Here is a 56,972-nt window from a genome sequence, read left to right as displayed (position 1 = left end):
ACCAGCTCCAGCATCTCGCATGCCCGCTTCGTCGCTTCCGCAGACGATATTTTTTCATGGGTCTTAATCGTCTCGGCGATCTGCTCGCCCACCGTCATGACAGGATTTAAAGAAGTCATCGGATCCTGGAAAATCATGGAGATGTGCTCTCCGCGGATTTTCCGGATCTCGTTTTTATCCATTTTCAGGATATCGTTTCCGTCGTACAGGATTTCTCCCGACAGGATCCGGCCGGGCGGCTGCGGGATGATCCGCATGATGCTTTTTGCAAGCGTCGTTTTCCCGGCTCCCGTCTCACCCACAAGACCCAGGGTCATCCCCTCTTCCAGGCTGATGTCGATGCCGTTTAACGCCTGTACAATGCCGTCGCCGGTTTCATACTGGACTCTCAGGTCTTTGATTTCAAGTAATTTCCCCATCTGCCTTTCCTCCCGCTATCGCTTCAGTTTCGGATCCAGGGCGTCACGAAGCCCGTCCCCAAACAGGTTGAATGCAACGACTGTGATGACCAGGCAGAGGCCAGGGAAAACCGAAATATGCCATGCATCACGCATATAGACCTTGGCCGCCGTCAGAATCGCGCCCCACTCGGGAAGCGGCGGCTGGACGCCAAGACCGATGTAGGAAAGGCCGGCCACGTTGAGAATGGAGGAACCGATTCTTAAGGTAAGCTGAACCAGGATCGGCGCCATGGAGTTGGGAAGAATGTACTTTATGAGAATCACAAAGTCATTGGCCCCGACGGCCCGCGCCGCCTCCACAAATTCCTTGTCCTTCACGGACATCACAGCCGCCCTTGTTATTCTGGAAAAGGAAGCCATGCCGGAAACGCCAAGGGCAATCAGAAGATTGACCGTGCTGGCTCCGAGGGCCGCCACAATCGCCATGGCCAGAAGAATGAACGGGCATGCCATGAAAACATCCATGATACGCATGATGATATTGTCTGTTTTTCCGCCGTAAAAGCCTGCAATCATCCCAAGGGGGCCTCCGATTAAGAGGGAAAGCGTTACGGCGCAGAAGCCCAAGAGAAGGGAATACTTTGTCCCCCATAAAAGGCGGAACAGCATATCCCGTCCGAATTCATCACAGCCAAGCGGGTGTGCTAGGCTCGGCCCCTGAAGCTTCAGATAGAGATTCTGCTTCACGACGTAATTGTTGTAAACTGAGCTGTCCGTAACCAGGTCAATCACCATGGTTGCAAACACAATGGCGAGAAGAAGACCGATGATGGCAAGGCCCAGCATGGCCCTCCGGTTGTACTTAAACTGGATCCATGCCTGCTGGAACAGGGTTCTGTCCCGGCTCACAGCGCCTGCCGTGTCAATTTCCGCCTTTCTTGTCCTTATCACCTGGAACATCCTCTCACCTCCTCTTTACCTGATACTGGGATTTGATCCGCGGATCCACAAACGCATACAGAAGATCCACGAACAGGTTGACGAAGGTGGAGAAGACCGACAGCATCACCACGGAGGCCAGGACGGACGGCGTGTCCTTAAAGTTGATGGACTCCACCACGAACCGCCCGACGCCAGGCCATGCAAAAATGGACTCCGTAACCACGGATCCGCCGAGCAGGCCGCCGAAGCTCAAGCCGATCATCGTAACGATGGGAATCAGCGCGTTTTTCAGCATGTGCCGGACGGTAATGGTCGATTCCTTTAAGCCCTTCGATCTGGCCGTATCAATGTAGTCCTGGCGTACAACCTCCAGCATGGAGGAGCGCGTCGTCCTCGCAATCGTCGCCATGGTGTTGCTGGACAACGTAAAAGCAGGCAGCACCAGGCTGATTAAAAGATCCGGGAATCCGCTTTTCATGCCGGCCGCCGGGAAAATCCCCAGATTCAGCGCAAAGATGATCACCAGCATCAGGCCCATCCAGAAAACAGGCGATGCCGCAAGGAACAGCGTTACCATCATAACCAGATTGTCGAAGATCGTATATTGCTTGATTGCCGAGATGATTCCCACCGGGATGCCGATGACAACGGCAATGAAAACCGCGGCTCCCGCCAGGATCATGGTATTTTTAAGCCTCTGGAGAATCTGCTCCGACACCTCCAGATTGTTCCGGTAGGAGATCCCCAGATCCCCGTGCAGCATGTCCGCAACAAAGCGGACGTACCGGACGGCAAACGGATCGTTTAACCCCATCTCCTCACGGAGCTCCATGACCTCCTCATCCGACGCCTCGTCGCCGAGAATCAGCCTGGCCGGATCGCCCGGCGTAAACTCCATGATCGTATAGACTAACAGCGTAGCACCTAAAAGCACCGGGATCACCAGAAGGAACCTCTTCAATATGTATCTAAGCATAAAAGACTCCTTTCCCGAAAAAGTCTATGTCGTATCGTTTCCGTATTAAAGCTCGCCGTTTTTCCAGCGGTACAGCAGGTTTTCGCAGACTTCCAGCACAGCCGAAAGCTGGCCCTCCAGGCGGTTTCTCTGGCGGATAAAATTCGTCTGCACAGCCAGATAGTATGCCGCCTCCGTGTTGTCTGCTGTGAGCCCTGCCGCCCTGGAAAGTGCCGGGAACAAGCCGTATTCCACGGCCGGATCCTGATGATAGGGGCTGGCTTCCGTATAGACAAGACGTACCAGCTCGCCGGAAATCTTTATGACAGCGTCGTCGGTGTCCTCCCTGCACGCTTCCTTCTCGGCCAGGATCTCTTCTACTTCCTTCAAAACGCCCTCCAGCCGGTCAAGATGCGGATAGACCGGTTTCAGGCAGAATTCCGCAGAAAGCTCCTCCTCTAACACCATGAGCCGTTTTCGCATGATCGCCAGAAAGCCCGTCATGTCCGCAGGCAGCCTTGGGATATTGGCAAAAATGGCCGACAGCTTTGCAACCACCTTCGCGTCCCTTAAAACAATCTGCGGATCCACCTTGTCCAGGGTGTCCTCTACCGAATGCCACCAGAAAAACGGCGTCTTTCCCGGATTCTTTTTGCTGAATTTCGGCATGATGGCAAAGGGGATATCGGCTCCCCAGAAGGTCTGATCGGCAAACCTCGCCATCGGGACAGGCGCAATCGGTTCTTCATCGTTGAATTCCAGAAGGAATTCCCGGTCGAACGCCGCGCCTTCTAACATGGAGGTGTTGAAGCCCACAAGATCTGAGCCCTTGCAGCCGCAGATATCCATGTTGATGTGCGCCACACAGTTTTTCTTAAGCTCCATCCAGTGGTTGTCATAATACCAGGCCGAGCCGGAATAGCGCCCGTCGGAATGGCCTGACCACCAGGCGAAAACCACGGTTCTCCCAAGCTTTTCCTGGTTCTCTTTAAAGACGCGCGCCATCTCCATCATCGCGGCGTTGGCAACCCCGTTATCTGTAACGCCCTCATACCAGGAATCGTAATGGCCCGATACAAGGACAAATTTTTCACTTTTCCCTTCCACCCTGGCAACGGGCATCATCGACGGCAAAATTCCGTCCTCCATTTCCACGTCGAGGCATACGGTCACAGGCTCTTTGCTGTTTTGGCACAATACCTTCAGTTCCTCCCCGCCGTCATGGCAGATTTCCGCAAACGGGATTCTCGGATAGCGGTAAAAAAGGTCATCCGGCTCGGGCGTTCCCCATACGCCGCCCAGCGTGCCGTGATGGGCCAGGTTTGCATGCCAGATCGTAAGGACGGCTAACGCCCCCGCGGCCTTCGCCCCGCACGCAAAGGAATAGCCGGATTCATGGGTCAGGACAATTTTCCCTTTAAATGCGGCAAGCCTCTCCGCCATTTCTTTCTGCGTACACGGCCCTTCGCTTTTTTCGTCGTAAACCAGCTCCGCAGTCAGCCCTTTTGCAGTCCCGCTGTAAACATAAGGCGTCAGCGCGTATGCTTTCTCTCCTGCCGCTCCCGTCACGCGGACCGAAGCATTCCCCGGCAGGCTCCGGTAAATCCGGTAGGTCTCCCTTGAAACAGGTATCCCAAGGCTTTCCATCCGGCCGGCAATAAACTCCGCCGCCCGTTCGCCTTCCTCCGACCCTGTATAGCGGTTCAGATGGCTGAACACCTCAATATCTGCCATCATGCGCTCCAGATCCAGGGCTCGTGAAATTGTTTCAGAAAATTCCTGAAACTGTTTCGTTTCATCCATGTTGTCATCCCCTTTCCATTTTTTTGAAGAACTGCACCTTCATTATAGTCTTATATTTTCTATTAGTCAATAAAATATTTTCTTATAGTAAAATTTGATATTATGCTGCCCCTCACCTTGTTCTCTTTCAAAAATGCCCCGTATATTTTTACATTTAGTAAATAAAAATATTTCTATAAGAAATTATTTTGTGAATTCTAAATGTTATGATTTATTTGTAGCATTACTGTTGAAACGCAAGAGGATTTTCATTTATGGACATGCATTCTGTCAATTTGGAAGCTATGGGCAAGCGGATCCGAGGGCTGCGGGCCACCCAGAAGAAAACACAGGAAGTGTTTGCTGAAATGATTCATATCTCTACATCCTATCTGGCACTCATCGAGCAGGGGAAGAGGACGGCCAGCCTGGATATCGTCGCGCAAATTGCAAAAAGCTGCCATGTTACCACAGATTATCTCCTGTTTGGCGAGGTGATGGAGCTGCCTGACATCAATCGGGAAAAGTTTGAATCCCTCTGCCGCCAGTATTCTCCCCAGGAAATTTCCCATGCACTTGATCTTTCCGAATACTACTTAAATATTGATAAAAAGAAATAGAAATTCAAGAATATCCGATATGATTTTGAAGTCCCGAACGGGAAAAACGGATATGCATTTAAAATACCACAGGGCGCAGGAAAATGCAAGTCTTTTCCTGCGGCTGTGGTTTTGTCCGCCCATTTTTACTGGCAGCAGCCTCCCTGTCTCGGCTGCATTGCCGGCCCTTTGTCGAAGCTCGGGTTGAACGCGTAGAAATTCCTGCTGTCAAGCCGGTCCTGAAGTCCGCGGAGTGCTTCACCGAAACGCTGGAAATGGATGATTTCCCGTTTCCTCAAGAAGCGGATCGGGTCGCAGACGTCGGGATCTTTTACGACACGCAGGATGTTGTCGTATGTCGTGCGGGCTTTCTGCTCGGCCGCCAAATCCTCAAACAGATCCGTGATGGGATCCCCCTTCGACTGGAACTGGTTTGCGTTAAAGGGAACGCCGCCCGCCGCCTGCGGCCAGATTCCTACCGTATGGTCAATATAATAGTCACCGAAGCCCTGGGCATCCAGCTCCTCGGCGGATAAATTGCGAGTAAGCTGATGGACGATGGCTGCCACGATTTCCAGGTGCGCCAGCTCCTCGGTTCCGATGTCCGTAAGCACCGCCTTCTGCTCGCCGTAGGGCATCGCGTAGCGCTGGGAGAGGTAGCGCATGGAGGCGCCGATCTCGCCGTCGGGCCCGCCGTACTGGCTCATAATATACTTCGCAATCTTCGCATTCGGCTCCTTAATATTTACCGGATACTGCAGCCGCTTTTCATATCTCCACATATCAGCATCCTCCTTCCCACGGCCATTTTTCTGTCACCCAGTCCCAGGTGCTGCCCGTCACACTGTCCACCATCAGCGGCCCGAACTGGCTCTGGTAGGCATCCATGGCGTCTTTTCTCATGGCCGTGACCGTCTTATAATACTGGAGCGCCTCTGCATTATCCGGATGCGTATCGAGGAACAGGAGAACGTCGTCCATCGCAAAGCTGGCTTCATTGATCTGCTTCATAAGCTGCGCTTTTGTAAGCGGCGGCGCACTGCACTGCCCGGAATTCATGTTCTGATTCATGCCGCCCATCATGCCCTGCACCTCGCTCTCATAAACGGATAATCAAGGGACGGGAAAATTGTCCCCCTGGAAAAAGCGGTTGCCAGAGGATACGGTGTTTCCCAATTCTGCATCGGGACGTACCCCATTCCAACCGGAAAACGGCTGTAAGAACCAGGCATCTGTGACCCCTGCTGGCCTGCGGGCGAACCGCCGGGCACAACTGGCCCCGGCCCTCCGGCCGGCCGGCAGAGCCCCGGCTGCATGACCATTCTTCTCACATCACTGCCGGAATTGCTGCAACAATTCATTGTCATATACTCCTTTCAATTTTCTAATAATAAGGTATGCATAAGACAAACCGGCGGCGCGTCATTTCCCCCAAATTATTTTCCTGACCTCCGGCCGGCTGCCAAATGGCCGGCGCCTGCATTCCGCCGCAGCCGCCCGGGCTGCCGGGAAAATGCCATTTCATGCAGGCATGATGCCGCCTGCCGGGCATGTGCAATAAAAAAAGTCCCTGGACTCACATCCAGAGACTCTCATGGAGACAACAGGACTCGAACCTGCGACCCCCTGCGTGTGATGCAGGTGCTCTCCCAGCTGAGCTATGCCTCCGTAAATTATCTTACCACTTTTCCAAAAAAATGCAAGTATTTTTAAAATATTTTTCTATTCCGACTTTTTTCATTCCTATTGCATTTCGGAAATCCTGTGGTACAATACATTCATGAAACCAATTTTCTTTCGCATTTTTTCCGGGGTCCTGCTCTTCGCCTTTGCAGGTTCTGCCCTGGCTCTCTGGAATCAGTTTCTCGATTCCAGACGCTCCGCTTTACAATTCGATAAATTAAAGGAAGAATTTTCATATTGTGAGGAACGCTCTGCGTCCGCCGGGCCTGTTTTCCGCGGAAGGATTTCCCGCCCCGGTCTTTTTCCGTCCGGCGCCATGGAAGACTTCCCCTTTCTTGCCGCCTGGATCAAAATTCCCGGCACTTCTGTGGACTATCCGGTCATGCAGACGCCAAAAGATCCGGATTACTACCTCCGCCGCGGGCTTGACGGCCGCGAAAACCGCCACGGTGTCCCATATCTGGACGCCGCCTCGTCACTGGAAAGCCGCAGCCTTCCATGGATCGTCTACGGGCACCATATGAAGGATGGCACCATGTTTGCCGACCTTCTTTCCTATGAAAAAGAAGAAGTTTTCCGAAGCTGCCGCACCGTCTGGTTCGACACGGAAAGCGGGCCGGGCGAATACGAAATTTTCGGCGCCTTCTATCTGCCGGGCGATGCGGACGGGGCTGATTTTTTATATGAAGACCTTTCTGACGAAGAACGATTTCGTGAAAAAGTAAAGGAAATCCGGCGCCTCTCCCTCTGGGAAGCAGATGCACTTCCAAAATTCGGAAGCCGCCTCCTCTATCTCGTCACCTGCGAGTATTCCCACGGGAACGGGCGCTTCCTGGTAGCGGCATACGAAAAAAGCCGCGAATAACTTTTCCGAAATGGTTGTAAAATATTGTTAAATATAATACAATATAGACGTTCAAAAGGTTTTGTGCCTGTGTCTTTCACGGGCTCACATAAAGGAGAGAAAAGCAATGAGCAAAAGACCTGTTGTTTTAATGATTCTTGACGGATACGGCCTCAACGAAAAACAGGAAGGAAATGCCGTATATGAAGCGAAAAAGCCGGTCATGGACAGGCTTATGAAGGAATGCCCCTTTGTAAGGGGAAACGCCAGCGGCCTCGCCGTAGGCCTTCCTGACGGCCAGATGGGAAATTCCGAGGTCGGCCATCTCAACATGGGCGCCGGGCGCATCGTGTACCAGGAGCTCACACGGATCACGAAATCCATTGAAGACGGCGACTTTTTTGAGAATGCGGAGTTTTTGGCCGCAGTGGAAAACTGCAAAAAGAAGGATTCTGCCCTGCATCTGTTCGGCCTCGTCTCCGACGGCGGCGTCCACAGCCATATTACCCATATTTTCGGCCTTTTGGAACTTGCTAAGAGAAACGGGCTGAAGAAAGTATTCGTACACTGCTTCTTAGACGGCCGCGATACGCCTCCGTCCTCCGGCAAAGACTTTGTTATGCAGCTTGAAGAAAAAATGAACGAGCTTGGCGTAGGCAAGGTTGCCTCCGTCATGGGACGCTATTATGCCATGGACCGGGACAACCGCTGGGACCGCGTCGAGCTGGCTTACCGTGCCCTGACTGACGGCGAGGGCAATCAGAATGAATCGGCTCCGGCAGCAATCCAGGCTTCCTATGATGATGGAAAAACGGATGAATTCGTGGTTCCCTGCGTCATTACGGAAAACGGCCAGCCGCGCGGACGCATCTGCGACGGCGATTCCGTCATTTTCTTCAACTTCCGCCCCGACCGCGCGAGGGAAATTACGAGAGCCTTCTGTGACGATGCGTTCCAGGGCTTTGCACGTCCCAAAAAACTGGATCTCGTCTATGTATGCTTTACCGACTATGATGAGACAATACCAAATAAGCTGGTGGCTTTCCGGAAAGAGACCATCACGAATACCTTTGGAGAATTCCTGGCTGCCCATGGAAAGACCCAGGCAAGAATTGCCGAGACCGAAAAATACGCCCATGTAACCTTCTTCTTCAACGGCGGCGTAGAGGAGCCAAACCCGGGCGAAGACCGCATTCTCGTGAAATCCCCGAAGGTTCCTACCTATGATATGCAGCCGGAAATGAGCGCACCGGAGGTCTGCGATAAGCTGGTGGAAGCCATCCGCTCCGGAAAATATGACGTCATCATCATCAATTTTGCGAACCCGGACATGGTCGGCCACACAGGCGTGGAAGCGGCGGCCATCAGGGCCATCGAAGCGGTGGATGCCTGCGTCGGAAAAGCTGTGGAGGCCGTCTGCGATGTGGATGGAGCCATGTTCATCTGCGCCGATCACGGAAATGCAGAACAGCTTATCGACTATGAAACCGGCGATCCGTTTACGGCTCACACCACCAACCAGGTTCCGTTTATTCTTGTCAATGCCGGCGACGGCATCGGGCTGAGGGAAGGCGGCTGCCTGGCAGACATCGCGCCGACGTTAATCGAGCTCATGGGCATGGAACAGCCGAAAGAAATGACCGGAAAGTCCCTCCTCGTCAGAAAGTAACCTGAGTCCCGACACCCGGAAACGGAAAGGAGGAATTTTATGGAGTACATGAAAGAATGGAAACAAAGGAGCCAAACACTTTTTGAGTTCGCGGACGGATTTATAAAGGAGCTTCGCGTGTCTGATATGGCGGTGTTGAAATTCTGCCTGATTTCCCTTGGAATCATGGTGGGAATCTGCCTGCCCAAAAAGGCAAAGCGTCCCTTCCTCTTCCTGTCGCTGCTTCTGTTCCTGGTATCCTTTTTATTCCTCGCCGCCAAATGGGGAATTTATATTGGAAAGGCCTGCCGTGAGCGGGGAGAAAGCCCGTGCCTTTGATCTGTCCGGCGGCCAGGCTTGTTCAGAAAAAGCAACGAAGCATTGCTTGTTCCCGGAGGGAATCTCCGCTATACTAAGCCTGTGAAGGAAAGGAGGCGGAGATATGGACACAAAAGACGTGCTGAAAAAAATCCGTACCCAAAACGGCCTGACACAGGATGAGATGGCCGGGAAGCTGGCTGTGACGCGTCAGGCGGTTTCCCGTTGGGAAAACGGCGATGCCACACCGAACATCGAAACGCTGAAACAGATTTCCTCTGCTTTTAACGTTTCCATCAACACCCTGCTTGGAAGCCCCAGACAGCTCATCTGCCAGTGCTGCGGCATGCCGTTAGACGACGATGCAGTAATCAGCCGCGAGCCCGACAAAAGCTTTAATGAGGACTACTGCAAATGGTGTTATGCAGACGGCCGGTTCGTGTATCAAAACATGGATGAGCTCCTGGAATTTCTTGCGGGCCACATGTCAAATGAAAATTTTTCGCCGGAACAGGCGAGGGCTTATTTTTCCGAACTGCTTCCAAAGCTGAAGCACTGGAAATAGGCGCCTTTCACTGGCCGGTATGGAGAAAGGGCAGGAAATCTGAAAACAGATCGCCTGCCCTTTTTCGTGCCGGAAAACCGGCGTATGTTCCATTTCTAATTCCCTAATATCCAAAAAAGCTGTTGATTCCGCTGATAAGCCCGTCTGCCAGGCGGCCGAGCACAGCCTCCGAATGATCCGATGCCTTGTCTCCAAGCTCAATGTCCACGCTTGGCACGGTGGAGTAGGACGTCTGAGTCAGATCCATTTCCATGCTGCCGGAGGAAAAGATTTTGTTTCCGGCTCCGCGCAGGCCTTCGATCAGGCAGTTCCCCAGCTGGTTGTGGGACTGCCAGTGGGAAGCGACCGGCTCCATGGCACGGTAGCTGCTGTTGTTTGGCACGCTCATATAAAAGCAGCCCTTGTCGCTTGAGGTGGAATCCCAGTGGAGCGCGATGTGGCAGTCGGCGTACTCATTTGCAAGGACGGTCCGCGCCACGTTGTCAAGCTGGACGTCCTCCCCCTCGCGGATCATCAGCACATCATAGCCCTCTGCCAGAAGCTTGTCCCGCAGAATCTTTGCCATGGCAAGCGTCACCTGGCTTTCCGGCGTCCCGTCTGAAAAAGTCATGCCGGAAGAGACGGCCACGGCCGTTGTGGCGCCGGCTCCCGTCGTGCCTCCCGTTACTTTAGGAGAACCGTCCGGATGGCACAGCGTCTTTACGGAGCTTCCGCCCTTTGTGCCATGCCCGGCGTTGACACAGACCGTTTTGTCCTTCCTGTTTTCGCTGCCGTTATGGTAATAAATGGCCTTCCCGCTGTTGATTTTTGAAAAAGACGCGTAGGGCGCATCGCTTTTCAGCTCTGCCTCCCAGGTTTCATCCACGTAAGGGCTCTCCGCCGGCGTCTGGGACACTCCCGCCGCCAGGCTTTTCGGTGCCTCTGCCGAAAGGTACCGGCTCGCCGCGTAGAAGCTGTTTTCTCCCACCAGGATCCGGCTCCACTCGCCTTCGTTTACCTCCCGCTCCACCTTCGTCCCGCGGGCAAGATTTCCCACAACGGGGCTCTCCATGGACGGGCCGCTCCTGTAATTTAAGCTGCTGGCATCCACGTAAACCGTATCTGCCATGGCTGTCTGTACAAAGCAGGCGGCCAGGAGAAGGCTGGCTCCCAGGACTCGCCCGGTTATATTGTTCCGCTTCCTCATATGTATTCCCTTCCTTTTCTGTCATACCGCAGTCCGGCCGCAAAATTCTTCCGGTGTCTGGATTGGATTGATGCGGCCATGGTGCCTCCGGCGGATTTTAGCGCCCGGCTTTCCGCGGTGAACGCGGAAACCGGTATGCGCAGGTATAATGTCCGCTATGCGGCCATTATACCACACTCACCTCCAAAAAACACCGGAAGAATCTTTACATTTCCCTTACACCGCAGCCTGTTCCACCATGTTCCGCAGCTCGTTCACAGAAAGGTTTTTCTCCTTCATCATCGCCGAGAGCTCCGCAATCTCGAGCTGTTCCATCTCCGCCTCCAGCTCTTTTTTCTCATTTTTAAGCTGTTCCAGGCACTGACTGTACTGGGCGATGGCCTCCTCCACGGAGTTCAGCTTTTCTGTCAGTTTTTCCTTCGGACTCTTTCTTACGCCTCTTGCCATGTTCATCTCCCATTTCTTTTTCCGCTGCCCGCGGAAATTACTGTCGGCCGCCGTCCCGTTTGCGGGCAGGCTTTGCCTTTTGCTTACATATGCAACAGTTCAGCCATGCCATTCATAATTGACCGAGCAAAGCGAGGAATACTTCTTGAACGTCCGTTCAAGAAGGTGCAAACTCTGGCCGTCAAATTATTCATGTTGGGCGCTCACCATATAGAACCATTTAGCAAAATACTGCTTAGTGAGCAAGCTCCCACGCAGCATTTTGCCAAATGGTTCTGCATGGCTGAACTGTTACTACAATATATGGAGATTGTCCGTAAAATATAACAGAAAATTAAATTTTTTCCAAAAGTGCCTGCCACTCTGCCGCTTCCATGGGCTCTGTCCCGGCTAAGGGGAAGGGAATCCCGAGGCGCTCATACTTTTCCACGCACATATTATGGAAAGGAAGAAACTCCAGCCGCTCAAGGTTCGGCAGGGAGCCGGCAAACTCTTTCACAGCCCGAAGATATGCCTCGTTTGCCGTAAGCCCCGGCACTGCCACGTGACGGATCCACAGAGGGATTCCAAGCTCCGCCGTCAGCGAAAGAAACGCCTTCGTCTTTTCAAAGCTTCCATGGCAGAAGCTTTTATACTCCCCCTCCGACAGGAATTTCACATCCGCCAGGACAAGGTCCGTCTCCTTTAAAACCTCACGCGCCGCCAGAAGATCCCCGGCCCCCGACGTATCAAGGGCCGTATGGATCCCGCGTTCATGGAGCATGGAAAACAGGGCCTTCACAAACTCCGGCTGGGAGAGCGGCTCCCCGCCGGACACGGTCACGCCGCCGCCCCGCTTCCAGTATGGGGCAAACCGCAGAAGCCGCGAAAAAACCTCGCCGGCCTCCGTCCTCGTGCCCTCCGAAAATTCCCAGGTATCGGGATTATGGCAGTAGGCGCACCGGAGCGGGCAGCCCTGAAGGAACACGACGCTTCTCATTCCCGGCCCGTCCACGGCCCCCAGGCTCTGCACCGAGTGGACGCGCCCGCAAACCTTCGCCGCTTCCATTATACGCCGGTATGGAAGGTTCTGCGGATGACCTCCCGCTGCTGCTCCCTGGAAAGCTTATAAAAATTCACGGCATAGCCCGAAACGCGGATCGTCAGGTTCGGGTACTTGTCGGGATTCTCATAGGCATCAAGAAGCGTCTCCCGGTTCATCACATTGACATTTAAGTGGTGGGCGCCCTGTCCGAAATACCCTTCTAAAATCTGCACCAGGTTGGAAAGCCGCTCTTTTTCGGATTTCCCAAGAGCATCCGGCACAATGGAGAACGTGTTGGAGATCCCGTCCCGGCACGTATCATAAGACAGCTTTGCCACCGAATTTAAGGAAGCAAGGGCGCCGCTCCGATCCCGCCCCGACATGGGGTTTGCGCCCGGCGCTAACGGCTCGCCCTTCTTTCTTCCGTCCGGCGTGCTTCCGGTCTTTTTCCCGTACATAACATTGGAAGTAATCGTCAGTACCGACAGCGTATGGACAGCACCGCGGTACAGCTCATTTTTCTTTAAGGACTCATAGAACTTCTTCATCTGCTCGCAGGCGATGGCATCCACCCGGTCATCATCGTTTCCGAAGGCCGGATATTCGCCCTCGATCTCAAACTCCGTCACAAGCCCCGTCTCCTTGTTCCTGACACAGCGCACCTTCGCATATTTTATGGCCGAAAGCGAATCCGCCATACAGCTCATGCCGGCCACGCCGAAGGCCATGAGCCGTCTCACCTCCGGGTCATGGAGCGCCATCTGGCATTTTTCGTATGCGTATTTGTCATGCATGTAGTGGATGATGTTCATCGTGTCCGCGTAAGTGGCCGCCAGCCAGTCCCGGTAGACATCCATCCGCTCCATGAGCCGGTCATAGTCCAGGTATTCGTCCTCCCAGACAGGCATTTCAGGCCCCACCTGGATGTTTTTATTCTCATCACGTCCGCCGTTGATGGAAAGGAGCACCAGCTTTGCAAGGTTCGCCCTGGCGCCGAAAAACTGCATGTCCTTCCCTACCCGCATGGCGGAAACGCAGCAGGCGATGGCGTAGTCGTCGCCATAATGGGGCCGCATGACATCGTCGTTTTCATACTGGATGGAATCTGTGTCGCAGGACACCTTCGCCACGTACTGCTTCCAACTCTCCGGGAGCTTATCCGACCAGAGCACCGTCAGATTCGGCTCTGCCGACGGCTTTAAGTTATAAAGCGTATGCAGGATCCGGAACGAGGTCTTCGTCACCATGTGGCGGCCGTCCTCGCCGACGCCGCCGATGGCTTCGGTAATCCACATGGGGTCGCCGCCGAACAGCTCGTTGTACTGGGGCGTCCGAAGGTGCCTTGCAAGGCGGAGCTTTAAAACGAAATCATCCATGATCTCCTGGGCTTCCTCCTCCGTGAGCCGGCCGGCCTTTAAATCCCGCTCAAAATAGATATCTAAGAAAGTGCTGGTGCGCCCCAGGCTCATGGCCGCGCCGTTCTGCTCCTTGATGGCCGCAAGATACCCGAAATAAAGCCACTGCACGGCCTCCTTGGCCGTCTCTGCCGGCCCGGAAATGTCATAGCCGTAGAGGGCTGCCATCTCCTTCATCGACTTTAACGCCTCGATCTGATCGTGAAGCTCCTCCAAAAGCCGGATCGTCTCCTCGCTCATGCGCCGTTTTCCAATGGCAAGACGGTCCTTTTCCCGTTCCTCAATCAGCCGGTCCATGCCGTAAAGGGCCACGCGCCTGTAATCGCCGATGATCCGGCCGCGCCCGTAGGCGTCCGGAAGGCCCGTAATCATCCCGGCGCTCCTTGCCGCCCGGATTTCCGGCGTATAAACAGAAAAAACGCCGTCGTTGTGGGTCTTATGGTACCGGAACTCGGTCTCCAGCTCTTCATCCACCTGGTATCCGTACTCTTCACATGCCTCCCGCACCATCCGCATGCCGCCGAAGGGATTGCAGGCTCTCTTTAAGGGCTCATCAGTCTGGAGGCCCACGATGATGTCGCGTTCCCTGTCCAGATAGCCGGGGCCGAACGCCGTCGGAGTGATGACGGTTTTCGTATCAGCCTTTAAAACGCCGCCGTTTTCCCGCTCTTTCTTTAAGAGGGCTTCAAAGGTGTCCAGCACCTTTTTCGTCCTCTCCGTCGGGCCTGCGAGGAATTCCTCCCCGCCGTCATACGGCGTATAGTTTTTCTGGATAAAATCGCGGACGTCGATGGCCTCCATCCAATGGCCGGCCTTAAAGTTTTCCCATGCTTTCATGATATGGTTCTCCTTTCAGTGAAAAGCACCGCGCTTCTGCCTGCTGCCCTTCCAAAACGTGACGGCCAAAAATGGGACATCGGCCGCACAGACAATAAAAGAAGGGCAGCACCGCAGCGTTTGCGGTACTGCCCAGACGGTCGGCATATTATGGATTCCTGCTCCCTGGTGGTTTTTGCCCACCTTCCCGTCAGTCACAGGAACCTTCTCGTTATGCTACATACCATACACGATTTCCTGACAAAAATCAATCCCTTTTTTAAAAAATCTGCAAGCGCGCTCCCGCACACCGAGCCGGGCGCGGCTGTTATAAAAGCCGTTTCCCTAAGCGCAGCCTGATTTTTCTTCATCACCCGCAGGTGCCGCAGCCTCCGGAGATGACAGCAGTTCCGGCGGCCGAGCAGTTCTGACAGCCAACCTGATAGCCGACACCGTAGCCGGCATTGTAGCCGCCGCTGTAACCGCTGTTGTAGCCGGCACTGCTTCCTGCCCGAAAGCCCCTGTTGTACGCCGTGTTCCACCAGGAATTCCCGCAGGAACAGTTATTCCAGTTCCAGCCCCAGCCCCAGTTCCCGCACCGGCAGCAGCGGTTTCCCCATGTGCCGCAGGAATTGCAGCCGTTCGGCCAGCAGGAATTCCACCGGGAGGAATTACAGCCGCATCTTGAGGAACCGCAGCCCGACTGGGAAGAGCCGCAGCCGCAGCCGCTTCCCGACGCCTGAGAAACACTGTTTCCCGAACCGCAGGGATCGCACCCGTTCCCGCAGGCAGCGGACGTATCCGCCAGAGAAGTACAGCAGGAATTATTGTTATTGTTCCGGCAGCAGCCACATCTGTTAAAACACCAATTATTACGACAGCAGATACCCATACTGATTGCTCCTTTTTCATACAAAATTAAGTTTGTACTATATCATATGGGACAACGGCCAAAACGTGCAAACAGGCTCTGCCGGAAGCGGCAGAGCCTGTCTTTTTTAGTCACCTAACACATTGACGATCTTCACTGGGCTTCTGTAATTCCATGTGGAAATCTTAATTCCTGTCTTCGCACTGGACGCGTGGCATACCTGCCCGTTTCCGATATAGAGGGCAACGTGGTTGATGGAACCGCTGCTGCCGCCGTAGAAGATCAGGTCGCCCGGCCTCATCTCACTGGAGGAGATACTCCGTCCGCAGTTGGCCTGCGCCGCCGAGTTATGCGGCAGGGAGATGCCAAAGTGCGCCATGACGGACATGGTAAATCCGGAGCAGTCCGCACCGTTTGTCAGGCTGGTTCCGCCCCATACATACGGGTTGCCCACGAACTGTACGGCATAGTTGGCAATCTGGGCACGCGTCGAGGACACGCTTCCTGCGCTGGAGCCTGCGCTCTGTCCGGAGGAGGAAGAGCCGCCGCTCGTCTTTCCGCCGGAGGAGCTGCTGCCGCCGCTTGAGGAAGAGCTGCCCTTGCTGCCCGACGAACCGGAGCTTCCGCCCGTGCTCTTTGTCTGCTCAACCACCGGCGTATAGGGGATCGCCTCGTTTAACGCATACTGCACATCCACGTAATCCGAGGAGATAAATGCATTGCTGTCATCGATCTCGATTTCCACCCATCCGTCCATCTGGCTCACTACCAGGAACTTCTCGGTATTGGAGATCTGCGTCCAGATACTGGACTCCGTATTCGGTTCGGAACGGACGTTGACGCCGTCGGTGTTGGCGATGGCCATCAGCTCTGCCACCTCAAGAGCCTTGTCCTTTGCGGCCTGGCCGGTCAGGATGTACTCCGACTTCACGTACCCGGTGATCTTCCCGGAACGGATCTTGTACCAGCCGTCCTCGGAAGTCTCCAGAATATCGCAGCCTGCATTGCTCGGGAGCTTTCCGATAATCTTTCCGTCCGACTCGCTCGGCTTGTTCCGGATATTCAGGTAATTCGTCACGTTGGACACGCCGAGATTATCATAAAGATTGAAGACGGTCGTCCTCATATCCTGTTTCTGCGCTTCGTTTAAGGCATAGCGGATTTCCACGTAATCCGAGGAGATATAGCCGTCCGCAATCTGGATCCAGCCTTCCTCTTCCCCGCGGATCTCGTACCGCTCGTTTTTTAAAACCTGGCCGACGATTTCGGCCTCCTGGCTCGGTTCCGAACGGACATTTAACTTGTCCACCTCCACGATGGCCCGCTCCTTCACATCTTCGGCCGCCTTTTCCTTCGCCTGGTCTCCCGTGTAAATATACTGGGAGCTGACATAGCCGGTAACGCCGCCGGAAGAAATTTTGTACCAGCCCTCCGTCGACGTGTCGATGATCTCACATGCACCGCCAGCCGGCAGCTTCCCGATCACCTCGCCGAAGGCCTCCGGCGTCTTCCGCACATTCAGGTAGCCGGACACGCCGGCGATACCCAGATTGGCATATCCGTCCAGGACGGACTTCACGGCTGCCTCCTGCTCCTTCTCCTGGATCTCTTCCTCCGAAAGGGTCGTCTCCAGCACGATGGTCTGTGGCTCTGAGGGCTCCGTCTCCACCGGCGCCGTCGTCTCAAGGGACGCGGCCACGGTTTCTACCTTTATTGTCCCGGCCCCGCCGGCGCTTTTTCCGATTAGCGTCCCGATCACGGCCACAGCCGAAACCACCACAATAGCGGCTCCTGCCGCTGCCAGATACTTGGGATAATTTCCGAGCTCTTTTTTCTTCTTTATCTTTTTCAGCCTTTCGATATTGTCCTCGGGCTGAGCCTTTGTCTTTTTTTCCTTTACGTTCTCTTCATCCGCCATACTGTCTGTCTCCATTGCCCGCCGGGGGCGTATGATTTCTGTTCCTTTGCGTATCAGTAATTATTTTATCAAATCATGGTACTCCCTGTCAAATTATTTCCCCGGCTCCCGGCTCGTTATTTCTTTCAATTTTATTAACAAGTTCTGAAATTCCCGTCCTGCATGGAGACAGTTTCGCATGCGGGGCGGGAAACTTTCTACCAGCTCACCACATGGTCAACGATGGCCTGCTGTTCCGTACTCGTCCGTCTCAGATAGATCCGCGTCGTCTCGATGCTCTCATGCCCCATGAGATCCGCGAGCAGCGCGATGTCATTAAACCGCTCCAGAAAACTCTTTGCAAACCGATGTCTAAAGGAGTGGGGATAAATCACGGCCGTATCCAGGCCGTACCGCTGTGCCAGAACCTTTAACTGCCCGGCAATCCCCCTGGTGGTAATCCGCTTGCCCTGCTTATTCAAAAAGAGGAAACCGCTTGTCTGGCCTTTCTCCTCCAGCCAGGCAAGGGCCTCCTCCCTCAGCGCCTGCGGTATGTAGATCCTTCGGAGCTTGCCCCCTTTGGAATACAGATCCACATAGCCTGTATTCACATGCTCCGCCTTGATCTGTATCAGCTCGCTGACCCGCACGCCCGTAGCCGCCATGAAACGGACAACGAAATACCAGAACTGCTCTCCGTCCTGCCACAGACACGTTTTGAAGTATTCATAGTCCGCTTCGCTGATGACATTCTCCAGAAACGCCTTCTGCTGTACTTTCACAAACTGCATTTTCCACTCATCTCTCCCAATACTTTCCAGATAACAGTTCAATGCACGAAGCCGCAGGTTTACAGTTTTTGGCTTGTAATTCTCGATGAGCCAAACCTTGTATTCCCGCAGCTTCCTTTTTGTAACCGTATCGTACTGGCGATAATACTGCTTCACTGCAAAGCTGTATGAAGCAATCGTGTTCTCCGAGAGATTCGTCCCCCTTAGATACTGCTCAAACTTGTCCATATTCATTTTTGAAGTACCTCCTTTCAACACGATTTTAACAGACTTTTCAGCGTTTACCAGTCTTTTTTATTGTTTTTCGACATTTTACATCATTTTTGTATAATATTTACAGTTATCCGTAAAAATCAAACAATTGTGTCAGACAGCTCATTTTACGCAAAAAAATTGTGCATCTGGTGCACACTCAGGCCAGGGCACAGCCCCTCACGCAGGAAAGGGCAGCAGACATTGTCCCGTCTGCTGCCCATATGCGAACCTTTTGTCTTATTCTGCTTTCTTTCCAAGTGTCTGGAAATGTCCCATGGAGCCGTAAAGCGCCTGGATCCGTCCATACTCCTCTTCGTCGTAGAACTTTAATGCGCCTCTTCCAAATTCCTTTGCCGCCTCCAGCATGAACCTGGCCGCGTCCTCCAGATCCTCCAGATGGATGGCGCCCGTCGCACAGCCGGCCACCGCCGTCTCCGTGGTGATCGCCACGCCTACCACCGGCGCTTTCGTCGCCGTCGCCGGCTGAAGGATGCTGTTTAAGTGGTAAAGCCCGTTGCCGTATGGCGTGATGTCCTGCTGGGTCAGGGCAAAAACATGGGGAAGCTTTCCCGTGGTCGACTGCATGACGTCGAGAAGATCCTCGCTGACCCTTAAAATATAGCCCTCCTTCACCGTCGGGGAAATGGCAAAGCCCCTGTGGTTGATGATCCGGTTCCCTTTTGTGGTATCCACCACCAGGACGGCATCCAGGGAATCCGTCACTTCTTCCTGATTCACCTGCCACGTCTCCACCGGCGAATTCATGAACGGCACCGGCTCGTGGGGCGTCGTCGGCGCATCAGGGCACACATGGGTGGAAATGAACACATCGCCCTCCAGGAAGTCGCCTTTGTTCTGCATATCGAGAAGCTTTGCCGCAATGGCAAGGGCCGTGATGGCCCCGTCGCCGTCCGACACAAAGCCAATCTTTTCCGGTCTCGCGCCGAGTCCGCCGAGACGGCCTAAAATACCGATGGTACCTGCCGTGCCGCCGGAAGACTTCCCGTTTTTCCCTGGGATCAGGACGCGCACCATGTCCGTGTGGCCCTTCGGCCCTTCAAGCGGATACGTCTCCACTCTGCACTCCGGACGGATGCCCTCCAGATACGCCTTCACCTGGGCGCCGGACGCCTCCGCGCTGTCTAAGATGTCAAACAACTCAATAAACTGCTTGTACAACATAACGAACCCCTCCTAATACATGATTTATTTTAAATATCCGGTTTCCCGATAATATGCCTCCGCGCCCTCATGGAGCGGAATGGGAAGCTCCTTGCACAGGGCCTCCTTATCGGCCGCCGCCCAAAGCCAGGGCTCCGCGGCCGCAATGGCATCTCCCTTTATGTCCAGCGCCATGGCCGTCTGGTACGCCAGCTCATCTTCCATGTCTGCGCGCACGCATAAGAGAACCTTCATACCGAAGGTCTGTACGTCCTCTTTCTGGCCCGCATACGTCCCGGCCGGAAGATGCGCGCCGCAGTACCATGGATACGCTCCCACAAGCTCCTGGACGGTTTCCGCCTCATAAGGCAAAATCCGAACGGTTCCGTCCGCAACGGCCGCCTCTTGCCCGGCCATGGGCGCCAGGTCAAAGCCGTGGGCCGCATCTGCGCTTCCCTCTGCCGCCGCAGCCGTCCCTTTTCCGATTCCGGCCGCCCAAAGCTCCGTATTTTCCCCGTCGATTCCCAGGACAGAAAACAGGCAGGCCGATGCCTCCGCCGTCATGGACGCCTCGTCCCCGACAGCCAGGCACTTCCCCGGAAGGTCAGAAACCGCCTCTATTCCCGTCTCCTCGCCTGCCGTCCACACCGACACATACATGCCGACGGCGCCGATGGCCCGTAATTCCTCCATGGGCGCGCCCTCGTAAGCGCCAAGGCCGTAAAAGGCGTCGTAGGCCGTCTTTCCGGAGACTAGCCCCATGGAGAGGGTTCGTTCCTTAAGCCCCAAAATCTGGAGCGGGTCGCCCTTCGTCTCCTCTGCGGCCGCCCTGGCCCCGGCAATCGTCCCATTCACCGCGTCTGCCACGGCCATTCCCGTCCGGTACATGCGGCTCCCCTCTTCGGAAGCCCCGATGGCAAGGGGGATGGTTTCTTCTTCTCCCGGCCGCTCACATGCCGAAAGGCAGAGCGAAAGGGCAGCCGCCAGGAAAAGGCCTCTTAAAAATTGCATCCTCACGGCTTAATATACCCGTCCACGCAGACGGCGCCGTAAGGCCGGATGCTCATCCGGTACGCGCTTCCCTCGCCCATGGCATGTTCGATGTAGGAAATGTACTCGTCCGCAATCCCGTTCGGCACAATCGCCATGATAACGCCGGCAAAGCCGCCGCCGTGGACGCGGCAGGCGCCGCAGCCCTTCTTTGCAAGGAACAGCTCCGTCAGAGCAAGGGCCGTCGTGATGCCCTGTTCCTCGCTTCCGCTCACATAACAGTTCTGGAGCCACTTCCAGGAGGAATTGCCGGAGGCGGTGATCTCCTTTAAGAAGTCGCCAAACCGGTTCTCCTTCAGGGCGGCCACCTCAGCCTCGACCCGCTTATTCTCCTCAAAGAAATGGAGGGCGCGGAGCACGGCCCGGTCGCCGGCAGCCTTTCGGACTTCCTTGATACTTCCGAGGACGTCTTCCTCGGAAATCTCGGCACACACCTCTTTTCCGAAGAAAGCGGCCACCTTTTTCATCTCGTTGGGGATCGAGGAATACTCTTCGCTCAAATCCGCATGCCCCTTTCCCGTCTGGACGATAATCAGGCTGTGATCCTGGGCGCCGAAATCATAGTCAATCTTTTCCACAACCGGCTTTAAGGGATCCTTAAAATCAATGGTAATCATGCCGCCCACGGCACAGGCCATCTGATCGAGAAGGCCGGAGCCCTTGTTCCAGAACTTGTTTTCCGCATATTTCCCCACATGGGCATAGGTGACGACGTCGATGGCGCCGCCGTTGAAAAAGGCGTTCACCATGGAACAGATTAACATCTCATAGGCTGCCGAAGAGCTGACACCGGCCGCGCTGATGACATTGCTCGTTATGTAGGCGTCGAAGCCGCCGACCGCATATCCCATCTCTTTAAAACCGGCCAGCATGCCCTTCGTCAGGTCGATGGTTCCGGCCATCTTCTCGCTGGGCGAAAGGTCGCTTAAACGGATCGTAAATCTCTGGTTGTAGGTCTCGCTGACAATGTTTACCTCGTCCGTGCCGTTTGCAGCCGCAGCGCCGACGCAGTCTAAGTTGATGCTGCCGGCTAACACCTTTCCGTGGTTGTGATCCGTGTGGTTCCCGCTGATCTCCGTCCGCCCCGCCGATGTGAACAGGCTGATATCCGTTTCGTCAAAGGTCTCCGTAAACTTTTCCAGCACATGAACGTACCGCTCCCTGTTGGCCTCCGCTCCCTGGGCGCCGTACATCTTTTCAAAAAAGGCCGATGCCTTCCCGCCATTCAGGCATTCCAAAAGCTCTCTCTTCTCCATTTTGATTCTCCTTTATATTTCAGGCACTTGAAAACTAATCTTTTTTCATTATATAATACCTTTTATCGGCCAGCAATACAAACTTTCTCTGAGAAGGTGGGAAAATCAATGAAACAGACCTGGAACGGGAAGCCGTATCATTCCCTGGATTTCCATTTGAAAGAGACCTTCGGAAAAAAAGTCTATAAGCTCTCCTTAGACGGCGGCATGACCTGCCCCAACCGGGACGGGACAGCCGGAAGCGGCGGCTGCATTTTTTGCAGCGCAGGCGGCTCCGGCGACTTTGCCGCGCCCCGCACTGCGTCCGTAAAGGAGCAGGCAAAAGCGGCCAAAGCGCTCGTGGCAGGCAAAATAAAAGGCGATGCCTCCTACATCGCCTACTTCCAGTCCTACACCAATACCTACGCCCCGCTTCCGTACCTTCGCGCCCTCTTTACCGAGGCCATGGCGCTTCCCGACGTCTGTGCCCTCTCCGTCGCCACCAGGCCCGACTGCCTGCCGCCGGAAACCATTGCACTCCTTAATGAGCTGTCTCAGAAAAAGCCGGTCTGGATCGAGCTGGGCCTCCAGACCATCCATGAAAAAACGGCGGAATTCATCCGCCGCGGCTATTCCTTAGACGTCTTCGAGGACGCATACGGGCGGTTAAAAGCGGCCGGAATCCCGGTCATCATCCATGTGATCCTCGGCCTTCCGGGCGAAACCCGGGAGGACATGCTAAAAACCGTCCGTTATCTGGCCGGGAAACGGGTCGACGGCATCAAGCTCCAGCTTCTTCACGTATTAAAGGGGACAGATCTCTTCCCCCTCTATGAGTCCGGCGCCTTCCGAACACTGGAAATGGACGAATACTTCGCCCTGGCCGGGGACTGCTTAAAGCTCCTTCCGCCGGAAACCGTCGTCCACCGGCTCACCGGCGACGGGCCCAAGCGCCTTCTGGCCGCCCCTTTATGGAGCGCCGACAAAAAGAAGGTTTTAAACGGGCTCCACCGGTATCTGAAGGAAAACGGGATTTTTCAGGGCATGGAATATGATGAGGCATAACGGGTGTGTTCCGATGCCCGAGCGCGGCTGGCTGGGAACGCGCGCACCCTGGCGCCGCCATGAAAAAGCAGACGTCCGAAAACGTCTGCCTTTTTTTACAACACCACAATTACGCCGCCGTCATTTGCATACACTGTCGCAAGGCCGCCTGTCTCCGTAATCAGCACTTCGCGGAATTTCGCCATGGAACAGAGCTTTTCTTTCACATACTCCGCCCGCTCCGGCGCGTTGCAATGGGAAATCACCAGCCGCTTGGAGGCCGTGTCCCCGCCGTTTTTTATCATGATCTCCGCCATCTTCTGAAGGGCCTTCTGGATGCCGCGGGCCTGATCTAACTTGATGATGACGCCCTTTTCGGCGCTCATGACCGGCTTGATATTTAACTTCGTCGCAAAAAACGCCTGAAGCCCCGTCAAACGTCCGTTCTTTCTCAGGGTATCCAGCGTCTCCAGAACAAAGTATGTTTTCATCTCATCCCGGTACGCCAGTGCCCGCTTCTCCACTTCCTCGAAGGGGAGTCCCTGCTCACAGAGCTCTTTAATTAAGAGGGCAATGCTCATCTGCCCGCTGGAAGCCGACTCGGAATTGATGACGGCGATGTTCTTCTTCCCGTATTCCTCCTCGTAGAGGGTTTTCGCAAGGACGGCGCTGTTGTAGCTTCCGCTTAAGGGGCCGGAAATCGTGATGACGAAGACGTTTTCCTCCTCACAGTGGTACGCCTCCTTAAACATCTCCGGCGACGGACACGCCGTCTTCGGGCATTCCGGGCATTCTTTTACGATCTTTAAAAATTCCTTCTGGTTGAAGCTCTCGTCGTCGATAAACTGCTTATCCCCCACCATCAGGGTAAACGGAATCATCTCAAAATGACTGTCCTTTTTCAGATCTTCGGTCAAATCCAGACAACTGTCGCCAATAATCTTATACCGCATCTTCTTCCTCCAGCACTTCTATTCTGTCACATTGAAAATCTTGTGACATAGTATCAATTACCATATATTATAGAGTGCAGGAAAGTGAAAGTCAATACTTAATACAGAAGATATAACATCATTTGGAACAGTCCGAAAGCCAGATAAAGCAGGAAGCCCACATTGAGCCACGCATACTTCCGCCAGGAGGGCGGCGCGGCTTCCGTCATGCCCATCCGCATGATGGCCTCCCGCCCGTAAAGCCAGATGCAGGTGACGGCGCCGCAGATCAAAAGGACGACGGACAGCAGTATCATAAGCCCATAGCCCACGAGCGGAATCACCAGGCCAGTCGATAAAAGAAGCTCTTCCCCGGCTAAAAGGATCACGGAATACGTATTCACCATCATATGAAGCATCACCGTATAACGGATCCGCCCTGTATAAACGGCCACGTAGCCGAACACGATGCCGATGGCGGCCGCATACAGAAACTGATTGAGGTTCCCATGCATCAGGCCGAAAAGAACTGCCGTAAACAGCACGGCCGTCCTGTCGCCGAACTTTCTGGCCCGCGAAAGAAGGACGCCGCGGAACAGAAGCTCCTCCATGAACGGGCCCAGAAGGCAGGTGTAAATCACCATGGACGGCGTGAGGACGCTCATCATGTCAGTCACTGGGTTCATCTCATCTGCCGGCTTTCCCGTAAAGAGCGACACGCCGCTGTTTATAAAGACCCCGGTGAGATTGAGAAGATAGCCAAGGCCAAGGGACATGACGAGGGCCGCCACAAAAATCCCCGGCGGCAGGCTGTCCTTCCACCGTTCCGCCTTCGGCATGCGCTTTAAAAGCGCCATGATAAGCAGGTAGGGAACCCCAAGCACGAACACATACTGCACCAGGGTATCCGTCCAGGGGGAAGCAAAAAGCCAGGAGAGCAGGCCGGATACGCCTGTTTCCTGGTTCCAGACCCGGTTCAGGACATACTCATAGAGGAGGCTCCCAAAAACCCTCAGAACCTCCAGAAGGCAGAGCGCCAATCCCAATCCGGCAAATGTTCTTCTGTACTCTTTTTTCGTAAATTCCATATGTTTTCCTTATCCAAAGACCCCGGGACGGCCGCCTGCCGCCCCGGGATCCCGAAACCATTTACTGTTCTCCAGCCATTTTGAGCATCAGCTCATTGCTTCTTGCGATGAATCCCGTCATCCGCTCTGGGGACAGGCTTCCGTGGGCTAACTTCGCCAGGTCATAAAGCTGTTCGCAGATTTTTCCTGTCAGCTCGCCGTCCTTATGTTCCAGGACGTATTTTACCAGGCTGTTGTTAGCATTTAAAACGAGTGTCTCCGCCGCCGGAAACATGTCGGCCCCGCCGCCGTACATGCTGTACATTTTCATCATTTCCTGCATCCTGCGGCTTTCCTCGGACACGGTAATCATCGAAGAGAGGGATGCATTTTTAAGCTTCTCCACCTTCACTTCCAGCTTGTCGTTTCCGAGCGCTTTCCGGAAAATTTCCGTCAGGGACTCCGTCTCCTTCTTCTCCTGCTCCTTGGCTTCCTCTGTCTCCTCGGACTTCTCCTTAAAGGTCTCATTCACGTCGGCGTCGATCCGCATGAATTTCACGCCCTCGTTCTTCTGCTCCAGATGGGTGATAAACGGCGAGTCGATGGCGTGAGGCAGGATGATGGCGTCAAGGTTTGCCTCCTTAAACATGTTGATGTACTGGCTCTGCTCTTTTTCGTCCGTCACATAGAAAATCTGGTTCTCATGGCCTTTTTCCTTGTTGGCCTCCAGGCAGTCCTTCAAGGTCAGGTACTTGCCCTCCAGGTTCTTAAAGATGACGTAGTCATTCATCTTCTCGGCGAATTTCTCATCCTTTAAGCAGCCGAATTTGATGAACGGGTTGATATCGTCCCAGTATTTCTCATAGGTCTCCCGGTCGGTCTTGCACATGCCGGTCAGCTTGTCGGCCACCTTCTTCGTGATGTAGTCGGAAATCTTCTTCACGAAGCCGTCGTTCTGAAGGGCGCTTCTCGACACGTTAAGCGGCAGATCCGGGCAGTCGATGACGCCCTTTAAGAGCATTAAGAACTCCGGAATAACCTCTTTGATGTTGTCGGCGATGAACACCTGGCTGTTGTAGAGCTTGATCTTTCCCTCGATGCTCTCATATTCCATGTTGATCTTCGGGAAATACAGGATGCCTTTTAAGTTGAACGGATAATCCATGTTCAGGTGGATCCAGAATAACGGCTCCTTGAAGTCTAAAAATACCTTCCGGTAGAACTCCTTATACTCCTCCTCGGTGCACTCGTTGGGGTGCTTGTTCCAGAGCGGATGAATGTCGTTTAAGGGCTCCGGGCGTTTTAAAATCTTATATTTTTCCGTAGCCGGGGAGATCTCCACCGTCTCCTTCGTCCCGTCCTCGTTTTCCTTTTCCTCGGTCTTCGCTTCTTCCACGATGGTCTCGACGATGGTGTCCTTCTCCGTCAGCTCGTCCTTTTCGATGGTCTCATACTCCGGCTCCGCCGTCTCGTCGTTTAAATAGATTTCCACCGGCATGAAGGCACAGTATTTCTCGATGACCTCGCGGGCGCGGTACAGGTTGGAGAACTCGGTGCTGTCGTCGTTTAAGTACAGGGTGATGGTGGTTCCGACGGTGTCCTTGTCCCCGTCCGTCATCTCATACTCGCTTCCGCCTTCGGACTCCCAGTGAACGGCTTTCGCATCCGGGCGGCAGGAAAGGGTGTCGATGGTTACGCGGTCAGCCACCATGAACGCCGAATAGAAGCCGAGGCCGAAGTGGCCGATAATCTGGTCTTCATTGGCTTTGTCCTTATACTTGTTTAAGAAATCCTGGGCGCCGGAAAAGGCGATCTGGTTGATGTACTCGTCAACCTCCTCCTCAGTCATTCCAAGGCCGTTGTCCGTCACCTTGATGGTCTTGTCCGTAGGGTTCACCGTCACCTGGATCTTGTACTCCGTCTGTTCCGGCTCCTCGTACTCTCCGATTAACGCCAGTTTCTTTAACTTCGTGATGGCATCACAGCCGTTGCTGATTAACTCACGGTAGAAAATATCGTGGTCGGAATACAGCCACTTTTTGATAATCGGAAAAATGTTCTCACTGTTGATGGAAAGGCTTCCCGTCTTTGCCATGGTAAATCACTCCTTCTATATATAAAGTATAAACAGAAATATTCCTCTGATTCCGCAGAAAACTCCCAAACCATCTGCGACATGGAATATTGTAATACCCTGGAAGGAAAATGTCAACAGAAATTTAGCACTCAGATTGGATGAGTGCTAATAAATCAGGCGGATGCGATCAATTTTTCTGTTCTGGCTTTTCAAATGAGGTTTACACCTGATGCCGGATTCGATACAATAGATGTAATCCCATGCAGGAAAATTTTTACCATGCGAGGTGTCCCATATGCCAATTTCCATCGGAATTTTTACGGCCAGGCAGTCCCTGGAAAATATCCGCACCGTCGATCAGGAGATGCGCCGCCGCTGCACTGTCACCTATTTTCCTTACGAATCCATGGCGGAGCTTGGAAAGCTCTATGAAAAAAACAGCCGGAAATTCGACGGGATCCTTTTCAGCGGGCCGATCCCGCGGGAGTATGTCCAGGAAAACATCGGCCCCATCCCGAAGCCGTCCCGCTGCATCGACCTGGAAAACCGGGATTTTTATCTGGCCGCGGCCCGGCTTTTTGCAGCAAATCCGGGGCTCGACTTCTCCCGCGTCTATTTTGACACCATCGTGGATCCCGCTGTTTTCCGCAATATTTTTGATTACGGCAATTACCCCCCCCCATTCACCAATCGGCCACACTCCGCTGGAACACCGGCGCTTCCTGCGCTCGCCCATCTATGAGCGTTCCATGGACATTTACCGGGCCCTCTGGAAGGAAAAGGTCTTTGATATCCTCGTGACCCGCTTTACCAACCTGGCCGAACAGCTTGAAAAGGAAGGGATTCCCCACGTCCTTCTGATGCCGTCCTCAGAGACCATCCTGGAACATTTCCATGCGCTCCTTGCCGACATCAAGGAATCCTTGCTCCAGAATTCCCTGGTGGCCTGCTGTATCGTAAAGGTTCCCGCAGAAAACCAGAGCCAGGAAACCTATGACCGGCTGAGAAAGGCCTTAGACGCCTTCTCCATGAAACACAGCCAGAACATCCTGATCCGGAAAAACGGCCCCTGCTTCGAGGTCACCACCTCCAGCATGGAAGTCAAAAGCCTCACCCAAAACTATACCCAATGCCTGCTTTCCAGCGAGCTTCACAAGGCTCTCCCGTTTCCTCCGGAACTGGGGTGGGGAATCGGCTTTGACATTGTGGCCGCCTACAAAAACGCAAAAAGAGCCCTGGCCGAATGCAGCCGGGACAAGCACCATTATACCTACCTCGTTACGGAATCTCAGGAGATGGTAGGGCCGTTAAACAGCAACCGCTCCATAAGCTACGGTCTCCAGCCGGATGCCCATGTATTTTCCCTGGCAAAATCCCTGGGAATCGCCGCCGTCAACTTAGAAAAGCTCATGTCCCTTCAAAAAACCAGGAACATGTACGAATTCACTTCCGGCGACCTGGTGTATTTTCTGGAAATCACCCCGCGCAGCGCCGCGCGCATTCTTTTAAAGCTGGCGGACGGCGGCCTGGCCCGCCCGGTCAGAACCGTCAACTTAAACGGCGCCGGGCGGCCTTCCACCGTCTATGAGATTGATTTTGGCCCGTTCCTTTCATGACGGAAGCTTTTTGACCTTCGCTTTTTCTGACAATCTCTCTTTTTGCCGTTCTTCTCTGTATTCGGCCTCCTGCGCCTGATCGCTTGTCAGATAAAAGCCCTTTTTTAGCCATCCTTTCGCCAGACAGACAAAGAAGGCTGTAAGCATCATAACGATCCAGATTTTTTCACAAAGCGCCGCAAATAGTTCCATATGAAATCTCCTTTCTGCCGCCATTTTTTTGGCGGCACTGTTTTTATGCCCGGAGATGAACCCCCGGTCACTTTTGGCAGATACGGCTGACTGCAAGGAGACTGGCCGTTGAAACCACGGACAGCACGAAACAGACGGCCCAGGCGGCAAAATAATTTCCACTGGCCTCATAGATGGCCGATAAAAGCGGAGTGCTCACCGCACTGACGACCATGGTAACGGTCGTCAGCTTCGCATAGATTTCGCTGTAATTTTTAACGCCGAAAACTCCCGACACCAGCGATGGCGCAGTGATGCTCTGGCAGGTGTTCCCGATTCCGTAGAACAGGGCGATAACGATCAGAAACGGTGCGCTGGACTTAAAAATGGAGATTGCCATAAGGAAATAAGAGCCGGCAATTCCAAGTGCACCGAACAAAATCCCGGCTCTCAAACCTCTTCTGTCAAAAAGCCGGCCCATGATCATCTTTGAAAAAATGCAGGCAAAATTATATAAGGAAATAATGAAGGCGCCGAACTGAGCATCGTATCCAAGTGACTGCACGTAAGAGGAAATATGGTACAGGGAACAGCCAATGAAGGAAATGCAGCCCATGCCCACGCAGATAAGCAGGAAGCGCACGTCTTTGAACAGTGACAAAAAATCCGCCTTCCCGCCGGCGGCTTCTGGTTCCTCCGCCCGAATCATCTCTTCATAGTGATCGGGATAATCGCGGATCAAAAGCAATGTCAGCGGAGCAAGCACCGCCACGGCAGTCAGGCCATAATAGCGGTAAGTCAGCCGCCAGCCAATGCTTTCGATCAGCGCTGCCAGGGGATTCGATAAAAGTACACCGCCAAGGCTGATTCCCACAAAAACGATGCTGGCTGCGAATGAACGGTTCTCTTTCGTGAACCACCTTGCCGTCAGAGCGGCAAAAGGCATCATTAACGCAAACGGGTTGAGCGCTGTCCGGATCAGTATGATCAGATAATAAATATGCACAGACGTCATGTAACTCTGCGCCACCATGGTTAGGCCAGTCCCCAGGACACCCATGAACATCAGCTTCCGGATGCTTTTCCGATCCATCAGTTTTCCGGCCAGAGGTGTGACGATCAGGCTTACAACTGTGCCATATGTAGATGCGAGGGTCAGCGTTGTTGTGCTGACCCCCATATCTTCTGTAATCGGTAATAAAAATATGGCCTGACTGCCTATGGTGCCGTAATGAAGAACCAGCATGCACAGCACTCCGTAGGCAACGATGATCCAGCCATAATTGACTTTCTTCTCAGCCATGAATTTATCTCCCTGAAAATCCGATTTTTTGCCCTATGTACAGACGCCTGTTTAATAGGGCGGGAACATCAGGCCGCACCACAAAATATTGGCGACGGAAATCACCAGGGCCGGCAATAATCCCATCCGGATCAGATCCTTCTGTTTATAGCCGCCGACCGCCATACAAAGCGGAATTGCCACGGTCGAAAGCGGAGTCAGATAGGAAGTGAAGGTTGCCTTCCACAGCATGTTGTAAAGGCCTGTCGGATTCCATCCGTAAGTCGCGCACATCAGCAGGACAACCGGCTGCAATGCGGAATATAAAGCCATGTTGGACATGAACTGGGTAACAATGAATCCTGCCAGCCAGAACATGATGATGACGACCCATTTGGAAGGGTTGTCGCCCAGGATACTCTGAATGCCTTCTGCGATGAAGGTACCGGCACCGGAAGCAACCAGGGCATTTCCTACGGCAAGGGAGCCGATGTATAAAAAGATCGGCGGCATCGTCAATGCTTCCATTGCCTCTTTCTCAGACAAAACACCGGTAAGGATTGTTAAAACGGCGCCGATAAAACAGATCATCCAGGTCGGGATCGTGGCCGGAAGGTAGTTGGAAAACAGGATGGCGATAACAACTGCCACGAAGATTCCATACCCCATGAATTCACGGAACGGATCCAGAGGTTTCTGTTCCTTGAGCTGTTTCAGCTGAACATCCGTGTATAAAGGGCCATAGTCCGGCGCGACCTTCGGACAATAGAACATGGCAAACAGAACGGACAGGATCAATGTCGGCATGTAAACCAGCATCGGGTCGAACATTCCCTCTTTTGCGGTGAGGCCATAGGTTTCCCACAGGGAATTTGCGGTAATATAGCTGGTTGCACCGGAACCAATCGGAAGGGAAGTTACGGTACAGATACAGATTAAAACGATGGAGAACATCGCCTTGGACGGGCTTTCGTTGTTCTTTCGGCAGAAATCAGCTACCAGCGGATAGCAGATCGAAAAGATCAAAATCGCAGAAGGTGCAACCTGTGCGATGGCCAGAGTGACCAGGCAGTACAGGATCAATCCCTTATAGAAATTGCCGCCCGATACTTTATAGGCCAGATCCGTCACTTTATGTACCATCTGGGTGCGGTTCAGTCCGCCGGCCACAATGAACATGGAACCCATGATGATGACAGAAGAGTTTGAGAAACAGCTCAGTGCTGAGGATGGTTCCAGACATCCGGTTATTACGTAAATGCCCATGGCCGTCATGGAGACTAACGGCAGCGGGAATTTATTGGACATATATAACGCCAGAGTGGCGACGAACACGACCAGGCAGATAATTGTCTGTGTTGACATAAGATATCTCCTTTCTCTCGCTATTTCTTATTGGAAATGATTCTCGGTTTTACTCCTTTTGGAATGGGGCACACATATTTCCCGCCCTTCAGGCGTTTGTTATGTTCCTCTTTTGCCGCCTTAAGAAGCTCCGGCTTTTCAAGGATGTCGATTGCAATACCGGCCATGGCCTGTCCGGCTGCCAGCGTCCCTTTGTGCGCCAGCGTGCTTTTTCCTACGGAAACTGCCTGCCAGGAATGTGCGGCTGTGCCGACGGGCCAGGTTGGCGTACTGATGGAAATGGTCGGGGCGACCCAGCTTACATCGCCCACATCGGAGGATGCCGGGAATACGGAATCCGTGGGCTTAAAATCCGGGATTTCTTCGGAAACAGGGTGTTCGGCGTCGCCGTCTTTGTTCGTTGCGGAAATCCGGGAATAAAATTCCATATCTTCTTTCGAGTATTCAGGCCGTTCCAAAAGCCGCAGATTTTCCACGGCCGCAAAGCCCAGTGCATTATTTGGAACCACGTTAGAGCATGCCTTCACAAAATCAATTTCCAGTTCTGTGCCGGTCATCAGCGCAGCGCCCCTTGCAATGTCTTCCACACGGGCGCGGACATCGGAAAGAATCTCATTGTCCGGAGCGCGTAAAAGACACAGAACCTCTGCTGTGGGCTGTACCACATTCGGGGAGAACCCGCCGGTGTCGGTTACGGCGTAATGCATTCTGACGGACGGAAGGACATGCTCGCGCAAAAACTGAATCCCTACATTGAACAGCGTAACCGCATCCAGCGCGCTGCGCCCCAGGTGCGGAGAAATTCCCGCATGGGAGCTGACGCCTTTATAGCGGAAGTAAATCTGGCAGTTCGCCAGCATCCCGCCTCCGGACGCATTGTAAGTGCTTCCCGGATGCCATGCAATCGCCGCATCCAGCATATCAAAGCAGCCCTCCCGCGCCATGAACGCTTTTCCGGAACCGCCCTCTTCTGCCGGGCAGCCATAGAAAATAACCGTGCCTTCGCATCCTGTCTCTTCCAGATATTTTTTCATACCCATGGCGCCTGCGAGGCACCCGGCTCCCAACAGGTTATGACCGCAGCCATGGCCGTTCCCGCCGGGAATGAGCGGGCATTTTTCGGCAGAACCGGCCACCTGGCTCAGGCCGGACAGGGCATCAAATTCGCCGAGGAAACCAATGACAGGTTTTCCATGTCCATACGTTCCCGTGAAAGCCGTGGCAATATCCGCCACGCCGCGTTCCACCGTGAAACCGGCCTCCTCTAGGGCCTTACAGAGCGTTTCCGCAGACGCGGACTCTTCAAAACATGTTTCCGGGGTGTCCCAGATTGCGTCACTGACCTGCGCCAGAAATTCCTGCTGGCTGGCCAGATAGGAGAATACCTCCTGCTTTTTCATACCTTACCTCCTCTTCTTCAAGTCCAAAACAAGACTTGTATTCTTTTGTGAATAGAGTAATTTTTTTGTATAATTTTGTCAATATTCTTTTATTTTTTCTCTTATTTTCGTTTATTCTTCATAAATACAGAAATTTTTTTTCTCTTCATAAAAGTCTTCCGAAATGTTTCTACGTCCGAAATTCCATTCAAGTCCTTATTAAGTCTGAAATTGACATGGCGTCCACGCAGGAGGGCCGGTCAGAGTGGGGGTATCTCATGCAGGCATGATGCCGCTTGCCGGGCTTTGTGCAGCAAAAAAGGGAACACAAAACATCTGATTTGGATGTCGTGTGTTCCCTTTTTAGGGATAAACGTCTTTATGGGGCATTTATTTTCCCTGTCGAAAAAAGATTGAAATATTTCTCTGACTCTCATATGATAATAGAAAGAGACAGGCAACGGCGTGTGCCTGTTTAAGCGCTGAAGTAAGAAGGTGCGCCGGTATGCATCATCTTACAGAGCTTTCAGGAGGGGTTGTGCAGTGAAACCTCAAACCGGCGTAGGCCGCCTGGCGGCCGAAAGAAAATGCTCGGGCCGTCCTCATATTCTTCAATCCCTTTTACAACTTTACACCCCCAACTCCGCCAACACTCCCGCAAGCGCCTCCCTCACAGCGCCCTCTTCCAGCACATTATGGAGCTTCGCCTCCGCAAGCAGCTCAAAATACCCCTTCGATCCGCCGGCCTTGCAGAGGTTATAATAATCCTCCCATGCCGCCGTCCGGTTCTCTTTCATCTTCGTATAGAACTCAAAAGCTCCGATCTGCGCCATGGCATAGTCCACATAATAGAACGGATACAGGAAAATATGCTGTTTCTGCATCCAGAAGCCGCCGTTCTCCAAGAATTCGTTGCCGTCGTAATCCCGCCACGGCATATAGACTTTCTCAAGCTCTCTCCAGACTTTCCGCCTCTCCATGGCCGTCATGTCCGGCTTCTCATACACCCGGTGCTGGTATTCATCCACACATACCATATACGGTATCTTCTTTAAAGCATCCGCCAGATGCTCCCTTCGGTACTGATCTGCCTGCTCCCCGAAAAACAGCTCCATCCACGGATACGTCCAAAGCTCCATGCCCATGGAGTGAATCTCGTTGATTTCGCTGGTGCTGTGGCAGAGCTCCGGGATTTTCTGGAACTTCGCGGCCGTAAACCCGGCAAACGCATGGCCGGCCTCATGGGTCAGCACGTTCACATCGGCCTCGGTGCCGTTGAAATTGGAGAAAATGAACGGCGCATGGTAAAGCGGCAGAGTCGTGCAGTAGCCGCCGACACGTTTTCCCTTTTTTGCCTCCAAATCAAACAAATCGTATTGTACCATGAAATCAAAAAATTCCCCGCTCTCCGGCGAAAGCTCCCGATACATCTTCTGCGCCTGGGCCACAAGGTAATCCCTGCCGCCCACCGGCACAGGATTCCCCTCGGGGCTCCCGACGGATTCGTCATAGTAATGGAGCTTATCAAGGCCGAGAGCCTCCCGCTGCCGCTCAAAAAGCGCTTCGCAGGCCGGGACGATGACCTCCCTCACCTGCTTCCGAAAGACAGAAAGCTCCTTTGCCGTATAGTCATAGCGGCGGCGTGCCAGATAGCCCATGGGGACAAAATTCTCAAAGCCCAGCTTTTCTGCCATGCCGGCACGCAGCTTCACAAGGCCGTCATAAATCCGGTCGATCTCCGGCGCGATGCTCTCAAAAAGCCCGGCCCATGCCAAAAACGCCTCCCGGCGCTCCGTTCGGTCGGTGCTCTGCATATGCTTTAAAAGCCCGTAGGTGTTTAACTTTTCGCCATGAAAATCCGCTGATGCCGCGGCCACGGTTTTGGAATACAGAGACGCCAGATCGGCCTCCCTCACCTTGTCCTCCACAACAGCCTCGCAGGAAAGAAGCTGGCCGGCCTCCAAATTCTGAATCAGGATCCTGCCAAACTCCGCCTCCATGTCCTTCTTAAAGGGCGATTCAAGGATCACCGTCCCCATTTCCTTCACAAGAAGCTGATATTTCGGCATTTCAGCGTTAAAATATGCCATTTCCTTTTCATAATATTCGTCCATCAAATTGACCGTGTTCCGGATATGGGCGATGCTTTTTGCCGTTGCAAGCTCCGTGTCCAGCTTCACATACTCCATGTAGGCATCCCTGAATTCCGCATATGAGGCGGCCGTTTTCATGGCCTTCACACACGCCTTCACCGCCTCCCCGGCCTTTTCCATGTCCGGTCTCACATATTCAAGTTCTGAAAACTTTTTCATTCCTTAACCCCTTTCCTCAAACGCAATCCCATGCTTTTTCAAAAACTGCCTGACACTTTCGTCCCACTCCCGCTCCAGGCTCTTATCCATGGTGAACACCTGAAGGGAGGTTCCCGTTATGCAGTACATTTCCCCATTTTCATACTGGATATTCAGATACAGGCCGCCCACCTGCTCCGGCAGGAGCCCGGATCCCCTGGCCTTCACGAACCGCTCCCGCGCTTCCGGCGCCAGAAGAAGCACAATCCGAAAGCTCTCCGGCAGGCGGTTCCCCTTAATCAGGGAAAAACAAAAGGGCTTTAAAACGCCCCAGGAAGAAAATTCCTCGATCCGCTTTTCCTCCAGCTCCTCATCTGAATAATATCCCTGCCGCACGCGCCCGTCCACCGTAAAGCTGTTGAAGGTGACGATATTCGCTTCCCTCACGAGAAAACCGTCAAACAGCTCCCCGAGAAAAAGCCCGGCCGTAAACGTCTTCTGTTCCGCAATTCTCAGTGCAACCATCCGTCTCCTACCTCCCATCATATTCTACAATAACCGTAGAAAATATGCAACGAATATGCTATACTTAATCTATATGCAACACCTGCCGCGGCACGGGTTCCCTGCCTGCGGACGAACAAAAATCGGAGGAAAACTGCAATGAAAGATGCCAAAAAAGCCATCCGTTCCCTGGAAGACCTTCTCCAGGCCGGAGTCTCCCCCTACCATGCCATCGAAAAGAGCGTGGAGCGCCTCTCTGCTCAGGGCTTTGAGGAGCTGAAGGCCCATAAAGCATGGGAGATCAAACCGGGAAAATCATATTATGTCAATCTCTACGGTTCCAGCCTTCTTGCCTTTACCGTCGGCGGAAACGTAAAAAAAGGCGGCAGCGCGCCAAAAATCCGCATGGCTGCCTCTCACACCGACTGGCCCTGCCTTCGTGTAAAGCCCACACCGGAAATGGCAAAGGGCGGCTACGGGCTCTTAAACGTGGAAGCCTACGGCGGCCAGATCCTTCAGACCTGGTTTGACCGGCCCCTTTCCATGGCTGGCCGTGTCTGCCTGCGCGGAAAGGATGCCTTCCATCCGGAAGAAAAGCTGGTGGATTTCAAACGCCCGCTTTTAATGGTTCCTAACCTGGCAAACCACATCAAGCGCGACAATGAAAAATATGTGGAACCCAACAAGCAGATTGACATGCTGCCCGTACTTACAATCCTCACGGAAAAGCTGAATAAAGACAGCTTCTTCCTGGATCTTCTGGCGAAAGAGCTGGATGCGAAAAAGGAAGAGATCCTGGATTATGAGTTCTATCTCTACAACTGGGAGAAAGGCACGCTCTGGGGCATGAACGAAGAATTCTACTCCGCTCCGCGTCTCGACAACCTGACTTCTGTTGAGGCATGCCTGACAGGCCTGCTCACAGCAGCTCAGAGCGGAAAGAACGATGACACCATCTCCTTAATCGCCCTCTACGACAACGAGGAAGTCGGAAGCCGCACGAAGCAGGGCGCAGCCTCCACCGCCGCCGACCGGCTCATGGAGAAGCTCTTCCTCTCCCTTGGCTTCGACAGGGAACAGTATTTAAGCGCCATGTTTAAGAGCTTCCTTCTGTCCATGGACGTGGGACATGCCTACCATCCGTCCAAGCCGGACAATTACGACCCGAAGAACCACACGCTCTTAAACGACGGCGTCGTCATCAAGATGTCCTCGACCCAGTCCTACGCCACCGACGCTACGGCCGTCAGCGTGATCGAAGAACTCTGCAAAAAGGACGGCATTCCGTATAAGAAATTCTCCAACCGTTCCGACATCCGCGGCGGTTCCACGCTGGGCAGCATCTCGTCCTGCCAGTTAGCCGTAAAAGCCGTCGACGCCGGCGTCGGACTCTGGGCCATGCACTCCACCATGGAAACCATGGGTGCAGAAGACCAGCATGCCCTCAACAGCCTTGTAAAGGCCTTCTTTGAGAATTAAACAAACATAAAAATGTGCGGCCGGCAGGACCTTCTGCCGCGCCGCCAAAAAAGAATATTCAGGAGGAATTGAAACACATGAAAGCATATGATGTCCAGGCAAAACAGGAAATCGAAGTAACGGAGGCAGATTTAGTCAAATTCCTTGACAACAACCGCCAGGTTGACCTTGTCTTCTCCGAAACCAAGTCCGATGAGGACGGCTACATGAAGTGGGATCGGGAAAACTGGCTCCTCGTAAAGGAAGGAAAGTACCAGAGAAACTACTTCCTCGGCGACAGAGCGCTCCGCGACTTCACCCATCACAACATCTACGACCTGAAAAACTCCTTTACGCCGGAAGAGGCTGTGAAGATTGAGATTAACTAATTTGGATGTGAAAAGCAGAAAGCCCGGGAGTTTGCGTCTCCCGGGCTTTCGCTGTGTATCATGTGGATACTATTATCTTTCTTTGCCTACCGGCATTATAGCACATGCATATTTTTTGCAAGATATATAGAAAATCGAATTGCGGTGTATCAAAGGCCATGATATAATTTTTATGTTACCGCCTCCTAGATTGGTACGGAAGGGAGGTGTCTGGCTTGGAGATAACCACTTCTCTTATTGTCGCTGTTGCGGCTGGTGTAATTTGCCATTACATCATCAAATGGTTGGATGGCGACAAATAGTCGGTAATCAGCCTATGGTTTAAGCCACCATACCAAAACGGAATAGAAAACCCCGGAGTCGCACTGAACTGCTTCCCGTCAAGTAGACAATCAAAAAAATATAATTTTTTTCTGCCAGTAGGTATCACCTGCTGGCAGATTTTTACGCTGCCTGTAAATATTTTTCGTGTTTCTCCATTGGTGTTACTATACCAAGCTTCCTCTGCAAACGTCTGTTGTTATAGTAATTGATATATTTCTCTATCATGACCACCAGTGATTCTCTGTCCATAAATCGTTTACCATAATAACGCTCCCGTTTTAGAATTCCCCAGAATCCTTCCATTGGTCCATTATCGATACACTTTGCTACTCTGGACATGCTCTGCATCATCCCTGCTGCTTCAAGTTTTGCATGAAAGGCTCTATTGGTGTATTGAAAGCCTCTGTCACTGTGAAACATCGGATGTGCATCAGGATTATCTTTGACTGCATCATCAAAGGTATCAAACACTAATGCATTACTATTACTGTCTCCAATACGGTAGGATACGATTCTTCGGTCATACAGGTCAAGAATTGCACTTAAATATACCTTGTGCTTTTCATTTCCGATATAGTAATGAAATTCCGTTACATCGGTCAACCACTTTTCATTCGGAGCTTCTGCCGTAAATTCACGATTCAGGATATTTTCGGCTATGTACTGTGGATTTGCAGCCTGTCTTGTACAGCTATCGTTTGCATATTTAATGGTGGATTTGATACCAAGTTTCCGGCAGATGCGCAAAACACGTTTATCATTTACATCAATGTCATGGTAACGCTCCAACTCATCACGGATTCTGCGATAACCCTTATCAGGTGATTCTATGTGGATTTTTTCTATCAGTTCCGCAATTTTTCGGTTTTCCTGTTCATTCTCTGACATTTCATGGTTCAGCCATTTGTAATAAGCCGCCCTTGAAACACCGCCAATCTTACAAAGCGCCTGTATCGGATAATCGTGTTCTTTCTGTTCTTCTTTGACAGCCTGATAGATATGCTCGTGGCGGATCAGGCTCAGCCCCGCCTCCTTTCGATTTCCTCTAATTTTTTTAAGAATGATAACTCCATTTCTGCACGTTGCCGTTTGGCTTTTTCCAGTTTCAACTCCGCTTGAAGCTTTTCCACCTCTGTAAGAGAATCTTCCGATTTTCTTTTGCCGCGGTTATCCTGTAATGCAGGAACTCCGCCTGTTTCGTATTTGATAGTGTAATTTCGTGCCTGCTGATAGGACACCTTAAAGTTTTCTGATGTTTCAGCATAGTTATGGCCATGGGAAATGCAGTAGGATGCAATTTCCACTCTTTCTTCAAACGTTGTTTTTCTTCCTTTGGTCATAAGACTACATCCTCCTGTTCTGGAAGCCTTCAGTTCCTTATGACCATTATACAGCGCAATCCATTGCCTGAGTGTACGAGTACTGGAAATTTTATATTTTTTACAAATATCACGTAGTGAACCAAGACCAGAAAGATACTCTTGTACGGCAATCTCTTTCTCGGCAGAAGTTCTTTTGGTCCATCCTTTGTTGTAAAAGGTTTCTGAACCCATAGACTGATAATTACGAATCCATTCTTCTAAAGTAGTAGGATGAATTCCTTCGCCTGTTGATACAGATGTAATACTATGTTTAGCTTCCAAAATAAGCTTTACCATTCGTAATTTATCTTCAGCAGAATATTTACGCATAAGAAATGCTCCCTCCTTGATAAACAGTTTTATTATTTCAACTGTCTACCTAGAAGGGAGCATATCACACCTCCGGGGTTTTCGTCATCTGACATGGAAATAATATCACTTCTCTTTGCCTACCGGCATTATAACATATGCAGATTCTTTTTGCAATATTCAAAATCCCCTCTGCATGTTCCTGCTGCACAATAAAAACAGGGATTCTGCCGCCCATCAGCTCCCCATCTCGCCGCCCTCGCAGATCTCTTCAAACACCTCAAAGAAATCCGCCGGCGTCGCAGGGCTCTGGGAAATCGTGATCCCCTCCCAGGTCTCCGGCTCCTCGGTCAGGGTCACTCCCGCCTTAAAGGCCTGATACGCCGCGTAAAACGCCTGATCCTTCCTGTCCTGGATCATCGTCTCCTTATGAAGCCGCGTGGCCTCCTCGTCGTAGTCGTTTTCGCACCGGATAATGTAAAACTGCCCGTCCCCGGCCACCACATCGCTGATTTCCCCGGCCTCCAGCCCGAAAGCCGCTTCCTCATAGGCGCTTCCCGCCTCGCCGCGGCCAAGCTGCACCTTGATTTCCTCACTTACAGAAGTTTCCTTTGCGATGGCATAAAAGTCTGCGCCCTCGGCCTGCACCTGGGAAAGCACATTGGCCGCCGTCTCCGCGTCCTCTAACACAATCTGGGATACGGTAATGACCCTGGCCTCGCTGTCGCTGACCTCCAGATCCATGCTCCCAGTCAGATGTTCCGCCAGCTTCTCTGCCAGCCAATAATCGGAAAACAGACCTTTCATGGCTGTCTCATCGAGGCCAAGCTCCTCCGCCGCCGGCTCGCCAAGCGTCTCCATGTACCGGGAAGCTGCCTCGCTCACCAGCTCTTCCTCCTGCCCCGACAAACGGATTTCCTGCTCCTTGGCCATCAGGCTCATGATTTTTAACTCCCGCATGAAATCATGGATCTGATCCAGAAGAGAGGCCTCAAAGGTCGTCCCACGGTTGTCCACCGTCACATGCCAGATCTGATCCGTGTAAAGCTCCTCATACCGGTGCCGCTCCGTCGTCACAATGGCCATGGCCTCCGCTCTCCCGTACTCCTTTTCCCCCTTGCTGCCGGAAAATAACGGCACCTCCGCCTGACAGCCGCAAAGAACCGCGGCGGCCAGAAATGCTGCTGCCGCCTTCCCAAGTTTCGTCCATCTTCCCATCGTTTCACTCCATTCTGCCTCAAAACCAGATGTCTCTTTTTCCTACAAAAGGAGACGCAGCACCTTTAAAACCCCGTCATCCTCATTGGAATCTGCCAGAAACCTGGCGGTCTCTTTCACCTCCGGTCTGGCATTCTCCACGGCATAGCTGTAATACGCCTGCTTTAGCATCTCCACATCGTTTAACTGGTCGCCGAAGGCCATGGTCTCCTCCGGGCGGATAAACAGGCTCTCCTGGAGAAGCTTCACGGCGTTTCCCTTGCTGACGCTTAAGTGCATGCCGTCGACCCACTGGCTTCCGGACGGCGTCAGCTTAAGGCGCCTTCTGTACTTTTTCATGAGCCCATCCGCCTTGTTTCCAATCCCGTCCATACAGCAGGCGGAAACCTTGATGATCGGCCCTTTCACCCACCTGACGTCCCGCACGCGCCTCATCTTAAACTGGTACCCCTCCATGAGCCACCGGACATACTCTTCATTTTTGGAATCCACATAGACATATTCGGCGCCGCCAAGCATGACCTCCAGCCCGGCCTCGCGGATGTCTTTGATAAAATCCACGGCCGTCTTCCGCCGGATTTCCGTCAAAAACAGGTTCCGCCCATAACAGCCCACGTAAGCGCCGTTGTCGCCCACATAAAAAATCTGGTCGCGGATAGGTTCAAACAAGGTTTCCAGGCTCGCCGCCTGCCTGCCGCTGACCGCCGCAAAATGGATCCCTTTTTCCTTTAACTTCATAATTACCGAAAACAGCTCCGGGTTCAGCTTGTTCCCGCCGTCCTTCGTCAGCGTCCCGTCGATGTCCGACACAATTAACTTAATCATACTCCGCCTCCTCAGAAAGCCGCCGGTACTCCTCCCATACACGGCACACGGGAAGTCCCATCACATTGGCATAGGAACCGTGAAGGCACCTTATGTATCTGGCAAAAAATCCCTGCACCGCATAAGCCCCGGCCTTGTCCATGGGTTCCTCGGACTCCGCATACTCCCGAAGCTCTGCCTCGGTCATGGGCACCACCTCCACCTCGGTTTCATCGGAAAACGTCACGCCGTGTTCCCCGGACTCCCCTTTAAGAATCATGGTGACGCCGGTATAGACCTGGTGCTTCCTGCCGGCCAGGCTTTTTACCATCTCATAAGCCTCCTCGTGGCTCGCCGGCTTCCCAAGAATTTTTCCGTCGGCAGCCACCACCGTATCCGACCCGATCACAAGGGTTCCTGCCCCGCAGCCGGCAGCCACATCCTCGGCCTTCTGTCTGGAAAGCTCCTCCACCGCCTGCGCCGGCACGTCGGTTGTCACACGTTCCTCCACATGGCTCGGAACCACCTCCGGCACAAGACCGATCTGCAAAAGCAGCTCCTTTCTCCGCGGCGACGCCGAAGCCAGGACAATTCTCTCAATTTTCACGAAAGTTCCTCCTATACAGACAGAAAGAGGCTGGCGCCGTATCCGCCGGCACAGGCCCCCTTCTGTCACGTTTTTTCTATATTAGAATGCAAGCTTCTCGTCAAAGTATGCTTTCAGCTCCGAAATCGGGATCCGCACCTGCTCCATACTGTCGCGGTCGCGGACCGTAACGGCTCCGTCCTCCTCGGAATCGAAGTCATACGTCACGCAGAACGGCGTACCGATCTCATCCTGTCTTCTGTAACGCTTTCCGATGTTTCCTCTGTCGTCAAACTCACAGTTGTAATACTTGCAGAGCTCTGCATACACCTTCTCCGCACCCTCGTTGAGCTTCTTGGAAAGCGGCAGCACGCCGATTTTCACAGGCGCGATGGCCGGATGGAAGTGAAGGACGGTTCTCACGTCGCCCTCGCCGATCTCCTCCTCGTCGTAAGCCGAGCAGAGGAACGCAAGCGTCACACGGTCTGCGCCGAGAGACGGCTCGATTACATACGGAATGTATTTTTCATTGACCTCGTCGTCAAAGTAGGACATATCCTGGCCGGACACGTTCTGGTGCTGCGTCAGGTCGTAGTCGGTACGGTCTGCGATGCCCCAGAGCTCGCCCCATCCGAACGGGAACAGGAATTCCAGATCTGTCGTAGCCTTGCTGTAAAAGCACAGCTCCTCCGGGGAATGGTCGCGGGCGCGAAGCTCCTCGTCCTTGATTCCCAGGTCATGAAGCCAGTCGATACAGAACTTCTTCCAGTAAGCGAACCACTCCAGATCCGTTCCCGGCTTGCAGAAGAACTCTAACTCCATCTGCTCAAACTCTCTGGTACGGAAGGTAAAGTTGCCCGGCGTAATCTCGTTTCTAAAGGACTTTCCGATCTGGCCGATGCCGAAGGGCACCTTCTTCCTCGACGTCCTCTGGACATTCTTAAAGTTTACGAAAATACCCTGGGCCGTCTCCGGGCGCAGATATACGGTGTTCTTCGCGTCCTCGGTCACGCCCTGGAAGGTCTTAAACATCAGGTTAAACTGACGGATATCGGTGAAATCATGCTTTCCGCAGCTCGGGCAGCAGATGTTGTTGTCGTCGATGTACTGCTTCATCTGCTCCTGGCTCCAGCCGTCCACGGAGCCCTCTGCCGTGATGCCATGCTCCTCCATATAATCCTCGATTAACTTATCGGCGCGGAACCGCTCTTTACAGGAACGGCAGTCCATAAGCGGGTCGGAGAAGCCGCCGAGATGGCCGGAGGCCACCCATGTCTGGGAATTCATGAGAATCGCACAGTCAACGCCGACGTTGTAGGGGCTCTCCTGGATGAATTTCTTCCACCATGCGCGCTTTACGTTGTTCTTGAGCTCCACGCCGAGATTTCCGTAATCCCATGTATTGGCAAGGCCGCCGTAAATCTCAGAACCCGGGTACACGAACCCTCTGGATTTGGCTAACGCCACGATTTTTTCCATTGTCTTTTCCATCTCCAAACTCCTCCTTTTACTTGAACACAATATAGGCCGTTCCCTCTTTTGGCGTGCGGACGCCGTTTTCCGTGATCTCCGTCACGTTGTCAGAAACATAGACGATCTCTCCGTCCGTGCGGATCAGGGCCGCCCCCTCGACGGCAGCCACATACATCTTGCTTTCCCGCGTCACCTTCGAGGTCTCCACAGCTTCCCGCTTTCCGTCCGCCTTCACGAACCCGGCGCCGGTCAGATACCCTTTGGAAAGCCCGTCTGCTACGGTCGTCACATCCAGGCTTTTTATCTGCCCGTTTTCCTCATCGGGATAGGCGTCAAGGTACTGAAAATACGTGCCGATGTCTTTAAAATCAATTAAAAGCGTCGCCACGCCGTCCTTCATCGTGCATTCCCGGATGGACGCAGGCGCCCCGGACTCTTCCCCTTCGCCAAGAGGCCCGGTCACGGCCTCCAGATCCTCGGTGACAGACGCCAAAAGCCCGGCTTCGTCGTCCTCAAAGGCCTCCGTATCGTATTCCTCCACGGTGACGCTGGTCACGGCGCCCTCCCTGGTGACATATACGGACGTCACATCCGATGCCGGCCCGGAGCTTTCCGCCCCATTCCCGCAGCCGGCCGTCATGACCGTTACTGCTGCGGCAAGCAGAATCAATTTCTTAAGCTTCATGTTTTTCTTTCCTCCTGCAAACAGGATGCTGCCCCTTTAAGCCGCGGCGGCTGCCGGAAGCATAGATATTTCTAATTATCCACAAGAACCTGCAAAATGTCAAGGGAATGGAAGGTTTTATCAACAAATCTCCGCTTATTTTCCTCCACACACCTGGAAAACTCCAAAAGCACCTGGTCGGAGAGGGCAAACGTATAGAGCTTTTCCACCGGCGACGCCAGAACAAACTCCCAGGCGTACCGCGTAGACGGATCCAGGTTCCCGGACAGCTCCTCAAAATACTCGCCGTTGATCTCCATGAGCTTTAGCTCAAACACCGCCTTCACCAGCCGGTTCGGGAGCTTTTCATTTAAAAGCGCCCGCATGGACTGGTAAAGGAGCTTTAAGGTCTCCTCCGCCTCGATCCCCTCCCTGCCGTAGTAATCGGCAAACTCCAGGAAATACGAGCCATAGCAGGCCGCCTCCACGTCCCCGGCAATCTCGATGAAGTAATTCTTCACCTCCGCGCCGGCAAGCGTGTAGGCGTCGCGCCCCTCATAGAGCAGGAACTTCCCGAACACAAACGGGTTCGAGACGGCCATCAGGCTGTTCCCCGGCCGCCTGGCCCCTCTGGCAAAAGCCGTGATCTTCCCGAATTCCCGCGTCAGGATCACAAGCCGCCTGTCATATTCCCCCACCGGCGATGCCTTTAAAACCATGCCGGCGGCGCTTACCTGTTCCCTCATGAATCATCCCTCTGTCAGATGTCCCTCTTGTCGTAGCCATAATTCTTGATATATAACTCGCTGTCCCGCCATTCCTTCCGAACCTTGACCCAGAGCTTTAAGTTCACCTTCGCATCCATCAGGTTCTCAATCTCAATCCTGGCGGCCGTGCCGATCTTCTTCAACATGGCGCCGCCCTTTCCGATGATGATGCCCTTGTGGGAATCCCGCTCGCAGACAATGGTGGCCTCGATGTCAAAAATCCCGTTGTCCCGCTCGGACATCTTCTCAATGACGACGGCGATGCCGTGGGGGATCTCATCCGACAAAAGCCTAAGCGCCTTCTCCCTGATTAACTCCGCGGCAATCTGGCGCATGGGCTGGTCCGTCACCGTGTCCTCGTCGTAATACTGCGGCCCTTCCGGCAGGTACTGGAAAATCGTGTGGATCAAGGTGTCCGTATTTGTCTTTTTCATGGCCGAAACCGGGATGATTTCAGCGAACCGGTACACATCCTTATAGGCCTCGATGGCCTTAATAATGTCTTCCTTCTTTACCGTGTCAATCTTGTTGATGACAAGGAAAACCGGCGTCTTCACCCGCGATAAAATCTTTAAAATCTGCTGTTCGCCGGCGCCGATATAGGTTCCCGGCTCCACCAGCCATAAAATCACGTCCACCTCTTTAAGCGTATGCTCGGCCACGCTCACCATGTACTCGCCCAGCTTGTTTTTCGCCTTGTGGATGCCCGGCGTGTCCAAGAAAATGATCTGTCCCTTTTCATCGGTGTAAACCGTCTGGATCCGGTTCCTGGTGGTCTGGGGCTTTTCCGACGTGATGGCGATTTTCTGCCCGATCAGGTGGTTCATTAACGTGGACTTCCCCACGTTGGGCCGGCCGATTAACGTCACAAAGCCGGATTTATATTTCTGCTTCATGCTTTCTCCTTTGTCTTACTCTGCGTCTGCGGCGCCCGAGAATAACGGCCGGACGGTCTTAAACATGTTTCCGGCATTTTGGATTTTCTCCTCGCTTCCGATGGCGCAGACGGCTCCCGTATTTAAAATCTCCCGGACAAGCCCGCCTAACGCGCGGATATCTTCTGCCGTCACCGAAAGGATTTCATCCCGCTCCTTCTGGAGCATCTCCTTCGTCACGCCGGAATACCAGGCCGAAAGGCCCCTGGCCCCCCGCAGGGACGGCGTCAGCGGCGTATCCAGCTCGCTGATGGTTCCGATGACAAACTTCGTCATGTCCCGCTCATCGGCATCAAACTGCTCGAGATATTCCGGGATTCCTTCATAAATCTCGTTGCTCTCCTTTACGTTGGGGTCGCGGTAGGAGACAAAATACCCCTCTCCCGTGCGGCCGACGCTGCTCATGCAGCCGTATGCGCCGCCCTTTACGCGGATGTTGAGCCAGAGATAGTCATAGCTTAACATGATCTTTAAGATCCGGAGCGCCCCGGTATAGGCATAGCGGCTCCCGGCGTAGGTACCGCACCTGGCGGCGTAGTTGACCTTGGAGGCCGTCGTAAAGCCCTCGTTCTTATTCTCCCTCGGCGCACGGAACCCATAGACGGTTCCACTTCCTGCCGGAAGGCTGTCAGCCAGCTTTTTCATGGCATCCGGGAGCCTTGCAAAGCCCTTGTTGTCAGCCGTATAGCTCACAACCATGTTTTCTCTCACAAAAAGCTGTCCCATGACGCGGCGGAGCCCGGCGATAATTTCTTCTTTCTTCCCGTCGAAATCCCGGACGCATCCCTCCAGGAATTCATAATAGCCGATCCCGCCTGTCATGTCGTTATAATAGGACGTGTCGGAAAAATAGGAGGTGGCCCTGGCGACGGCAGCCGAATGGCCTCCGTTTAAAAGCTTCATCTGGGCCTTCGACTTCGCCTCATCTAAAATTTCCTTAAGCCGCTTCTGATCGTCGAGAATGGACTCGGTAAAAATCTCAGACAGGATCTCAAAGCCAAAGTCCAGCTTTTCATAAAGCACCCGCACGCTGGCAGCGAACACGCCGGTAAAGCCGCCGGTGCGAAGATCGGGATAGGACGTCACGCCGAAGGTCACGCCGCCGCTGTTTAAGAAAATCTCTGTCGTCAGATCGGCGTAGCTGTGACGCCCGGTGCTAACATAGCCGAGGACGGACTTCAAAAGCCCCACATAGGGGAGATCCTCCTGGCACACCCGGTTCGTATTGAACAAGACCTTCAGATAACCGATGCCGCCCGAAAACATCGAATGGCGGATCACCGGGATCTCTTCGATTTTAAGCTCCTCAAAAACAGGCTCTTCCGCCTCCTTCCGGATGTCCTCCCGCTTTAACATCGGGATTTTCTCCAGATCCTCTTTGGGCGACGGTTCCTCCTGATACTTCTTTAATTCCTTTGTCTTCTGTACAAGGGCCTCAATCTCTTCTTTGCTCAGGCTCTTTTTGTATTCTGCAAGGCGCCCGGCTGTCTCCGCCTCCATCTTTGCCGTCAGGTTCCGCTCGGGGCTCACCGTCACAACGGCCTCGAATGGATTGTCGAGAAGGTGCATCCTGATTAACTCCTCAAAATACCCGTTTTCCGCGCCTTCCTTTAACGCCTGAAAGGTCTCCTCGTACTCTAAGTGCATCATCGGGTCGCCGCCGTAAAGCCAGCTGTCCAGGCACTGAAGCCCGTACATAAGCCCCTTGGGCGCCGAACCGAAGTCCGCCTCCCGGTACTGGAATTCATAGTAGTTGATGCCGGCCAGGACGCTCCTTTTATCAAGCCCCTGATAAATTAACTTCCTCAAAGCGCCTTTGACGACGGCCAGGAATTCACTCTTCTGCTCCCTGTCGGCATTCTTTGCGATGATGGAAAAATACGGCTGGAGAATCCCGTTTTCGTAGCCGCCCATGATGTCGTTTCCAATGCCGGCATCGAGAAGCGCCTGCTTAAGCGGCGCACCCGGCGCATCCAAAAGCACATACTCGAGAACCTGGAACGCGATATACTCCTTCGGCGAAAGCTCGTTTCCGGCCGCCGTGTTCACGGAAAGGTAGGCGGCATGTTCCGTCGGCTCCGAATCGGTGACGGAGTAGAAAAATTCCTGCTCCACCGGCCTTTCAAAGGGCTTCTGGAGACGGATCTCCGAATCAATCTCTTTTTTCTCGTATTTGCTCAGGTATTCCCGATCCAAATACCGGAGCTTTTCCGCCATATCCATGTTCCCGTAGAGGTAGATATAGCTGTTGGACGGATGGTAATACTTTTTATAAAAATCCAGATACGCCTCGTAGGAGAGCTTCACGATCTCCTCCGGGTCGCCGCCGGACTCATAGCCATAGCAGGTATCGGGAAACAGCACATGGCGCGTGTACCGATCCAGGACGCTTTCCGGCGAGGAAAAGACGCCCTTCATCTCATTGTAGACGACGCCGTTGTATGTCAGATCCGCCTCCGGCGACTCCAGCTCATAGTGCCAGCCCTCCTGCATGAAGATCTTCTCTTCCTTCCCGATCCTGGGATTTAAGACGGCATCCATGTACACGTCCATCAGGTTCTGGAAATCCGCGTCGTTGCAGCTCGCAATGGGGTACACCGTCTTGTCGGGATACGTCATCGCATTTAAGAAGGTATTTAAAGACCCCTTCACCAGCTCCACAAACGGATCCTTCACCGGGAATTTATCCGAACCGCAGAGGACGGTATGCTCCAGAATATGCGGCACGCCGGTGCTGTCGGCCGGCGGTGTCCGAAAGCCGATGAAAAACACCTTGTTGTCATCGTCCGTATCCATCAAAAACACTTTTGCGCCGCACTTTTTATGCTCAAGAATATACCCGACGGCATTTAACTCCCTGATTTCCCTGGTTTCCAAGAGCCGGTACTCCATCAGCTCTTCCAGTTCCCTCTGTCTGCTTTCCATAAACCTGAATCCTTTCTTGCTGTAATGTTCTGCCGCAGCCCGCAGCCAAAGCGGCCGTCCGGGCCGGCGCCGCGCCTTTTCCGGCGCAGCTTTCCTTCTATCCTACATGTTGCCCACAAATTTATCTTTTAAAATTGCAAAGCACTCCCGCACGCACAGATGCAGGAACAAAACGGGATCGGATTTGGCACAGATGCCGTAGGGATCCGAAATCCCCACCTTTTTTGCAATGCCCTTGGCGCGCAGCATGTGGAAATTGCTGGTGATGATCCCCACATGGATCTGCACTTCCTCATCCGGCGGCGAAAGATACCCGGCCGCGCTCATCACGTCGCGGATTGTCGTCCGCCTGTCCTCCTCCCGCTCTGCAATCAAAAGCCGGCTGTACACAAGGTTTTCGTAAGTACTTGTCGACTGTTCTTCCAGGATCATCTGGTATTCGGGGATCCCGTTCGCCTTCATGTACTCGTACATGGCAAAGGCCTCTGACACATCTTCGCCCTTCCCCTTGCCGCCGGAAAGGATGAACACCGTGTTGGGGTGGATCTTCGCGTAGCGGACGGCCGTCTCCATCCGGTATTCCAGAGAACGGCTCAGTGTCTCTCCCTTAACCTGCGTCCCGAGGACAATCACATAGTCCACGCTCCGCTTCCCGCTTGAGAAAAACTGGGTTCCCATGGCCGCCTCCACGATCACAAACACAGCAAAAAACGCCGCTGCCGCCGTGACGGCCGTAACCGTGACGGAAAGGGGGATCCTGTCCTTAAAGCGGCTGTAAAGACGGCAGAGAACAGCCATGACGGCCAAAACGGCCGCGAGGATCAGCCAGATGGACGAAAACGCCGTCCGGATGCCGGAATATGCCGCGATAACCCCGTAATACACCAGGCACATCGCACTGAGACAGCCAAATAATACCGCCATTTCGTCATCTCCCTTCCGCCTTCACGCTTACTCGTCTTTCTTCCTCAGAATATCGTAAACATCTGCCTCCCCGGAAAGATCCACGTAAAGGACCTCCTTCGGATGGGGCGCGCTCTCCCTGGGCTCTCCGTCTTCATTGAAAATACCGCAAACCTGCACTTCGATGTTCCGTCCGTCCGGCTTCATGATTTCAATGGTCTCGCCGACGGAAAACTTGTTTTTCTGCTCGATTTTTGCAAAGCCGCGCCCGTCCTTTTCCTCGACGGTGCCCAGATAGATGTAATTTTTCACATACGTGCTGTTGTTGTAGATCTGCATTTCCTCCGTGGGCTTTCCGAAGTAAAAGCCCGTCGTAAACTCCCGGTAGGTGCACTTGCCGATCTCTTCCTTGTACCACTCCATATTGGCCCGGTACGTTTCCGGGCTTTCCAGATAATCGTCGATGGCCTTTCGGTATGTCCGCGCCACCGTGGCCGCGTAGAGCGCCGTCTTCATGCGCCCCTCGATTTTAAAGCTGTCGATGCCGGCCTCGATCATTTCCGGCACATGCTCGATCATGCAGAGATCCTTGGAGTTGAACAGGAACGTCCCTCTCTCATTCTCGTAGACCGGCATATACTCGCCGGGCCTGGTCTCCTCCACCACCGCGTATTTCCAGCGGCAGGGATGGGTGCAGGCGCCCTGGTTGGCGTCGCGCCCCGTAAAGAAATTGCTTAAAAGGCAGCGTCCCGAATAGGAGATGCACATGGCGCCGTGGATAAAGCTCTCGATTTCCATGTCCTCCGGGATGTTCTCCCGGATCTCCCGAATCTCCTTTAACGAAAGCTCTCTGGCCGTCACCACCCGCTTTGCGCCGAGGCCGTACCAGAAGTTATAGGTACCGTAATTGGTATTATTGGCCTGGGTGCTGATGTGGATTTCCATGTCCGGAAGGACGCGCCTTGCGATCATGAAAACGCCGGGATCGGAAATGATGAGCGCATCCGGCCGGATCTCAGAAAGCTCCTTAAAATACGCCTCCACGCCGGGCAGGTCGCCGTTGTGGGCCAGGATATTGGCCGTGATGTACACCTTGACGCCGCGGGCGTGTGCAAAGGCGATGCCCTCTTTGATCTCCTCATTTGTAAAATTCTTCGCCTTGGCCCTGAGCCCGAAGGCCTCTCCGCCAAGATAAACGGCGTCAGCCCCGTAGATGACCGCCGTCTTTAAAACATCCAGGCTCCCCGCAGGAAGCAGAAGCTCCGTCTTTCTCATTCCGATTCCTTTCTCTTCTGACACTTAGAGCCACGCCGTCCCCGATGGGAACCACGCTCGTCTCAAACTCCTCCATATGGGTCAGCGCATACAGGTATTCCCGCATCCTGGCGTGAATCGTCCTGTCGCGCCGCTCCACCGCGTACCGGGACTCCACAAGGGAGCCTCCCTGGAGCACGTTGTCGGACATCAAAAGCCCGCCCGCAGGCAGAAGCCTCACGATATCCGGCAGCCAGTTCAAATACTGTCCCTTGGCTGCATCCATGAATATAAAATCAAAATTGCCGGAAAGGCCGGCAAGGATCTCCCCGGCATCGCCTTCCAGCAGCGTAATCCTGTCTTCGGCTCCCGCCCGCCGGAAATTCTCCCTGGCGATGGGGATCCGCTTTTCAAATTTTTCAATGGTGGTAATATGGGCAGTCTCCGGCATGACGCGGGCCATCAAAAGGGCAGAATACCCCACGGCCGTCCCCACCTCGAGGATGTTTTTTGGCTGCTTTAACGCCACCATGGCTTTTAAAAGGGCAGCCGTCTCCCTGCGGATAATCGGCACACAGGAGCCGGCTGCCTCTCTCGCTATTTCATCGCAGAGAATCCCGTCCCCGGAATCCAGGGAATGAATATAAGCAGTAATTCGTTCGTCAGTAATCATCCGGCCTCCGTCCCTTCCCCGGAGGTTTCCTCCAGCGCAGAAATAATCTCCTTTGAGGTCATGGAGGTGTTAAGCTTAAACTCCCCCGCCTGAACCTCATATTCGTAGCAGAAGGCCTGGATCGAAAACGCGTTGCTATCCCTGATCAGGCCGGCCTCCTCGAGAAGGCGCCCCACCTCGCGGACGGACTCCTCGCCCGTTAAGCGGAAGGTCTTGTCGGTTCCCGGCGCCGCCTCCATGCCGGGGGAAAAGAAAATGCTGTGGCCGAATTCATAGCCCTTTTCGGCTCCAACCACAAGAAGAACAGCGACAAGCGCGTAAAACACGAGCTTCCCGGAGATGCTGATGACCGTTATGCTGATTTTATTGATTTCACGTGTTACCCTGCTCATATGGTATCCTCTGCCTTCCGTCTGTCCGGGGGCAGATGCCCCCGGGCCTGTCACTTTCCTATACTTCCATGATGATCGGAAGGATCATCGGGTTCCTCTTAATCCGCTTCCAGAGGAAATCGCTTAAGCTGTCGCGGACGATGTTCTTGATCTTGCCCCAGTCGTTTACGTGGCGGTCGAGGCAGTCTGCCACAGCCTGATCCACGATGGCCTGGGCTTCCTCCATCAGATCCTCCGACTCCCTCACATAGACGAAGCCCCTGGAGACGATGTCCGGCCCGGCAAGAAGCTGGTTGCTGTATTTTTCAAGGGTCAGAACGACGATGATAATGCCGTTCTGGGCCAGGTTCTGGCGGTCTCTTAAGACGATGTTCCCCACATCGCCGACGCCTAAGCCGTCCACAAGGACGCCGCCGGCCGGCACGCGGTCAACGACCTCCGCCCCGGATTCTCCGATCTCCAGCACATCGCCGGAGTGGAGCATCACCACATTCTCCTTGGGGATTCCCATGGAGATCGCAACATCCCTCTGGGCCATGCGGTGACGGTACTCGCCGTGAATCGGCAGGGAGAATTTCGGCCGCACAAGAGCGTAGATTAACTTGATCTCCTCCTGGCAGGCATGGCCGGAAACATGGGTATCCTGGGAAATCACCTTCGCCCCCTTCATGGAAAGCTCGTTGATAACCCTGGAAACGGCCTTTTCATTGCCCGGGATCGGCGTGGAGCTTAAAACAACCACGTCCCGCGGCGTGATGGACACCTTGCGGTGCATGGAGGACGCCATCCTGGAGAGGGCCGCCATGGACTCGCCCTGGCTTCCCGTCGTGATGAGAACCGTGTCCTCCTCTTTATAGTTCTTAAGCTGCTCGATGTCGATAAGCGTCCCATCCGGGATACTGATATATCCAAGCTCGGTGGCCGTGCCGATGACGTTCACCATGCTGCGTCCCTCGATGACAACCTTCCTGCCGTACTTGCAGGCCGTGTTGATGACCTGCTGCACCCGGTCCACGTTGGACGCGAAGGTGGCGACGATGATCCGGTTCTGCTTGTGCTCTGCGAAAATCGCGTCAAAGGTCTTTCCGACGGTGCGCTCCGACATGGTAAAGCCGGGGCGGATGGCGTTTGTGGAGTCGCACATCAGCGCCAGAACGCCCTTCTTTCCAAGCTCCGCAAGCCGCTGGAGATCCGTCACGTCCCCGAACACCGGCGTGTAGTCGATCTTAAAGTCACCTGTATTTAAAATGATGCCGGCCGGCGTGAAAACGGCGAGGGCAGCCGCATCCTCGATGCTGTGGTTCATCTTGATGAATTCCACCCGGAAGCACCCGAGGTTGATGGACTGGCCGTGCTTTACCACCTTCCGCTTCACGCTTTTTAACATGTTGTTTTCTTTTAGCTTGTGCTCGATTAAGCCCATGGTAAGCTTCGTCCCGTAAACCGGGGCATTCACCATCTTGAGGACGTAGGGGATGGCCCCGATGTGATCCTCATGTCCATGGGTAATGACAAATCCCTTTACCTTGTCAATGTTGTTCACCAGATACGTCACGTCCGGGATCACAAGATCAATTCCAAGCATGTCGTCGCTCGGAAAGGCCAGGCCGCAGTCCATGACAATGATGCTGTCGTCGTATTCGATGGCAGTCATGTTCATTCCGATCTGCTCCAGGCCCCCAAGGGGGATGATTTTGACCTTACAGTCACTATTCTGTTTTTTCACGTTCTTCACTCTAAAAACCTCCGTCTGTTTTCCGTTCCTTGTTTTCACCATCCCCGTTCGTTTCCCTGCATTCCCTGCAAAGGCCGTAAAGCTTCACCTCATGGTCAGTCACAGAAAAGCCAAGCTTTTCAAACACCTCTTTTTCCAGGCTGTCAAGAAGGTCGGATTCCAGGGAATAGACCTTTCCGCAGCCGGTACAGATGGCGTGATGATGGCGGTGCCCGGAGCCACTTACCTCTCCGCTCAGCTCATAGCGGGCATATCCGTCGTCAAAGGTCACCTTGCTTACGATTTGCAGGTCACAGAGAACCTGAACGGTTCTGTATATGGTAGCAAGCCCGATCTCCGGGCATGTTTCTTTTGCCAGATCATGAATCTCTTCTGCTGTCAGGTGTTCGCCGGGATGGGAAACCATGATCTCCAAAACCAGAAGCCTCTGGGATGTAACCCTGAGTCCCTTTTTTCTCAAAAGCTCCTTTACCTTTTCCTCGTTCATCCGCATCCCCCGGCTTCCCTACTCTCTCTCGAGCTCCACATCATCCAGAAGCTCTGCAAAAATTTTCATCAGGCTGTCCAGTTCCTCTTCGTCCTCGACGAATTCATAGACGGCCTCCTCCTCGTCCTTTCCGGACATGTCCTTTAAAAGATAGCAGTCGCCGTCTTCCTCATCGCCGGCTGCGTCTGTCACCAGAAGGTAGCTCACGCCGCCAAGCTTCGTTTCTTCCACTACAAAAAATTCGATGGTCTGATCTTCATCAACCAGCGTAATTTTTCTCTCATCTTCCATTCTAATTCTCCTGTTCTTCGCCGCATGCGGCTATCCCGGCGCGAAGGCTGTCCAGATATCCCTGCAAAATCAGGCAGGCAGCCACCTTGTCGATGACGGCCTTCCGGTTCTCTCTCCGCACGCCGTTTTCCATTAAAACCTGCTCTGCCGCAACTGTCGTGAGGCGCTCGTCCCATAAAATGACGGGAAGCCCGGTCCGCCGCTTCAGGGTTTCCCCGAATTCCCGCGACTTTTCGGCCCGCTCCCCTTCTGTGCCGTTCATATTCTTCGGAAGTCCCAGTACAATGGACTCTGCGCCGTATTCCTTCACCAGCTCTTCAATCCTCGCGCATGTCTTCCGCAGCTTGTTTTCCTCTTTCCGCTCGATGGTCTCCACACCCTGAGCCGTCAGGCCAAGAGCGTCGCTGACTGCGACCCCCACGGTTTTGGAGCCGAAGTCCAGCCCAAGTATCCTCATAAAATCTGTCTCTCCGTCCTCAGAAATTTACCCACACCAAAAGAAGCTGGCCTTTTTCCAACTGTTTCCTGCCGTTTTCTCTTTCCGGTTCCTCTGTTATTTCAGTCTGGTCTCGATGTAGTTTTCCATCAGCTCTTCCAGAATTTCGTCACGTTCCACCTTCATAATCAGGCTTCTGGCGCTCTTATGGCTTGTGATATACGTCGGGTCTCCGGACATGATATAGCCGACGATCTGGTTAATCGGGTTATACCCTTTCTCGGTCAGTGCCTCATACACACTCTGGAGAACCTGGCTTACTTCCATTTTTTTGTCTTCCTGTACTGCCTTAAAATACTGTGTATTCCTGATATCACCCATAAATGTCCCCACGTCCTTTAGTTGCTTATAGACTATTCTACCCCAATTTCGGATTTTCTGCAAGACAAATGAGTTCATCTGTCAGAAAATTTTTCAGTATTCCGGACACAAGCCGGTTTTTCGACAGCCTTCCGCTTTCTTCGTCCAGGATCGGAAGCGCCGCCTTCACATACTCCTTCGTGTGGCCGAGCATGTACCAGGTTCCGCCGATTTTAACCGGCTCCTCCAAAAGGATTTCCGTCTCTTTCCCGAGAAAGCTCTCCCGGTACCGCCTGGACATCTCCCTCTCCAAAGATAAGAGGACGGCGCTCCGCTCCGTCTTCACCTGTTCCGGCACCTGATCCGGCATTTTGTCGGCCCGCGTCCCGGCCCGCCTGGAATACTTGAACACATGCATCTCATAGAAATTCACTTTTTCAAGGAACTTTCTTGTCTCCTCAAACTCCGCCTCCGTCTCTCCCGGGAAGCCGACGATCACGTCGGTGGTGATGGCCGGGTTGGCAAAATAGTTCCGCAGAAGCTCGCAGCGGGAGAAATATTCCTCACACGTATAATGGCGGTTCATCCGCGAAAGAACGGAGTCGCAGCCGCTCTGAAGGGATAAATGAAAATGGGGGCAGAGCTTCGGAAGCCTGGAAATCGCCTTTACAAACTCCTCCGTGATAATCCGCGGCTCCAGAGAACCCAGACGGATCCGCTCGATGCCTTCGATGGCATGAAGGCGCGTAATCAGGCTTAAAAGGTCTTCTTTTTTTTCCGTGAAGTCCACGCCGTAGGAAGAAAGGTGGATGCCGGTGAGGACAATCTCTTTATAGCCGGCCGCCGAAAGCCCGTAAACCTCCGCCTCCACGTCCTCCGGAAGGCGGCTCCTTACACGGCCCCTCGTATAAGGGATGATGCAGTAGCTGCAAAACTGGTTGCAGCCGTCCTGAACCTTGATAAATGCGCGGGTGTGATCCTCGATTTTACTCACATGCAGCGGCTCATACTCATGGACGGCGGAAATATCGACGACGGACTCCCCGCTGCCCTTTCCGGAAAAATACGCCTCGAGAAGCGGCACCAGCTCCGCCTTCTTGTTGTTTCCGATCACCAGATCGACGGCCGTATCTTCCTTTAACTGTTCTCCCGCCGCCTGCACATAACAGCCGGCCGCCACCACGACGGCCTCCGGGTTCTTCTTTTTCGCCCGGTGCAGCATCTGGCGGGACTTTTTATCGGCCACATTTGTAACGGAGCAGGTGTTGATGATGTAGACATCTGCCTTCTCCTCAAAGTCCACGATCTCGTAGCCGGCCTCCTCCAAAAGCTGCGCCATGGCCTCCGTCTCGTATGAATTTACCTTACAGCCCAGATTATGAAGTGCTGCTCTCCTCATTTTCCCTCTCCTGACTAAAAAACTGAATAATTTTCGGATTTTCATGCAGTCTGACTATTGACTTTTCCCCCGCATCCCTTTAGTATTAAAGCAGATTTTAAAAAAGTATTGGGAGGAATGCGTTTCATGAAAACCGTTAAAATCTCTTTAAACTCCATTGATAAAGTGAAATCCTTTGTAAACGACCTGACGAAATTTGACACAGACTTCGACCTG

The 56,972-nt window shown here is 53.4% G+C and carries 57 protein-coding genes and 1 tRNA gene (2 of these 58 cut by a window edge); 11 read left to right on the top strand and 47 right to left on the bottom strand.

Annotated elements, in window-relative coordinates; translation table 11 throughout:
* The 4 genes in view from KE531_12140 to KE531_12125 are tightly spaced (at most 45 nt apart) and all read right to left on the bottom strand, a layout consistent with a single transcriptional unit that may run on beyond the window.
* A protein-coding gene (locus tag KE531_12140; protein ID MBR9954351.1) for an ABC transporter ATP-binding protein crosses the window boundary here: on the bottom strand, nt 1–419 show its beginning. The gene continues 568 nt to the left of window position 1, outside the view; only the first 419 of its 987 coding nucleotides appear in the window; it begins with the start codon at nt 417–419; its stop codon lies off the left edge, out of view.
* 15 nt (nt 420–434) lie between these two features.
* Nucleotides 435–1,361, bottom strand: a complete 927-nt coding sequence (locus tag KE531_12135) for an ABC transporter permease (GenBank protein ID MBR9954350.1) — start codon at nt 1,359–1,361, stop codon at nt 435–437.
* A gap of 4 nt (nt 1,362–1,365) precedes the next feature.
* Nucleotides 1,366–2,319 (bottom strand): ABC transporter permease, encoded by a 954-nt coding sequence (locus KE531_12130; GenBank protein ID MBR9954349.1) that lies wholly within the window; start codon nt 2,317–2,319, stop codon nt 1,366–1,368.
* 45 nt (nt 2,320–2,364) lie between these two features.
* Nucleotides 2,365–4,101, bottom strand: coding sequence for a M28 family peptidase (locus tag KE531_12125; GenBank protein ID MBR9954348.1), 1,737 nt, complete (start codon nt 4,099–4,101; stop codon nt 2,365–2,367).
* Between the two features lie 254 nt (nt 4,102–4,355).
* On the opposite strand from KE531_12125, the gene KE531_12120 reads away from it, so the two are divergent.
* On the top strand, nt 4,356–4,700 hold the full coding sequence (locus KE531_12120) for a helix-turn-helix transcriptional regulator (protein MBR9954347.1): 345 nt from the start codon (nt 4,356–4,358) through the stop codon (nt 4,698–4,700).
* 125 nt (nt 4,701–4,825) lie between these two features.
* On the opposite strand, the gene KE531_12115 is transcribed toward KE531_12120, so the two are convergent.
* The 4 genes from KE531_12115 to KE531_12100 all read right to left on the bottom strand — a co-directional run bounded on the left by KE531_12115 (nt 4,826) and on the right by KE531_12100 (nt 6,347).
* Nucleotides 4,826–5,461, bottom strand: a complete 636-nt coding sequence (locus KE531_12115) for a manganese catalase family protein (GenBank protein ID MBR9954346.1) — start codon at nt 5,459–5,461, stop codon at nt 4,826–4,828.
* A 1-nt stretch (nt 5,462) separates the two neighbouring features.
* Nucleotides 5,463–5,738 carry a spore coat protein CotJB gene (locus tag KE531_12110; GenBank protein ID MBR9954345.1) on the bottom strand — a complete coding sequence of 92 codons (276 nt, stop codon included), beginning with the start codon at nt 5,736–5,738 and terminating at the stop codon, nt 5,463–5,465.
* A 20-nt stretch (nt 5,739–5,758) separates the two neighbouring features.
* Nucleotides 5,759–6,046, bottom strand: a complete 288-nt coding sequence (locus tag KE531_12105) for a spore coat associated protein CotJA (protein ID MBR9954344.1) — start codon at nt 6,044–6,046, stop codon at nt 5,759–5,761.
* A gap of 228 nt (nt 6,047–6,274) precedes the next feature.
* Nucleotides 6,275–6,347: transfer RNA gene (locus tag KE531_12100), tRNA-Val, on the bottom strand.
* A gap of 397 nt (nt 6,348–6,744) precedes the next feature.
* Here KE531_12100 and KE531_12095 point away from each other — a divergent pair.
* The 4 genes from KE531_12095 (at nt 6,745) to KE531_12080 (ending at nt 9,737) form a co-directional block, all read left to right on the top strand.
* On the top strand, nt 6,745–7,227 hold the full coding sequence (locus KE531_12095) for a class B sortase (GenBank protein MBR9954343.1): 483 nt from the start codon (nt 6,745–6,747) through the stop codon (nt 7,225–7,227).
* A 106-nt stretch (nt 7,228–7,333) separates the two neighbouring features.
* Complete coding sequence (gene gpmI / locus KE531_12090) at nt 7,334–8,875, top strand: 2,3-bisphosphoglycerate-independent phosphoglycerate mutase (GenBank protein MBR9954342.1); 1,542 nt, start codon at nt 7,334–7,336, stop codon at nt 8,873–8,875.
* A gap of 39 nt (nt 8,876–8,914) precedes the next feature.
* Nucleotides 8,915–9,193 carry a hypothetical protein gene (locus KE531_12085; GenBank protein MBR9954341.1) on the top strand — a complete coding sequence of 93 codons (279 nt, stop codon included), beginning with the start codon at nt 8,915–8,917 and terminating at the stop codon, nt 9,191–9,193.
* Between the two features lie 103 nt (nt 9,194–9,296).
* A complete protein-coding gene (locus KE531_12080; GenBank protein ID MBR9954340.1) occupies nt 9,297–9,737 on the top strand; it encodes a helix-turn-helix domain-containing protein in 441 nt (146 codons plus the stop codon).
* Nucleotides 9,738–9,840: 103 nt separating this feature from the next.
* Here KE531_12080 and KE531_12075 read toward each other — a convergent pair whose 3' ends face one another.
* The 10 genes from KE531_12075 to KE531_12030 all read right to left on the bottom strand — a co-directional run bounded on the left by KE531_12075 (nt 9,841) and on the right by KE531_12030 (nt 21,906).
* Nucleotides 9,841–10,923, bottom strand: coding sequence for an N-acetylmuramoyl-L-alanine amidase (locus KE531_12075; protein MBR9954339.1), 1,083 nt, complete (start codon nt 10,921–10,923; stop codon nt 9,841–9,843).
* Nucleotides 10,924–11,139: 216 nt separating this feature from the next.
* On the bottom strand, nt 11,140–11,370 hold the full coding sequence (locus tag KE531_12070) for a hypothetical protein (protein ID MBR9954338.1): 231 nt from the start codon (nt 11,368–11,370) through the stop codon (nt 11,140–11,142).
* Nucleotides 11,371–11,704: 334 nt separating this feature from the next.
* Nucleotides 11,705–12,418, bottom strand: coding sequence for a pyruvate formate lyase-activating protein (gene pflA, locus KE531_12065; GenBank protein MBR9954337.1), 714 nt, complete (start codon nt 12,416–12,418; stop codon nt 11,705–11,707).
* A complete protein-coding gene (pflB, locus tag KE531_12060) occupies nt 12,418–14,646 on the bottom strand; it encodes a formate C-acetyltransferase (GenBank protein MBR9954336.1) in 2,229 nt (742 codons plus the stop codon). Before pflB ends, pflA begins: the two co-directional genes overlap by 1 nt.
* Nucleotides 14,647–14,995: 349 nt before the next feature.
* Nucleotides 14,996–15,517: a hypothetical protein gene (locus KE531_12055; GenBank protein ID MBR9954335.1), complete on the bottom strand. Its 522-nt coding sequence runs from the start codon at nt 15,515–15,517 to the stop codon at nt 14,996–14,998.
* Nucleotides 15,518–15,623: 106 nt separating this feature from the next.
* The gene (locus KE531_12050) at nt 15,624–17,414 is read right to left on the bottom strand and encodes an SH3 domain-containing protein (protein MBR9954334.1); all 1,791 of its coding nucleotides are present in this window, start codon (nt 17,412–17,414) and stop codon (nt 15,624–15,626) included.
* Between the two features lie 197 nt (nt 17,415–17,611).
* A complete protein-coding gene (locus KE531_12045; protein ID MBR9954333.1) occupies nt 17,612–18,412 on the bottom strand; it encodes a tyrosine-type recombinase/integrase in 801 nt (266 codons plus the stop codon).
* A 264-nt stretch (nt 18,413–18,676) separates the two neighbouring features.
* Complete coding sequence (locus KE531_12040; protein MBR9954332.1) at nt 18,677–19,621, bottom strand: DUF1177 domain-containing protein; 945 nt, start codon at nt 19,619–19,621, stop codon at nt 18,677–18,679.
* A 24-nt stretch (nt 19,622–19,645) separates the two neighbouring features.
* On the bottom strand, nt 19,646–20,617 hold the full coding sequence (locus tag KE531_12035) for a TAXI family TRAP transporter solute-binding subunit (protein ID MBR9954331.1): 972 nt from the start codon (nt 20,615–20,617) through the stop codon (nt 19,646–19,648).
* The gene (locus KE531_12030) at nt 20,614–21,906 is read right to left on the bottom strand and encodes a galactokinase (protein ID MBR9954330.1); all 1,293 of its coding nucleotides are present in this window, start codon (nt 21,904–21,906) and stop codon (nt 20,614–20,616) included. Before KE531_12030 ends, KE531_12035 begins: the two co-directional genes overlap by 4 nt.
* A 108-nt stretch (nt 21,907–22,014) precedes the next feature.
* Between KE531_12030 and KE531_12025 the strand changes: the two genes are divergently transcribed.
* On the top strand, nt 22,015–22,950 hold the full coding sequence (locus tag KE531_12025; GenBank protein ID MBR9954329.1) for a TIGR01212 family radical SAM protein: 936 nt from the start codon (nt 22,015–22,017) through the stop codon (nt 22,948–22,950).
* A gap of 95 nt (nt 22,951–23,045) precedes the next feature.
* Here KE531_12025 and KE531_12020 read toward each other — a convergent pair whose 3' ends face one another.
* The 3 genes from KE531_12020 to htpG form a co-directional block, all read right to left on the bottom strand.
* Complete coding sequence (locus tag KE531_12020; protein ID MBR9954328.1) at nt 23,046–23,882, bottom strand: DegV family protein; 837 nt, start codon at nt 23,880–23,882, stop codon at nt 23,046–23,048.
* Nucleotides 23,883–23,980: 98 nt separating this feature from the next.
* A complete protein-coding gene (locus KE531_12015) occupies nt 23,981–24,949 on the bottom strand; it encodes a CPBP family intramembrane metalloprotease (protein MBR9954327.1) in 969 nt (322 codons plus the stop codon).
* Between the two features lie 61 nt (nt 24,950–25,010).
* On the bottom strand, nt 25,011–27,023 hold the full coding sequence (gene htpG, locus KE531_12010) for a molecular chaperone HtpG (GenBank protein MBR9954326.1): 2,013 nt from the start codon (nt 27,021–27,023) through the stop codon (nt 25,011–25,013).
* Nucleotides 27,024–27,300: 277 nt separating this feature from the next.
* Here htpG and KE531_12005 point away from each other — a divergent pair, with 277 nt between their 5' ends.
* Together KE531_12005 and KE531_12000 are read left to right on the top strand one after the other, a co-directional pair.
* A complete protein-coding gene (locus KE531_12005; GenBank protein ID MBR9954325.1) occupies nt 27,301–27,747 on the top strand; it encodes a hypothetical protein in 447 nt (148 codons plus the stop codon).
* Nucleotides 27,748–27,754: 7 nt separating this feature from the next.
* Complete coding sequence (locus tag KE531_12000) at nt 27,755–28,621, top strand: hypothetical protein (GenBank protein MBR9954324.1); 867 nt, start codon at nt 27,755–27,757, stop codon at nt 28,619–28,621.
* Here the strand turns inward: KE531_12000 and KE531_11995 are convergent.
* The 6 genes from KE531_11995 to KE531_11970 all read right to left on the bottom strand — a co-directional run bounded on the left by KE531_11995 (nt 28,616) and on the right by KE531_11970 (nt 35,634).
* Nucleotides 28,616–28,813: a hypothetical protein gene (locus tag KE531_11995; protein ID MBR9954323.1), complete on the bottom strand. Its 198-nt coding sequence runs from the start codon at nt 28,811–28,813 to the stop codon at nt 28,616–28,618. The genes KE531_12000 and KE531_11995 overlap by 6 nt on opposite strands.
* 67 nt (nt 28,814–28,880) lie before the next feature.
* Nucleotides 28,881–30,095 (bottom strand): MFS transporter, encoded by a 1,215-nt coding sequence (locus KE531_11990; protein ID MBR9954322.1) that lies wholly within the window; start codon nt 30,093–30,095, stop codon nt 28,881–28,883.
* A 51-nt stretch (nt 30,096–30,146) separates the two neighbouring features.
* Nucleotides 30,147–31,439 carry an anion permease gene (locus tag KE531_11985; protein MBR9954321.1) on the bottom strand — a complete coding sequence of 431 codons (1,293 nt, stop codon included), beginning with the start codon at nt 31,437–31,439 and terminating at the stop codon, nt 30,147–30,149.
* Between the two features lie 20 nt (nt 31,440–31,459).
* On the bottom strand, nt 31,460–32,839 hold the full coding sequence (locus tag KE531_11980) for an amidohydrolase (protein ID MBR9954320.1): 1,380 nt from the start codon (nt 32,837–32,839) through the stop codon (nt 31,460–31,462).
* Between the two features lie 608 nt (nt 32,840–33,447).
* Nucleotides 33,448–35,130: a M3 family oligoendopeptidase gene (locus KE531_11975; protein ID MBR9954319.1), complete on the bottom strand. Its 1,683-nt coding sequence runs from the start codon at nt 35,128–35,130 to the stop codon at nt 33,448–33,450.
* 3 nt (nt 35,131–35,133) lie between these two features.
* Nucleotides 35,134–35,634, bottom strand: coding sequence for a hypothetical protein (locus KE531_11970; GenBank protein MBR9954318.1), 501 nt, complete (start codon nt 35,632–35,634; stop codon nt 35,134–35,136).
* 138 nt (nt 35,635–35,772) lie between these two features.
* Between KE531_11970 and KE531_11965 the strand changes: the two genes are divergently transcribed.
* Nucleotides 35,773–37,092, top strand: coding sequence for a M18 family aminopeptidase (locus tag KE531_11965; GenBank protein ID MBR9954317.1), 1,320 nt, complete (start codon nt 35,773–35,775; stop codon nt 37,090–37,092).
* A gap of 77 nt (nt 37,093–37,169) precedes the next feature.
* A complete protein-coding gene (locus KE531_11960; protein MBR9954316.1) occupies nt 37,170–37,460 on the top strand; it encodes a hypothetical protein in 291 nt (96 codons plus the stop codon).
* Nucleotides 37,461–37,904: 444 nt separating this feature from the next.
* Here KE531_11960 and KE531_11955 read toward each other — a convergent pair whose 3' ends face one another.
* The 20 genes from KE531_11955 to mtaB all read right to left on the bottom strand — a co-directional run bounded on the left by KE531_11955 (nt 37,905) and on the right by mtaB (nt 56,756).
* The gene (locus KE531_11955) at nt 37,905–38,834 is read right to left on the bottom strand and encodes an IS3 family transposase (protein ID MBR9954315.1); all 930 of its coding nucleotides are present in this window, start codon (nt 38,832–38,834) and stop codon (nt 37,905–37,907) included.
* On the bottom strand, nt 38,804–39,475 hold the full coding sequence (locus tag KE531_11950) for a transposase (protein MBR9954314.1): 672 nt from the start codon (nt 39,473–39,475) through the stop codon (nt 38,804–38,806). Before KE531_11950 ends, KE531_11955 begins: the two co-directional genes overlap by 31 nt.
* Nucleotides 39,476–39,691: 216 nt before the next feature.
* Nucleotides 39,692–40,672, bottom strand: a complete 981-nt coding sequence (locus KE531_11945) for a peptidyl-prolyl cis-trans isomerase (GenBank protein ID MBR9954313.1) — start codon at nt 40,670–40,672, stop codon at nt 39,692–39,694.
* Between the two features lie 42 nt (nt 40,673–40,714).
* On the bottom strand, nt 40,715–41,497 hold the full coding sequence (locus KE531_11940) for an HAD family phosphatase (protein ID MBR9954312.1): 783 nt from the start codon (nt 41,495–41,497) through the stop codon (nt 40,715–40,717).
* Nucleotides 41,490–42,083, bottom strand: a complete 594-nt coding sequence (gene maf / locus KE531_11935; protein MBR9954311.1) for a septum formation protein Maf — start codon at nt 42,081–42,083, stop codon at nt 41,490–41,492. Before maf ends, KE531_11940 begins: the two co-directional genes overlap by 8 nt.
* Before the next feature lie 81 nt (nt 42,084–42,164).
* Nucleotides 42,165–43,553: a glycine--tRNA ligase gene (locus tag KE531_11930; protein MBR9954310.1), complete on the bottom strand. Its 1,389-nt coding sequence runs from the start codon at nt 43,551–43,553 to the stop codon at nt 42,165–42,167.
* Nucleotides 43,554–43,569: 16 nt separating this feature from the next.
* Nucleotides 43,570–44,220 (bottom strand): hypothetical protein, encoded by a 651-nt coding sequence (locus tag KE531_11925; GenBank protein MBR9954309.1) that lies wholly within the window; start codon nt 44,218–44,220, stop codon nt 43,570–43,572.
* 71 nt (nt 44,221–44,291) lie between these two features.
* The gene (recO, locus tag KE531_11920; GenBank protein ID MBR9954308.1) at nt 44,292–44,945 is read right to left on the bottom strand and encodes a DNA repair protein RecO; all 654 of its coding nucleotides are present in this window, start codon (nt 44,943–44,945) and stop codon (nt 44,292–44,294) included.
* 14 nt (nt 44,946–44,959) lie between these two features.
* Nucleotides 44,960–45,862 carry a GTPase Era gene (gene era / locus KE531_11915; protein MBR9954307.1) on the bottom strand — a complete coding sequence of 301 codons (903 nt, stop codon included), beginning with the start codon at nt 45,860–45,862 and terminating at the stop codon, nt 44,960–44,962.
* A 15-nt stretch (nt 45,863–45,877) separates the two neighbouring features.
* Complete coding sequence (locus KE531_11910) at nt 45,878–48,826, bottom strand: insulinase family protein (GenBank protein MBR9954306.1); 2,949 nt, start codon at nt 48,824–48,826, stop codon at nt 45,878–45,880.
* Between the two features lie 102 nt (nt 48,827–48,928).
* Nucleotides 48,929–49,750 carry a YdcF family protein gene (locus tag KE531_11905; GenBank protein ID MBR9954305.1) on the bottom strand — a complete coding sequence of 274 codons (822 nt, stop codon included), beginning with the start codon at nt 49,748–49,750 and terminating at the stop codon, nt 48,929–48,931.
* Nucleotides 49,751–49,777: 27 nt separating this feature from the next.
* On the bottom strand, nt 49,778–51,004 hold the full coding sequence (locus KE531_11900; protein ID MBR9954304.1) for a U32 family peptidase: 1,227 nt from the start codon (nt 51,002–51,004) through the stop codon (nt 49,778–49,780).
* On the bottom strand, nt 50,931–51,656 hold the full coding sequence (locus tag KE531_11895) for an O-methyltransferase (protein MBR9954303.1): 726 nt from the start codon (nt 51,654–51,656) through the stop codon (nt 50,931–50,933). Before KE531_11895 ends, KE531_11900 begins: the two co-directional genes overlap by 74 nt.
* The gene (locus KE531_11890; protein MBR9954302.1) at nt 51,653–52,048 is read right to left on the bottom strand and encodes an endolytic transglycosylase MltG; all 396 of its coding nucleotides are present in this window, start codon (nt 52,046–52,048) and stop codon (nt 51,653–51,655) included. The genes KE531_11895 and KE531_11890 overlap by 4 nt, the downstream gene beginning before the upstream one ends.
* 58 nt (nt 52,049–52,106) lie before the next feature.
* The gene (locus KE531_11885) at nt 52,107–53,774 is read right to left on the bottom strand and encodes a ribonuclease J (GenBank protein MBR9954301.1); all 1,668 of its coding nucleotides are present in this window, start codon (nt 53,772–53,774) and stop codon (nt 52,107–52,109) included.
* A gap of 10 nt (nt 53,775–53,784) precedes the next feature.
* Complete coding sequence (locus KE531_11880; protein MBR9954300.1) at nt 53,785–54,270, bottom strand: transcriptional repressor; 486 nt, start codon at nt 54,268–54,270, stop codon at nt 53,785–53,787.
* Nucleotides 54,271–54,288: 18 nt separating this feature from the next.
* Nucleotides 54,289–54,561: a DUF1292 domain-containing protein gene (locus tag KE531_11875; GenBank protein MBR9954299.1), complete on the bottom strand. Its 273-nt coding sequence runs from the start codon at nt 54,559–54,561 to the stop codon at nt 54,289–54,291.
* Between the two features lies 1 nt (nt 54,562).
* On the bottom strand, nt 54,563–55,018 hold the full coding sequence (gene ruvX, locus KE531_11870; GenBank protein MBR9954298.1) for a Holliday junction resolvase RuvX: 456 nt from the start codon (nt 55,016–55,018) through the stop codon (nt 54,563–54,565).
* Between the two features lie 96 nt (nt 55,019–55,114).
* Entirely contained in the window at nt 55,115–55,378 is a 264-nt protein-coding gene (locus KE531_11865) for an IreB family regulatory phosphoprotein (protein MBR9954297.1), read from the bottom strand.
* A gap of 37 nt (nt 55,379–55,415) precedes the next feature.
* Nucleotides 55,416–56,756: a tRNA (N(6)-L-threonylcarbamoyladenosine(37)-C(2))-methylthiotransferase MtaB gene (gene mtaB / locus KE531_11860; protein ID MBR9954296.1), complete on the bottom strand. Its 1,341-nt coding sequence runs from the start codon at nt 56,754–56,756 to the stop codon at nt 55,416–55,418.
* A 126-nt stretch (nt 56,757–56,882) separates the two neighbouring features.
* Between mtaB and KE531_11855 the strand changes: the two genes are divergently transcribed.
* Nucleotides 56,883–56,972, top strand: partial view of an HPr family phosphocarrier protein gene (locus tag KE531_11855; protein MBR9954295.1) — the 5' end (the start) only. 144 nt of this gene lie beyond the right edge of the window; only the first 90 of its 234 coding nucleotides appear in the window; its start codon is at nt 56,883–56,885; its stop codon lies beyond the right edge, outside the window.

It is taken from the genome of Eubacteriaceae bacterium Marseille-Q4139 (genome assembly GCA_018223415.1).
Lineage (GTDB): Bacteria > Bacillota > Clostridia > Lachnospirales > Lachnospiraceae > CABSIM01.
This window is presented reverse-complemented; position numbering and strand designations above follow the sequence as displayed.

Excerpts from the sequence above, each read along its gene's own strand:
- KE531_11940 (MBR9954312.1), bottom strand. The coding sequence starts at position 41,497 with ATGATTAAGTTAATTGTGTCGGACATCGACGGGACGCTGACGAAGGAC.
- KE531_12135 (MBR9954350.1), bottom strand. The coding sequence starts at position 1,361 with ATGTTCCAGGTGATAAGGACAAGAAAGGCGGAAATTGACACGGCAGGC.
- KE531_12120 (MBR9954347.1), top strand. The coding sequence starts at position 4,356 with ATGGACATGCATTCTGTCAATTTGGAAGCTATGGGCAAGCGGATCCGA.
- KE531_12070 (MBR9954338.1), bottom strand. The coding sequence starts at position 11,370 with ATGGCAAGAGGCGTAAGAAAGAGTCCGAAGGAAAAACTGACAGAAAAG.
- KE531_11950 (MBR9954314.1), bottom strand. The coding sequence starts at position 39,475 with ATGCGTAAATATTCTGCTGAAGATAAATTACGAATGGTAAAGCTTATT.
- KE531_12105 (MBR9954344.1), bottom strand. The coding sequence starts at position 6,046 with ATGACAATGAATTGTTGCAGCAATTCCGGCAGTGATGTGAGAAGAATG.
- KE531_11970 (MBR9954318.1), bottom strand. The coding sequence starts at position 35,634 with ATGGTTGCACTGAGAATTGCGGAACAGAAGACGTTTACGGCCGGGCTT.
- KE531_11990 (MBR9954322.1), bottom strand. The coding sequence starts at position 30,095 with ATGGCTGAGAAGAAAGTCAATTATGGCTGGATCATCGTTGCCTACGGA.
- KE531_11960 (MBR9954316.1), top strand. The coding sequence starts at position 37,170 with ATGAAAGCATATGATGTCCAGGCAAAACAGGAAATCGAAGTAACGGAG.
- recO (MBR9954308.1), bottom strand. The coding sequence starts at position 44,945 with ATGAGGGAACAGGTAAGCGCCGCCGGCATGGTTTTAAAGGCATCGCCG.
- mtaB (MBR9954296.1), bottom strand. The coding sequence starts at position 56,756 with ATGAGGAGAGCAGCACTTCATAATCTGGGCTGTAAGGTAAATTCATAC.
- KE531_11945 (MBR9954313.1), bottom strand. The coding sequence starts at position 40,672 with ATGGGAAGATGGACGAAACTTGGGAAGGCGGCAGCAGCATTTCTGGCC.
- KE531_11910 (MBR9954306.1), bottom strand. The coding sequence starts at position 48,826 with ATGGAAAGCAGACAGAGGGAACTGGAAGAGCTGATGGAGTACCGGCTC.
- KE531_12005 (MBR9954325.1), top strand. The coding sequence starts at position 27,301 with ATGCCAATTTCCATCGGAATTTTTACGGCCAGGCAGTCCCTGGAAAAT.
- KE531_11975 (MBR9954319.1), bottom strand. The coding sequence starts at position 35,130 with ATGAAAAAGTTTTCAGAACTTGAATATGTGAGACCGGACATGGAAAAG.
- KE531_12085 (MBR9954341.1), top strand. The coding sequence starts at position 8,915 with ATGGAGTACATGAAAGAATGGAAACAAAGGAGCCAAACACTTTTTGAG.
- KE531_11925 (MBR9954309.1), bottom strand. The coding sequence starts at position 44,220 with ATGAAGCTTAAGAAATTGATTCTGCTTGCCGCAGCAGTAACGGTCATG.
- KE531_12080 (MBR9954340.1), top strand. The coding sequence starts at position 9,297 with ATGGACACAAAAGACGTGCTGAAAAAAATCCGTACCCAAAACGGCCTG.
- KE531_11965 (MBR9954317.1), top strand. The coding sequence starts at position 35,773 with ATGAAAGATGCCAAAAAAGCCATCCGTTCCCTGGAAGACCTTCTCCAG.
- KE531_11980 (MBR9954320.1), bottom strand. The coding sequence starts at position 32,839 with ATGAAAAAGCAGGAGGTATTCTCCTATCTGGCCAGCCAGCAGGAATTT.
- KE531_12055 (MBR9954335.1), bottom strand. The coding sequence starts at position 15,517 with ATGGGTATCTGCTGTCGTAATAATTGGTGTTTTAACAGATGTGGCTGC.
- KE531_12020 (MBR9954328.1), bottom strand. The coding sequence starts at position 23,882 with ATGCGGTATAAGATTATTGGCGACAGTTGTCTGGATTTGACCGAAGAT.
- KE531_12045 (MBR9954333.1), bottom strand. The coding sequence starts at position 18,412 with ATGGACAAGTTTGAGCAGTATCTAAGGGGGACGAATCTCTCGGAGAAC.
- KE531_12095 (MBR9954343.1), top strand. The coding sequence starts at position 6,745 with ATGCAGACGCCAAAAGATCCGGATTACTACCTCCGCCGCGGGCTTGAC.
- KE531_12075 (MBR9954339.1), bottom strand. The coding sequence starts at position 10,923 with ATGAGGAAGCGGAACAATATAACCGGGCGAGTCCTGGGAGCCAGCCTT.
- KE531_12040 (MBR9954332.1), bottom strand. The coding sequence starts at position 19,621 with ATGTTGTACAAGCAGTTTATTGAGTTGTTTGACATCTTAGACAGCGCG.
- KE531_12050 (MBR9954334.1), bottom strand. The coding sequence starts at position 17,414 with ATGGCGGATGAAGAGAACGTAAAGGAAAAAAAGACAAAGGCTCAGCCC.
- htpG (MBR9954326.1), bottom strand. The coding sequence starts at position 27,023 with ATGGCAAAGACGGGAAGCCTTTCCATCAACAGTGAGAACATTTTTCCG.
- KE531_11880 (MBR9954300.1), bottom strand. The coding sequence starts at position 54,270 with ATGAACGAGGAAAAGGTAAAGGAGCTTTTGAGAAAAAAGGGACTCAGG.
- KE531_11995 (MBR9954323.1), bottom strand. The coding sequence starts at position 28,813 with ATGGAACTATTTGCGGCGCTTTGTGAAAAAATCTGGATCGTTATGATG.
- KE531_12130 (MBR9954349.1), bottom strand. The coding sequence starts at position 2,319 with ATGCTTAGATACATATTGAAGAGGTTCCTTCTGGTGATCCCGGTGCTT.
- KE531_11905 (MBR9954305.1), bottom strand. The coding sequence starts at position 49,750 with ATGGCGGTATTATTTGGCTGTCTCAGTGCGATGTGCCTGGTGTATTAC.
- KE531_11895 (MBR9954303.1), bottom strand. The coding sequence starts at position 51,656 with ATGATTACTGACGAACGAATTACTGCTTATATTCATTCCCTGGATTCC.
- era (MBR9954307.1), bottom strand. The coding sequence starts at position 45,862 with ATGAAGCAGAAATATAAATCCGGCTTTGTGACGTTAATCGGCCGGCCC.
- pflA (MBR9954337.1), bottom strand. The coding sequence starts at position 12,418 with ATGGAAGCGGCGAAGGTTTGCGGGCGCGTCCACTCGGTGCAGAGCCTG.
- KE531_11985 (MBR9954321.1), bottom strand. The coding sequence starts at position 31,439 with ATGTCAACACAGACAATTATCTGCCTGGTCGTGTTCGTCGCCACTCTG.
- KE531_11930 (MBR9954310.1), bottom strand. The coding sequence starts at position 43,553 with ATGGAAAAGACAATGGAAAAAATCGTGGCGTTAGCCAAATCCAGAGGG.
- KE531_12015 (MBR9954327.1), bottom strand. The coding sequence starts at position 24,949 with ATGGAATTTACGAAAAAAGAGTACAGAAGAACATTTGCCGGATTGGGA.
- KE531_12115 (MBR9954346.1), bottom strand. The coding sequence starts at position 5,461 with ATGTGGAGATATGAAAAGCGGCTGCAGTATCCGGTAAATATTAAGGAG.
- pflB (MBR9954336.1), bottom strand. The coding sequence starts at position 14,646 with ATGAAAGCATGGGAAAACTTTAAGGCCGGCCATTGGATGGAGGCCATC.
- KE531_12030 (MBR9954330.1), bottom strand. The coding sequence starts at position 21,906 with ATGGAGAAGAGAGAGCTTTTGGAATGCCTGAATGGCGGGAAGGCATCG.
- KE531_12110 (MBR9954345.1), bottom strand. The coding sequence starts at position 5,738 with ATGAATTCCGGGCAGTGCAGTGCGCCGCCGCTTACAAAAGCGCAGCTT.
- KE531_12000 (MBR9954324.1), top strand. The coding sequence starts at position 27,755 with ATGGACATTTACCGGGCCCTCTGGAAGGAAAAGGTCTTTGATATCCTC.
- ruvX (MBR9954298.1), bottom strand. The coding sequence starts at position 55,018 with ATGAGGATACTTGGGCTGGACTTCGGCTCCAAAACCGTGGGGGTCGCA.
- KE531_11900 (MBR9954304.1), bottom strand. The coding sequence starts at position 51,004 with ATGAGAAAGACGGAGCTTCTGCTTCCTGCGGGGAGCCTGGATGTTTTA.
- KE531_12025 (MBR9954329.1), top strand. The coding sequence starts at position 22,015 with ATGAAACAGACCTGGAACGGGAAGCCGTATCATTCCCTGGATTTCCAT.
- KE531_11890 (MBR9954302.1), bottom strand. The coding sequence starts at position 52,048 with ATGAGCAGGGTAACACGTGAAATCAATAAAATCAGCATAACGGTCATC.
- gpmI (MBR9954342.1), top strand. The coding sequence starts at position 7,334 with ATGAGCAAAAGACCTGTTGTTTTAATGATTCTTGACGGATACGGCCTC.
- KE531_11865 (MBR9954297.1), bottom strand. The coding sequence starts at position 55,378 with ATGGGTGATATCAGGAATACACAGTATTTTAAGGCAGTACAGGAAGAC.
- KE531_12125 (MBR9954348.1), bottom strand. The coding sequence starts at position 4,101 with ATGGATGAAACGAAACAGTTTCAGGAATTTTCTGAAACAATTTCACGA.
- KE531_11875 (MBR9954299.1), bottom strand. The coding sequence starts at position 54,561 with ATGGAAGATGAGAGAAAAATTACGCTGGTTGATGAAGATCAGACCATC.